Source organism: Streptomyces sp. NPDC001890, from assembly GCF_042891445.1.
Taxonomy (GTDB): Bacteria; Actinomycetota; Actinomycetes; order Streptomycetales; family Streptomycetaceae; genus Streptomyces.
The window spans coordinates 1-57,023 of the sequence record NZ_JBIATE010000036.1; the positions used below are offsets into that span (position 1 = coordinate 1).

The following is a 57,023-nucleotide window of genomic DNA, read 5'->3' on the forward strand; positions in this document are numbered from 1 at the left end:
CGCTACCGCGACCGCCGCGCGGTCGCCCGCCGCAAATCTGACCACCTGGACGCCATGGTCCTGGCCAACGTGTTGCGGACCGACGCCTCGGCCCACCGGCAGTTGCCGCGTGATTCCGAACTGGCCCAAGCCATTGGGGTCCTGGCCCGCGCCCAGCAGGACGCCGTCTGGGACCGGACCCAGGCCGGCAACAAACTCCGCTCCCATCTGCACGAATACTTCCCCGCCGCCCTGGAGGCCTTCAGCACTCGCGAGGGGCTGTGCGTCCCCGCGGCCCTGGTCATTCTGGCTGCCGCCCCCACTCCGGGGCAGGCCGCCAAGCTGACCCGCACCCAGTTACGGGCACTGCTGAAGAAGGCTGGCCGCCAGCGCGGCATCGACGCGGAGGCCGAGCGGTTGCGCGAGTTCTTCCGACGCCCCCACATGCGTCAACTGCCGCTGGTGGAGGAGGCAATGGGCCGCCAGACCGTCACGCTGGTGCGCAAACTGGAGATTGCCTGCACCAGCGCAGACGACCTCGCCGCAGCAGCGGTGGAGTCTTTCGACAAGCACCCGGACGCACAGATCATCACCAGCTTTCCAGGGCTCGGGTCACTCACCGGAGCCCGGGTGCTCGCCGAGATCGGCGACGACCGATCCCGTTTCACCGACGCCAAGGGCCTCAAAGCCTACGCCGGGGCCGCGCCGGTCACCCGGGCGTCCGGCAAGAGCGTGGCGGTCATGGCCCGCCGGGTCAAGAACCAGCGCCTGGCCGCCGTCGGCTACGTCTGGGCCTTCGCCGCCCTGACCGCCTCACCCGGCGCCAGAGCCCACTACGACCGCCGAAAAGAAACCGGCGACCGGCACACCGCCGCACAGAGAAATCTCTTCAACCGCTTCCTGGGATGTCTCCATCACTGCCTCACCAGCCGAACCGACTACGACGAATCAGCGGCCTTCCCTACTCCCACCGAACCCGTTCTCACCGGGGCCGCTTGACAGATCAACCGCATCGGATGTCTGTCGACCGGGGCAAGTACGGGTCGAAGATCCATCTGATCACCGAGCGGACCGGTCTGCCCCTGTCCGTCGGCATCTCCGGCGCCAACGTCCACGACAGCCAGGCCCTGATCCCGCTCGTGAAGGGCATACCGCCCATCAGATCCCGGCGGGGCCCACGTCGGCGCAGGCCCGCAAAGCTCCACGCCGACAAGGGCTACGACTACACCCAACTGCGGCGATGGTTACGCGAGCGCGGCATTACCCACCGCATCGCCCGCAAAGGAGTCGAGTCCTCGCAACGGCTGGGCCGCCACCGCTGGACCATCGAACGCACCATGGCCTGGCTCGCCGGATGCCGCCGCCTCCACCGCCGCTACGAACGCAAAGCCGACCACTTCCTCGCCTTCACCAGCATCGCCTGCACCCTCATCTGCTACCGCAGACTCACCAAATGAGATGACTTCTAAGACCGTGTCCTATGTGGTGATCGCTCGTTGGGCTGTTCATGGGGCGGGATACGTGGAGTTGGATTGTTCCGGACGGGCTGTGGGAGATCGCGAAGCCGTTGATCCCGCCGTCGAGGGTGCGTCCGCAGGGCGGCGGGACGCAGGACACGCCTGATGAGACGCTGTTCGCGGCGATCGTCTATGTGCTGGTGAGCGGGTGTGCCTGGCGGGCTCTGCCGCCGTGTTTCGGGGTCTCGAAGTCGACTGCTCACCGGCGTTTCGTCATCTGGTCCAGGGCTGGTGTCTGGGGCCGGTTGCACGAGGCGGTGCTCGACCGCATCGACGAGTGCGGCTTGCTCGACGTGACCCGCGTGGTCCTGGACTCCGCCCACGTACGGGCCAAAAAGGGGGCGAACTCACAGGCCCGAGCCCCGTGGACCGGGGTAAACCGGGTTCCAAGATGCACGTCCTGTCGGACGCGACCGGACTGCCCCTGGTCGTCGGCATCTCCGCCGCCAACACCCACGACAGCCACGGCCTGAAGCCCATGGTGGCCGGTCTCCAAACGAGACACGACCCCCACCGCGGCTGGCACTACAAACCCGGCAAGCTTCACGCCGACAAGGCATACGATATCCCCGACCTGCGGAAATGGCTCCGCGGAAAACGTATCGGCGTCCGCATAGCCCGCAAAGGAATCGAATCCAGCGAACGGCTCGGACGCCGAAGGTGGGTCATCGAACGCACCATGTCGTGGCTGACCGGCTACCGCCGACTCAACCACCGCTACGAACGCCACCCCCGCAACTACCTGGCCTTCCTAGGCCTCGCCGCCACCCTCTGCTGCTACAAACGACTGGTCCGACTCACCACATAGGACACGGTCTAAACCGGACTACGGGCAGCAGGCGGCGGCCTGGCCGAGCACGTAACACCGCAGGTCGATGTCGGCAGGCAGGGCGGCCGCGGTATCGCCCAGGGCTAGCGCGCCGACCGCGACGATGAAGGTCCGGTTCACCGCGTCGGAGCCCTTCTTCGTCTGCGGGGCCTGGAAGAGGGCGTAACGGCCGGTGAGGTACGTCTCGAGGGTGAGACCAGGGTCGGCCAGGGTTTCGAGGGCTGCGGCAAAGAGGGCCTGGCTGTCCTGCGGGGCGGGGGTGGCGGTGTAGATTGGGTTGCCGCCCGTCTCCATCCGGGAGACATCGATTCCTCGGGCCGCGACCCGGGCGGTCAGTTCCTCGGCGATGGCACGGGCGGCTTGGCCCCTCACGATCCGGTTGCCGGGGATCCGGCGGCTGTCCGGCAGAACCACCCAGTCCTGGAGCACGTCGCCGCCGGCGTCGTATGGACGGGTGGCGCGGGACAAAAAAAGAAAGACCAGCCATACCTACCCATGAAGGCGCAGGATTACGAATGCTCAGCTCGTCGGCTGAGCTTGTGAGATGGCTGGTCTCACAACTAGTTAAGCACACCTTCCGCGCCGGCTGTCAAACCGCAGGCCCGCAACCCCCTCGTTGTAGGTTCTCGAATCCCGTGTCATTTTCTTCGCCGCAGTCTCAACCCGGTGTCATGTCGCAGGTCAGCGGCTCGCATCGAACAGGTGAGCTGAGGAAATGGCACGGATTCTGAGAACGCGGCGGCCGACATCGCGTGAGACGCCGCGAGAACGCCCAGGTCACAGGCCCGGCAGATGACACGGGCCGCGAGAACCTACACTCGCTCGTGCCCCAGCCCTGAGCGACGCCATACCGCACACGCCTGGCGAATGACCAGTTCCCGCCGGATGGGATGCGGAACGAAGAATCCGCGCCCCTCGCACTCACCCCTTGGACCGCAGCCCGGTTTCGGCTTGTTGACCGGTGGATCACGACGCAGCCTGCCAGGAGTCCACTGTCCTCATCCGAAACGGAGCCGACCATGGCCGAGCCCGGAAATACCACGGTCACCTGGGCCGAACGCATGGAGCTCCTCAAGGACTCGGCGCAGCAGCGGGTTCTGAATGCGCCGATGCCCATCGCGGCCATGGAGCAACTCCTCGCGGATGGCAAAGCTGACGTCCTCGGGCAGTTCGAAGGCAGCCCGGTACGCTACATGGACCGTTGGTGGCGGGCAAACGAACTGGCATGGGTGGCCCTCGACGAATCCGCATCTGCCCAACTCGACCTCCATGCCGAGCGCTACCGGGCCGCGACCGCGGCAACCCTGCCCACAGCCGCACCTCCCGACGCGGACACCGGGCTCGCCGAAGTACCGCCCGCCAAGCCCGAAGCGGGGGCCGCGTGAACAATGACCAGTACGGGGCCCCGCAGCACGAGCTCAACGTCCTCAGCAGCCTCCTGCGCGACAGCTCCGCGGTAAACCAACTCGTCGACTGGAACCGTCCGGACCCCCAGTACTGGCTCCTCCCCGACCACTTCAAGAGCGAATGGGCCGGCGCCGCCTACACGGCACTCCTGTCCGGCGGACTCAGTGACATCGAGCAACGCTTGCAAGCCTTCCCCAACGCCGATCGCGCGACGGTCATCGCGGATGCCGTCATGGCCAGAATGGCGGTCCCCTACCAACAGCGGGCTGCAGTGGGCGATCTCAGCGCGCAGTCGGCACTGAACGACTCGGCGTACTGGGCTGCCGTCCACAGCGCCGTCCGCGAAATGGCACAGCCCAGCTGGCCGGCCAACACAGAGCACGCACGACACGACGCCTACGTCACGACCCGCGCAGCTCAGCACCCCTCCACGACTGAAAATGTCCCCTTCGAGTTGTCCCGCGGACGCGGCAACGAAAGCGACGCGCTGATGAAGGAACTGGCGGTAATCGGCGCCATCCTCAACAACCCGGACCGCGCTCAACAGTTCTGGTACATCCCCTCGTCCCCCGACGCATCGCCCTACTGGCTCCAACCCCAGGACTTCGGTGACCCCTCGACCGCCGAGATCTGGGATGCACTGGTCACCGGGCCCGACCCAGCGATCGCGCTGCCGGCAGCCAGAGACCCCCAGCTCACGCCGGAGCAGCGAGCCGCGGCGATGATCCAGCACATCACCACGCGGCTGGTCTACAACGACCACCACCGCTCCACCGGCGACCCGGAGGCCAAGGCACGCCTGGACGCCAATGCGAACCAGCGCATCGGCATGTACCTCGCCAGGGCGAGCGCTCCGGACTACAGCCCCAACCCCGACAACGCCGCCGAGTACGCGGTCACCTTCATCCTTGAGCCGAGCATTCCCGCCGCCGTCGAGGACCTGGCAGGACGCGTCCGCGACTACGGACTGTCCGATGCATCCCTGGGCCGGATAGCACTCGAACTCAGCACCAACGAGTACGCCCTTGACCAACTCGCCGAACGCCTCGACGCGGCGCCCCGCACCCTCGCCGGCTACAGCACACCCGACCGGACCGTCGAGCCCGCACCCGAACAGAGCGAGGGACCGAGCTACACCTCCCAGCCAACCGAGCGCCGCGTACTGATCTCCCTCATGCAGAATCCAAGCCAGCTGCACCGGGACGGCCCCATCCGGTCCTTGGCCGAACAGGACTTCACCAAACCCGAGTACCGGTACCTCTTCAAGGCCATCCAGTCACTGCCACCGAATGCCGCCCAGGACCCCTGGCTCCTGACCAACCAGGCCCACCAACTGGCCCGATACGACGGCGCCCCGCCACTGAAGTTCGAGGAGCTCAGCAACATCGGCTACGCCGCGCGCACGGAGCGAGTACCCGAGGCCAGCCAAGGGGCCGGCCACCTTGTCACCATGACGGTGCGCCGCACCGCACGCGACGCCAGCACAGCCGTCCAAGCGGCCGCACAGAAGACGCTCGACCCGCGCGCGCTCATCGACCAGAGCCGCCAGCAGTTCCATCAAGCCACCCGCGAGGCACACCGCTATCACGATCAGTCCGTGCCAGGCCCCACCCCGTACGGCGCGCAACAGGCGAACGTCGCGTGACCGGGGCGGGCACACCCAAGGGAGCCATCCGTGACTGCTGATGAGGTCCATGGGCGGCCGCCGGGCGGTGACGCCGCCCGGCGCCCCGAAGACAACGTCCAGAAGGCCATCGAGTGGTTCACCACGGACCGCTCTCGCACCCGCCAGGTCATCGAGTATCCCGACGGCCCGGTAGCGCCAGGGCAACTCCTCGACTCAGCCCGCTTCGACGTACAGGTCAACGGCCTCCTGAACGGCACACCAGCCGAACAGGCCCAGGCCCTCGCGCACGCCCAGGCCGAGTGGCTCATCCGGTGGATGCCGCGCGACCACACCCCGCTGTCCCTCGACAGCGCACAACAGGCCGGCCGGGCCTGGGGAATCCTGATCACCTCCGACACCGAGGCCCTGCCCGACCAGGACGTGCTGACCGAAGTGGCCACGCGAACCGGGATCTCCCGGCGCGCCGCGGACGAGATCAGCACCCAGGCCCAAAGCACCAGTGCCGCCTACAACCGGGCCGACCTCCTCTTCCCGTACGACAACGCAACGGAGGAAGTCCTCACCGACGACTGGAACCGGCTCGCCGCCTGCGGCCCCGAACTCCCAGACGCAGCCGAGCGGGCCCAGGACGTCCTGGACCTGCTCACCGCCCGCGTCCGTGCCGAGGGATACAGCTGGATGGGCGCCGCAGCGCAACACGCCGCAGAGGTCTACGCCAGCGTCATCCGCGCGCAGCCGCTCCTGGCCTCCGCCGCCGCGGTCATCCCCAGCCGGGACCAACCCGACACCGAAGACGACCAAGCCCGCCTCGTCAAGCTCAACCAGCAAGGCCACCTCACCGCCGCAGCCACCGCAGCCGCCCGGGCCCGGGCCGTACAGGATTGGGCCACCCCAGACAACGCGGCCGAACCGGACCGCACCCGAACAGTAGAAGCAGCTGCTCCCGGGACGCGCACTCTGCTCCACCTGAACGAGACGCTCGCCGCACTCGATCCGGTCGACAGCCCCACCGCCTTCACCGCACTGGACCCGCAACGCGTCGCCCAAGTCGTCAAGGCGATAGGCCAACTCTCGACCAACATGAGCACGATCCTGCGCATGGCCAGCACGCTGCCCGCGACGACAGGAGAGCAGCCCACCCCTCAACGCCCTCGACACCAGCACCCGCCCAACCCTGGCCAGCGCCCCGGCGGCAACACACCCAGGGCCGGGCCCTGAGCGACTGAACGACCTCACCCGCGGAACCCTCCACCAGGTCCACAGAGCCGCGGCGGGTGACCACGCGCTCCCATCCGCCCTGCCTGGCCGCGAGCAGATTCGCAACCACCACCGCCAAACGCTTGACGGCGGCTGCGGCCGAGCCGGCGGGGCGTGACAGCTGGTGCAGGTCGTTCCGAAGGTCCGTGGGCAAGCCCGCGAAGACGGTGAGGGCGGCGATGCCCTCGGCGCGAAGGACGTCGCGAACAGCGGCAAGCTGGTGCTGCTCGTAGCCGAGGCTCTCTTCCATGTGCGCGGTCGCCAGCGCGATGGGGATGGTGCCGAGACCGCGGAGGTGGGCCCGCAGAAACCGCGCCGCCACGGCCAGGTTGCCGGGCTGGATGCTCTCTTCGACCAGGTGCCGCCGGTGCGTGAGAGAGGCGCTATGGGGCGGGCGTCAGCGGCTGCCCACCGGGCGTGGTGTCCGTGTTCCTGCCACACCTGGTCGCCCTACCGGTTGATGGCGAGCGCGGCGGACTCGCGCGGGTCCTGAGTGGAGATCCACCCGCCGACGACGCTGCGGTGAGCACCGCCGCGCCGCCACGGGAGTCCCCGTGCCGGTGAAAGGGCGGAGCTGTGGCGCTAGGTCACCGCTTCCGCACTGTTGGTCCGCCGGCCTGTGCCCGGCCAGCGGCCAGACACCCCGCGCAACAGGACGGCCCCGCATTCCTTGCCCTCCACACCACTCGAACTGGAGCCTCCACCTCCGCCCCGTCTCGAAGGACCAGGGCGTCGGACTGCTGCAGGGCCCTTGGCAGCGCAACCTCCGCCTGGCCACGGTCCGGATCGATCTGGCCGACGGCCCCCGCCTCAACGCCCGGCACCGTGACACCGATGAGGCCGCCGTCATCGCCGCAGCCGGGCGGGCGAGCGGCATCGACGCCCACTGACCCGGCAGACCGCACGGCCCCGGGCGCCTTCTTCATCCCCGCTGCCCGCTCGCTGATGCAACCATTTGACTGACCTGCGAGGGGCGACGATTCTCCCTGGAATAGCCGGTACCTAGGGGAGGGAACCCGATGACCGACCAGACTGACGCGCAGCACCCCGACGAGCCCGAGGGCGGCGCCGAGCAGGCCCCGGCGCCGACGCCGGTGCCCGCCCAGAGCGAGAAGAAGGCACAACGCCCGTCCCAGCGGCCGGACGTGTCCTACACTCCCGTGTCCAACGGCATGGACTACCTGGTAAGCGTCTTCCAGCACCTGACCGAAGGCGAGAAGCCGCCCGGCGCCCGCGACCTCAAGTACACGGTGCTCCACCTCCAGGCGGCCACCGAGGTACTGCTCAAGGCCCGGCTCGCGCAGGAACACTTCAGCCTCATCTTCCAGAACCCGGCCGAGGCATCCCACGAGACCTGGGAGAGCGGCAAGTTCAAGAGCTGCGGCACCCTGGACGCCTTCGACCGCCTGCGCAACATCGCCCGCCTGGACCTCGATGCAAATGACCGGAAGCGCATCAAGGAGCTCGGGGAGAGCCGCAACGCCCTCCAGCACTACGGCCTGACGCACAACGCGTACGCCATCGAGTCCCGCGCGGCAAGGGTGCTCGAATTCCTGATCACGTTCATCCACCAGCACCTCATCCCAGGACTCGACCCCGCCGAAGCCCGGGGCGTCGAGAGAGACATGGACTCGTTCCGCTTGCAGCTCAAGGGCATTGAGACGCTGGTCAAGCAGCGCATGAACAACCTCCGGAGCGACCTGGCCAAGGTCGCCGACGTGACGGTGAAGTGCCCGGACTGCGAGCAGTGGGCCATGGTCGCCTACGACAGCAAGGACGAGGGTCCTAGCTGCCTGTTCTGCCATCAGGTGTGGCCGGACAATCCGGAGTCCGCCGCCGTCAACTACGCATGGATCATCCTGGGCCAGGACGAGCATTCTGATTTCCAGGACGGCGGCGATCCGCCGGTAGTCGACTGTCCGGAGTGCGGGGTATGCGCCCTCGTGCCGGACGCGGTGACCGCGGCAGGCCAGCCCGGGGCGACGCCCCTGTGCTTCTCGTGCGGCACCGTCTTCAAGCACTTGATCGACTGTGAAGGCGGCTGCGGGTCTGTCCTCGACATAGCCCCCGATGACGACTCGATCCCCATGTGCTCGGACTGCATCGACATCCGGTACGCCCGCTTCTGAGCCCGCACTCCGTAACCTGATCCACTTGAGAGGCAGTGCCATGAGTACTGGATACAGCCCGCAAGGCCATAGGCCGGAGCCGACGACGGCCTCCGCCACCGGCTCTCCCATCTCGCCGACCGAGGGCCCTGGCGGACATGAGCACCCGAACCACGGCACTGCGGTCACCCGTCTGTACCCAGTCCTCCCGAAGCTGCCGCGAAGTGACCAGTAGCTCACAGGACGGAGACGGCCCCCGGCCGGGAAACGCACGATCGGGGGCCGTATACGCAACGGCCACTCTCGCCCGGAGCGTCCGGGCTACGCGAGCGGGGCGTTCGCGTCGGTGAGGTCTTCGACCACGCCGGAGTCGAGCTCCGCGGCGCGATCCCGCAGGCGCATCTGCTGCACGGGGGTCAGGCCGAGCTCGTCGTCGAAGACGAGGCGCTCGAGGGCTGCAGCGACGTAGCCGGGCGCAGCTGCTGCCAGGACCTGGCGCATGGCCTCGCCGACAACGTCTACCGCGGGCAGTCCAGCGGAGTAGTGCGCGGCGATGCCGTATGTCTCGGACGCCCGCGTGTTGATCCGCTCCAGAGCGGCCTGCACGTTGGTGTCACCCTGGTCGGCACGCAGGACGAGGTCCACTTGGTCGCGGCCGTTGAGGGCAGCGGTCACCGGCCGGAGACCAGACTCAGTCGGCAGCTCGGGGGCAGCCTCCTGCACCATCTCGGCGGCCGGGGTGTCCTTGGGCCTGCGTCGCAGCTTCTCCTTGAAGCGGCGCGCCCCGTCCTTGAGGTACGGGGTGGCGACCTCCACGGCGGCGACCGTCACGGTTCGAGCGACTTTCATCGCAATGTCGGTGGCGCAGTTGACGAGGACCGGCCTCGGGCGGCGACAGCAGCGGCCGCCCGCAAGGTGGCAGCCCTCGAAGTCGAGAACCGCATGCTCCTGGAACAGAACGCCGCCCTACAACGAACGATTCACGAAGTCCAGACCGAGCTACGCACTCTACGCGCCAACAACCTGGGTGCCCGCCTCCGCGACGGCCTGAACGCCCGCGCGCTGCGCGACACGGAGCTGGAGGAATTGCGCGAGCAATGAGACGCCGCACTCGCAGCAGCCCGCAGAGCGGAAAGCGCCATGCAGGCACTGCGCAACGTCAACCAGCGGCTGGTGGTGGAGAACAGTCGACTGATCGCAGCAGATGCTCCAGGACCAGCCTAGGGGGCAAGGGAGACCTCAGCCAGGCCAACGCGTCTGACGCCTGGCCCCGGAGCGCTGCGGTGCGGGTGGATTCTCAAGGCTCTGTGCCCTGGCGCGAGGGCGCACCGTCACCGGCCACGAATCACTTCTGAGTAATGCGCCGGTGACCGCAACTCGTTGAGGGGTCTGGAGAGGTGCTGAATGTGATCCTCACCGGACCCGAGTGCATACCGAGCGCCTGAGCGTGGTCAGCCGACGGCGGTTCACTCCGGCTCGTCGCTCTGCGGCAGCCGACGGGTCTGCTCCAGCAACAGTTTCACCTGCTTAGCCAGTTCCTGCGGCACAGTGGGCAGGAGGAACGAGTTCAGAGCCTGGTCCCGCTGCGCCCGCATGACGTCGACGACTCGCTCCTTCTGCCGCAAGTTCCGGTGCGCCTCCATCGCCTGGTGCGTCTCGACCATCAGTTCGGTGAGCGACTCCGGCAGGTCGACCGGAACCACCTGATGTCCCTGCTGGGCCAGGGCGCCGACGTCGAACGCCGCCACGGTCTTGTCCACGCCTCCGCGGACGAGCCCGCGCGCCACTACAGGGGGCTGCGTGTGCGAGGACGGGCCGCTCGCCACAGCGACCGGGATCGGAACGGGCTGGATGTGGTTCTCGGTGAGCATCCGCACGGCTTCTTCGCGGCCGGCCTGGTCAAGCTTCGCGGGCAGCTTGCCCGCGTCGGCCGCGGCCTTTACTCGCTGCAGCGCCTTCTGGTAGCCACAGCCGGTCGAGCGATTCAGCGCGCGGGCGATCCGCTCTTGGTTGGTGGTGTTGCGGGAGGACGGGGCCATCGCTTCTCCTTCATCGCGTCCTGGCGTTGCAGTTCGTCCCACCACGAGCATGGCCAGGGTGCACGGTTTGGAAGAGGGCACCGGTCGTCGCTCGCACCCGCGCGGCAGCACGGTTCACCGGTATTCCGGGGGTGGGCCCAGGTCGGCGCGCACAAGCGAGGTGCGCTACGTCGAGCATAGCGGTCGAGGGAGACCCTCATACCTACGCGCCTGTGACTCAGCTCGTCGACCCACAGGTGAAGTGTGCCGTGAACTGCTGCGACAGACTCTCCCGGTTCGTAGAACCAGCCTTCTGTGAATCGCCTCTGAGCATCGACCGACTCGTACCGTTCGCGGGGAGGCGATCCAGTGAGGCGAGTCATGCATCCGCTCGTTGATGTACTCGTGCACAGGGCGCCGCTCATTCCGAGCGCATGTCTCTCAAAGCCACCCCGGTATCCGGCAAGCAGCGCGTTGCGCTGGACAGCCTGCGGGGGGCTGTTCTCTGTTGCGGCAGGGTGGCAGCATCGCTCACTGGACGAGACAAGATCGCGGCTTGGGGGGCACGGTGCAGGACAGGAGCGGCGGCGGTCTGTCCGTCGTTCGAAGAACACCCACCCTGGGGGATCGGTGACCGGTTCGACAGGTACGGACTCGGCGCTCAAGCGCGCCCGGCTGGCCCAGAACCTGACGCAAGAGGAGGCGGCCGACCAGCTGAACGCCATCACGGGTGGCGCGACGGACGCTAGTCTCCGGGCCGGGCACCGCACGCAGGCGCTGCATCGCACCGCGGCGTTCGCCCGCACACGCCGCGCCGCCCTGTGGCCGGTGCTCGGGCAGGCCGCCCGCACGCAGCGCACCACCTACCCCCAGGCCTCGCCGCACTGGCCGACACGCTCAACGCCGGGGACGATCACACCGCCCAGTCCGGTCCCGGGACGTCGGCGGCGCAGATGCTCGCCTGGTGCGGGAGCGGCACCGCCACGGCCTGGCTCACCCGCGCCGGCCGCGCGGCGGTCGCCGACCTGGTCACCGCCCGCGCCCAGACCGCCCCGCCGGGCACCACCCCCGGCGCCCTCCACGAGCGGCTCGCCCTGGAGCTGATGGGCGACGGCCACGCCACCTTCGACCAGATCAGCCGCCGGCAGTGGGGCCTGCCCGTCCACGCCCCGCTCCTGGACAACCTCGTCGTGGACGCCTGCCACGCGATCCCCGGCTACGCACGCACCCAGCCCGGCGACTTCAAGCCCCTGGCCCGCGCAGCCTTCACCGGCCACGTCCCCGACTACCTGCTGCACCGGCGCACCAAGACCGCCTTCACCAGCAGCCTGTTTGCCGGACTGCGCGCCAACGCCCCGGCCCTGCGCCGCATCCTCGCCCACTCCCTCCTCGCCCGGGCCGGCCTCCTCGATGCTACGAGGGCGCTGGCCTCCCTGGACAGCGCCGCCCGCGGTGAAGGCGCCCCTCTGGCCGCGCTGCATGCCCTGATCGTGACCGAGCTGTGGCTCGCCACGCTGCCCATCGACCGCAGCACGTGGTGGGAGCAGACCACCGCCCCCGCACAGGAGGTCACCCCGTGAGTACGCGTCCCGGCGTCTACACTGCACCCAGCCCCGATGGCATTGCCCTGATGGACATCCGCGCCGGACGCGGGCGGTGGCGCTTTCTCGATCCGGTCGGCGCCCGCCTGTGGCAGAAGATCACCGACGGCGCGACCGCGGCCACGGCCATCGACGACCTCACCGCCTACTGGCGCAGCAAGGGCGCCGACCCCGCCCAAGTCCGCACCGACCTCACCGCCCTCGCCGCCGACCTGGAACGCACCGACCTCCTCCACTCCACGGCTCCCGCAGCACCGCCCGGCCGCACCGAGATCCGGTTCGCCACCCCGGTCTCCGTCAGTGGCCCCCAGCAACTGGCCGGGTACGTCGTCCTGTTCGCCACGCTCCTCCTGCTCCGCCATCGCGGGAGCCCGCGCGGCGACCCGCCTGCCGGGACGCGCCGCCCTGCCCCAGGAAGCGGAAGCCGCCTTCACCGCCGTACGCCGCGCCGCCCGTCTCTGGCCCGGCCGCACCGCCTGCCTGGAGGAATCCCTGGCCACACACTTCGCGGCCGCACTCACCGGGCACCGCGTGCGCTGGGTGATCGGAGCCCGCTTCATCCCCCAAGGGGCCCACGCCTGGATCGAAGCCGGCACCGCGATCATCGGTCAGGACGAGACCGACCGCGTCTGGCCCTACGTACCCGCCCTCCAGGTGGAACGCTCGAACTGAAACTCGCCACCCTTCGCCACCACAACCACCCGTATGGGTGAGGCGTTGCCCAGGATGTGACAGACACCGCGCACCGCAGCGCCACCCGCGAGACCCTCACGACCTCCGCCCCGGGGCGGCGACGGCTTCACCTGCCGTGGCCGCGCCGCCGCCCCCACGGCGGGGAGCCCATCCCGCAGTACACGGTCAGTGCCGAGCGCCACGACAACGCGCTCGCCGACGACTTCACCACCATCGCCCGGCGCCTGCCCGACCTGGCCGCGACCGCGCTCCGCCTGGCCTGGGACGCCGACCGCCGTGCCGTCCTGCTCACCGCCGTTCTGCAGCTGGCCACCGGCGTCATCACCGCGATCGGCCTCTACGCCACCCGCGGCGCCCTCCAACCCCTGCTCGCCGGTGGGCCGACCGCCGAGCGCATTCAGACGGCGCTGCCCTCTCTCGTCCTGGTCACCGGCGCCGCCGTGGGCCGCTCCCTGGTCGCCGCCACCACCCTGGCCGTCACCGCCCGCATCGGCCCGCGCGTCGATGCGATCGCCGAACTGCGGTACCTCAACGCGGCCACCCGCGTCCCGCTCGCCTCCTACGACGACCCGGCCTGGTGCAACCACAGCGAAGCCGCCAACCGGGCCTCCAAGGACGCCCACCTGATGATCGACGCCCTCGCCGCCCTGACCGCGGCCCTCCTCGGCCTGCTCGCCGCCGCCGGCATCCTCACCGCCCTCCACCCCTTCCTGCTCCCGCTCCTGCTGCTCGCCGTGATCCCGCGGGGCGCGGCTGCCGTCCGCGGCGCGCGCGCAGCCCACCTCGCCGAGCGGCACACCCTGGCCGACCGCCGCCTGCGCCACAACTTCATCTACTGCACCGCCAGCCGCGCAACCGCCCTCGACGTGCGGGCCAACACCATGCGCAGCTGGCTCCTTGGGCAGTTCACCGTCGTCACCGACCGGCTCACCGCGCACGCCGCCCGCATCGGCCGCACTACCGCCCGCTACCAGCTCCTCGGCGACACGATGGCCGGAGGCGCCGCCCTGGTCGTCTACGGCGCCCTGCTCGTCCTCGTGCTCGGCGGCCACATCCCGGCGGCTGCGGCGGGTACCGCGTTCATCGCCGTCCAGACTTGCCGCCTGCTCCTGGGCCAGCTGGTCACTGGCATCAACTCCACCTACAAGACCGGTCTCTACCTCGGCGACTGGTCCATCTTCCTCACCGACGCCGAGCATCGCTCCCAGCTCCCCACCACACCCGTGCCGGTGCCCAATCGCCCGGCCGTCATCGCCGCGCATAGCGTCACCTTCTGCTATCCCGGCAGCGAGCTGCCCGTGCTGGAGGACATCAGTGTCACCGTGCGCCGCGGCGAGGTCCTGGCGATCGTGGGCGCCAACGGCGCGGGCAAGTCCACCCTCGCCAAACTCCTCGCCGGCCTCTACACCCCCACCGCCGGCACCGTCACCTGGGACGACGTGGACCTGGCCGCAGCCGACCCCGAACAGGTCTGGTCGCGTCTCGCGCTGCTGCCCCAGGACATCGCCCGCTGGCAGGTATCCGCCCGCGACAACATCAACCTCGGCCAGGGCGAGGGTGACGACGAGACCGTGATGGCCGCAGCCCGCGCCTCCGGCGCCGACGACGTCATCGCCTGCCTGTCCGACGGCCTCGATACCAACCTCGCCCCCTCCCAGTGGGGCGGACGCGACCTGTCCGGCGGGCAATGGCAGCGCCTGGCCGGCGCCCGGGCCTTCCACCGTAAGGACGCCCCCGTCCTGATCTGCGACGAGCCGACCTCCGCCCTCGACCCCCGCGCGGAGGAAGCCGTCTACGACCGCATCCGGACCCTGAGCGAGGACCGCACCGTCATCCTGATCACCCACCGCCTCGGCTCCACCCGCGCCGCTGACCGCATCATCGTCCTGGACGGCGGACGCCTCCTGGAGGAGGGCACCCACGACTCCCTCCTCGCTGCCGACGGCGAGTACGCCACCCTGTGGCGAAAACAGGCGCAGACCTACGCCGGCCAGCCCCAGGGGTGAACCCGCGGCGGGCCGGGCCGCACTGTTCACCCGGCGAGAGCCCGCCCGCGAGGGCTCTACGCTGGTCACCGTGGCAGATATCAGGAACACCAAGGCGTTCAAGGCTCTCGCGACCCAGACCGAGGCCGAGCTCCTAACCCGAGGGCTGGACGTTGTCTCCGTGGCGGTGACCAACGTCCTCGCTCACAACGTGGCGATGGTGGCGGACCGGCTCGGGATCCAGCCGCGCTCAGCCCTGCGCTACATCGAGCCCTCCGCCGTGGCGGAGCAGATCGCCCAGGCCAGCGCGGTAGACACCGACGGCGCCCACACCGTCCACGGCGTACGGCCGGTCCGTGTCGATGACCGGACGGTCTTCATGCCGCGCTGGGTCTGCTCCCGCCCGCTCATGGCCCTGGCCCAGGCCGTCAAGTACGCCTCGAGCAACGGCGATTCCCGCACCGTGCAGCACGCAACCGACCTGATCTTCGAGATCGGCCTCGCGATCGGCGCGGACTCGGCGAGCGACAGCGCGGGACTTCCGCTCGGGCTGCTGGACGAAGCCGCCGACATCATCGAGCAGGTCGCGGGTCACATCGAGACCGACGGATGGAGCGTGTGTCCGTGCGGCGAGGAGCACGGACAGACCGAAGCTGACGCCAGGGTCCCCGGGGTGATGCGCGGCGATGCCGAACTCGTCAGGAAGATCCGTGCCAAGGGCGACGCGTAGCGGCTTGCGTCAGACAGACTGTCCGGGGCGGTCAGCGGCCGCCGTCGCGGGTGGCGATCATGTCGTTGAGGTTGCGGATCTGCCGCTCCTCCGCGTCCTCCACGAGCTCGCACCGCCAGTCATAGTGGACCCGGTAAAGGGACTCGGTGGCCACCGGAACGGCCGAGCCGTCGAGCGGGACGGTGGCCAGGTGGACGCTCCCGCCGTACAGGGCCACGCATGTCAGCACCGCACGCAGATACGCGTGCCCGTGCTCCTCCAGGCCGACGGTCCCGTCCTTGTGGGCGTGCGCGACCTCATGCAGACCCACCGTGCGTGTCTCGTCTACGTCGGTGTAGGCCGGCGCCGGGGCGAAGACGTGGTGCGGGCACTGACTCACGGAGGTGTCGCGGACGGCGACCGTGATGTTGATGTCGGTCCTGGAGCCTGCGGCGCCTGCGCTGTTGACGATGTCGAGGAGCCGGTCGCGGGTCGCAGCTGCCTGCGCGTCGATCGTGGTCCACAGCGGACCGACACGGTGGCTCTCCAGGTGGAGGTAGAGGCTGACCATCAGCTCTGCCTCGGCCTGGGTCATCGTGACCTCGGGCAGCAGGTCCTCCGGGTCTGCGGCCGGACGTAGCGGAGAGGGCCGGAAATTCGAGCTCGCGGTCCCCGTGCAGCTCAGCGGCAAACCCTCGATGGAAGGCCGCACCGCGACCACGTCAGCAAGCTCCACCAGGCCGGTCCCTGGGTTCGCCCAGGTGCCGCGCATCGCCGGCCGAGTCCGGTCGGTGTACGCCTCCATGATGTGCATGCGGAACCAGGCCGGCGCGGCATCGTCCCAGTGCTTCCAAAGGATCTCGACGGTAGCGGGGTCCTCGGGACTGCAGTCGCCGAAGATCCACTGCATCTCCTCGAACGCAGCCGACGGATCCTCGGGCGGAACCCACAGACCGAACTCGTTCCAGGCCCACAGAACGTCGCACTCCTCGCCACAGGACTGCGCCACCATCTGGAGATAGTTCCGACTCGTCTCCCGCAGGGCGACGGCGTCGTCGCCGGATTCAGCGAGACGGGGCTGATCACTCACGGCAGCACTTCCTGGAGTCGGAAAGATGTAGCCCGTCAACGGGCAGCAGCCAGCCTACTGGCGTGCGGCGGCCGAGCTGGCCAGTCCTGTCGATGACGGATTCGCAGAAGGGCTGTTGCACCACCGCGGCACCGGGCCGCCATCGCATGAACCCGCAGCTGGAGGTCGCGAAAGCGGGCATCCCCCTGCGGATTCCCCGCCATCGGCGTCCAGGGTGCCCACGGTGAGCAGTCCTACACGTCTGCCCGAGAGCTGAGGCCACGGAACAACTCGCCCACGTCCACTTCCAGGGCGTCAGAGAGGGAAAAGATCTTGTCCAGCGAGATGTTGTTCTTCCCGCTCTCCACATTCACGTAGAAGGCTCTATCCATCCCCGCTTCCGCGGCAATGCTGGCCTGAGTCCGGCCGACCTCAGCGCGAAGCTCACGCAGCCGCTGCCCGAACGCCTGCCGGCGGGCCACGACAGCAGGGTCGGCATCGGAGCCGGGGGACGCGTTAGGCATGGCCACACCGTAGCCGAGCTTTGGTCATGTTGCATATATTCCACTTCCTGTGTGTAGAATATATGCAACATTGCTTCGTGGAACCCAGGAGAATTAGGCATGGACGTCAGCAGGCTCGCAGTCGCCGCAGAAGAGACACTCCAGGAGCGTGAAGCCACCGGGAAGGTAGCCGTCTCCGTCACCGTCGAGCCGACCAGGGATGACGCCGGCTGGATCAGCTATGGGGAAACCGCCCTGGTCACACACCATGACGGCGAGACTCAGAGCCTCAGCATTCGCAACACCGCACTCGCCGCCGCCCTTGAGCTGCACGCAGACGACGAAGCCGAACTTGGGTCCGTGCGGACCGTGGTCATCCCGATTCCGCTTCCCAAGATCCCTCCGGAGAACCGGGTCCGCTGCGAAGAGCACCCCGGCGAGCACATGGAAACCGTCGCCTGCCGCTGGCCGCACAACGTCACCGCTGACGGCGACTATCCGCAGGTCGGCCATCCCTATCGCGTTACCGACTAAACACCGAGGCCCAACTCACGGAACCTCTATGACCAGGAGGAACAGCGTGAGTATGCAGATCGACCTTGAGGAGTTGGGCACGGACGAGCTCCACACCTTGATGATCGAGGCCATTCAGGAACTGCTCACCAGCCACCAGGTGCGCGCGCTCTGGGAACGGATGGACGAGATCCTCACCGACGGCGGACCTGAGTGCCTTCCGGCACCGTGGGACGGAAAGGAATCAGAGCATGAGCAGTGCGACGCCCGGATTGCTCGACTCACCGGCGAAGTCGGGCGTCTCCGCGACACGGCAACCAACCTCGTAGCCGCGGCCATCTGCAGTGTCCACCAGCGCGGGCACGACGTTGCTCTGCCACTGGAGCTGATGGAGTTCCTTACCGGCGGTGCTGAGGCCGCGAGCCTGGCCGAACCCGAAGCACTCCCGAGGGACAACTTCGAGGTCGTCAACACCGCTCTCAGCAGCAACAATGCCGTGGCCGAAGGTCTCCACTGCAAGAAGTGCGAATCCACCACCACCCAGGCGGGGCACGACGGGAAGGGCTGGACGCTGGCCCGTCTCGACCTCCTGGCCGACCGCCACCGGTGCCTTCCCCGTGTCGAGGACGCGGCCGAGTCTTCCGGCTCTACCCTCGACGAGATTCAGGACTGCACGTGCGTGGAGTTCTGCAACGAGGACCGGAAGACCGCCTGCAGTCTCTCGGGCCGCCGCCACGTCCACCCCGCCAGCCAGGGGTCCAGGTTCGGGCCATGCCCCATCCATCCGGACGCACCCGGCGACCTCTGATCTTCGGGTGCTCAACCCGTAAGTGCCTCCCCGGAAAACTAGGGAGGCGCGTGCGGGTTGCGGCAGAAAGCCACTCAGGATTGTGCGAACCAGCGCGCTTCCGACCATGCAGCACAAAAGGTGAGAAAACAGGAACAAGGTCACGAGTACGTCGAAGCCAAGCTCATGTCCCTCGGAGCTCCGGCACCCCGGGCCGAGTGCAACCCGGCCCTCTGGCTACGAGATGCCCTGCGCGCGGTCGGCGCCCGAAACCTTCGCCACCGCGGCGCCCACCGGTACGTATTCCGGCTGGGCCAGAATCAGCGTGAGCGCGACCGGATCACTCTCAGATACCCGGAACTGAAGCCCTACCCCAAGCGCCCCGACTCCAGCGCCTAACTAGCACAAGCACGTCAGACGCCTCTCCCATCCAGCTTCGCAGTCGCTCGCACCCGACTCAGTCCCGGGGCGGGCTGCCCGCCGTTGCGGCAGTCCGCCGCCGGTTGCGGCCCTAACCAGGTGCTCGGTCACTGTGCCGCTCACCGGGGCCTACAGCCGCCCCGGACCACCGAGCCGGATGTGAGAGGCACACCACCATGACCAAGCGCCAGAACCAGAACTACACCCGCGGGCTGATCACCGCCCGAGACAAGGCATACCAGGCCCACCGCCAGCACCCCGGCGACGCGCAGGACCGCCCGCCCATGCTGCGTGTGATGGCCGGATTCGGCCCCGGCATCCCCGTCGCCTACGAGCCGCGCAGCAAGTCGGACCCACTCCCGTGGGTCGAGTACAACGGTGACACCGGCACCGCAGAGTTCCGCTACACCGGGCGTGAGTGCTGGACCGCGCCCGTGGACAAGAGGAACGAGGTCGTCGTCCGGCAGATCGTCGCCCGCTCCGTGTACCGGCGGCTGGCTACCGAAGGCATCGCCTGCGCAGGCTGGGGCGACAGGGCAGGAACCTACGCGTGCTACACCTTCGCCGACGACTCCGAGGTCACATGGTCGGGCACCGACCGCTACGGAGCGGAGGTCTCCAACCATCACCCGATCGGAGAGCACGGATCTCTCGGCGCACACTGGCGGCAGCGGGAGCAGCCTCCGTACGCCGAAGAAGTCTTCGACTTCGCCACGGGCAACTACGCCGCCGACTCGGCCGCACTCGTCGCCTGGATGGTTTCCCTCGCCGACCGACACGGCCGCCGCCACCAGGAGCATGCCACTGCGGAGGACACAGAGGCCGCTCTCTCCTGGCAGAAGTCCACCGGCGGCCTCATCTTCAAGGAGACCACGGGCCCGGCCCACTGACCTCGCACCACGAGCCGTCCCCTGCCCCGCCTCCGGAACAGGGGACGGCGTCGCGTTCGAGGCAGAACACACCTCCCAAAACCACGCCGCCGAGCCGCAACCGCAGACCGCAGCCGCCTGAAACCTCTCGCCCGACGCGCACGGCCCGCCCTCAAGGGCGGGCCGTGCGCGATTCCGTAGAGCATCTTGCGCAGCTAACAGCCGCACCCGCCATGGTCACGGCGACATCCAACAACCAGTCAACCCACCAAAGGGAAGATGAGCGACCGTGAACCGTGACCTGGTCCAGAAAGTCCTGCGCACCATCAAGCAGCGCACGAACCTGCTCGTAATCGACGAGGTGCTCCTTGGCACCAACCGTCTCGAAGCGCGCGCACCCCTTCACGGGGTCACGCTGAACGTACCCGGCATCGTGGTCTACCTCTCGGGCTACGCCATCGAGCGCGTCAGCGGCAACGACGAAGACCGAGAGCCGGAATTCGAAGCGTCCACGGACAACGAGTCCGGCACCGTCTGGGAGATCGCGGACCGTCTGCTGGGCCTGACTCCCACCGACACCGACAAACTGTTCGGCTTCCCCAGCAACAGGGCAGTGTTCGCCGCGTTCGAGCAACTCGCCGCTGGCGCTGACCAGGTCAACTGGTCGGCCATCCGCTAGGCCCGCGCCGCCCCGGCAGCTCCCCCAAGACCCGCCCCCACTCGGCACATTCCAGGGGGCGGGCCTCGCCGTGCGCCCGCTCCACGCCACCGCATCGACCCACCCGTCCCCGCGCCATGCGTGCCCGCCTCGCCTCCGGTGCCCGGCCGCGACGGGTTGCGCGGCTAACCCACGCCTCGCCCAAAGTCCATCCCGCAGCCCCGCCTCACCGCAGAGCCGCACCCGCCGTCCGACTCACCGTCCGGCAGGTTCTCAACTCCGGAAGGACCCCGCATGTTCACCCCCAACGACCTCCACCACACACTTACCGCCAGCGGCACCTTCAACGGCCTCTACACCGCGCTCATGGCCGCCAAGCCACCCCTTTCCATGCGCACACACGCCGACCAGGCCACCGGCCTGCTGTTCTTCGAGCAGGACCGCCGCGTCCGCAACAGCCCGATCAGCGGCACCATCACCTTCAACCCCGACAACGGCGCGATCCTCCTGCACGCCGTCGGCTACACAGGACCTCGCTGGCACACCGCGCTGGAACGCCTCGCCACCACGACGGCCACATGGTCCTGGCAGCCCGCCCCCGATCACGAGCCGGGCACTCTCGATGGCGTACTGCACCTCGGGGGGAGTATCACCGCCGAGACCCGCATCGGCCGCTCCCACCACCACAGCGACATCGCCGATGCCGCCCTTGCCCTAATCCCCGCAGACCGTGCCGCGAGCGGACCCGCCTGGGCCCTGGCCGTCGGCGTCCTGGGCGCCTTGGTCACCGACGATCCCGCGTACCGCTCCCCGGTCCTGCCTGCCCCAGACCCGGACGCCCTCATCGGCCCCGTGACCGACTATCCGGCCGCCATCACCACCGTCGCGGCGGCCCTTGAGCTCCTGGACGAGAACGGGGACTTCGACACGGCCCGCGACCACGATCCGATCTGGCCGGACGACGCAGAAGGCGCGGCCGTCCGAGCCCTGCGTGACTTCAGGGACGCCCTCATCAACACCACCCCCGACCCGCAGCCCTAACCCGTTCCTGGTTCCGACGACCGCGGCGGATGCCGCGACTGCCCGCACGAGATGGAGGCTTAGCCCCGCCGTCCCACCCTGAAATGTGTGAGCCCTCGCTCCGCCCACCGGCGCGAGGGCTCACATCGTTGTGGTCCGTACTGCGGCCGAGACGTCGGGCCGATCCCAGCGCAACACCGATTGCGGCGTACAGAAGTTGCGGCAGTAGCGCATCCCGCGGTGGTGGTCGTCCCCGCCGCACCACAGCGGCCTCGAAGATCCACCGAGCCAACCCAAGCGAAAGGGACCCCTGTGGGCTACATCCTCTACCGAGACGGCACGAAGCGCTCTGAGACCGGCCAGGAGATGCAAGACAGTCCACTCAACGCCTATCTGCGCGAGCACAACATGGGGCCCGCCGGGTCCTACTCCGCGCTGCCCGACGTGATCCACCACCGCCCTGCTCATCTGGCAGCCGGCCACCGCGCCCTGCGCCCCGCCCGTTCCAGCCCCGCCAGGCTGCCCGTCGCGCCCAAGGGTGTTGTTCATGGCTTCGGGGCTTGGCACTGGACAAGCCACCGCACGGCCCACCGGCCCCGGGGGCCCCACGCCTGAACCCAGTTCCCGCCCGCCCAGCGCGGCGACAGGGACCGACCCGCATCACCAGCCTGAGCACCTGTTGCCACGCTTGCCCGCCGCACCCCGATGGTTACCCCACCGCGTCAGGCGCCCTGCCACGCCACGACCTCCCGGAAGGACACCCCACCCGTGAACACCCCGCTGACCTCTCCGCCGGACATGTACCCCGGCTGCACCTGGACCGACCACCCCGTCTCCGCACCCACCGACCCCCCTGGCCACATCGGCATGGCAGCGACCGTCGAGGAACGCACCGGACTCACCACCCGCTACACCGTCCACGCCTACGACCCGTACACCGGCACCGTCACCGTCCGCCCCGAGATGAAGGAAGACCGCGCCGGCGTGGCCCGCCCCTTCCCTGCCGACGAGCGCAGCCGGAATCGCGACGTCGACCTGGACGACCTGGACGAGCTCCGGCTCATCCATTACCGCGAACGCGACGACCACACTGGCCTGCACATCCCCACCTGCCGCCACGAAATCAAGGCCGCATTCACGGCCGGAGGAGACCGAGGCGTACCTGGCCCCCGCCGGGTCTACCGCTTCTGGATGCAGACCAACAGCGGCGCCACATACCGGTTCCTCGTCAGAGCTCCCTCCCAGCCCAAGGCCCACGCCCTGGCCCTCACCTGGTGGCAGGGCACACCGGCCCCCCAAGGCTGGACAGGCGGCCACCTGGACGATGGCGAAGTCGTCGAGCTCCTCACCTGCGACGGCGCCCGAGACATGCGGAACTGGCCCCACCTCGACTCGATCGCCGACCCCCTCTAACCCCTCTGGTCCCCTGCAGGCTCTCGGCCCTCGGTCCCCGGCACCCTCGTGGTGCCGGGGACCTTCTGCTGCAGCCGGGCCCGTTGGCCCGCCCCAAGGCATCCACCTCCAACGCCCCGGTTCTTCCGACTTCCGCCCCTTCCCGATGCCGTGGTCTGCCACGACGAACCGCCCTTCCCATGGTCTCAGCCGCTCCCTTGACGCCGCCTGCGAACACCAAGTGGCGACACGAGGGGCGGGCACAGCTCAGAGCCACACGGACTCCACACGGTTGCGCCCCTTGCCCGGCGCTGGGCCACGGTTGATCCGGGGGCGGCGGCCACTCGCCCCGCCCACAGGCCCGCCCCGCTGCGCTCAGACGACCACTTGCCTGAACACCATTCGCCAGTCTCCGCGCGACCTATGCAGCCACATATCAGCGAGCAAGTAGCTACCCCAAGGAGCAACACCCGCCATGGATATCGACTCCGCCTACTCGGAGTGGAAGGACCACGCCGCCCGCTGCGCGCAGTGCACCGCAGCCGCCACACCGCCGGACCGCTGCTGCGAAGGCAAGCGACTCACGTTCTACGCCGACACCAGCAACATCCGTACCAGCATCGGCCCATACCCGCCATCACGCCCCAAAGACCCGGACACCTACATCTGGTCAACCTGCACCCTGTGCCTCTGGTACGTCTGCCACAACGAATACCGAAACTCGATGCAGCACACCATCGAGGTCAACGACCACGCTCGATCCGCTTGCGCGGAGCGGGGCCAGCTGTCGCTGTTCTCCGGTGTGTGAGGCCGGACTCGGAGAACCGTCGCATCCCTCCTCCCCCGCACCTCCCGGCCTGCGCTTGCCGCGCCCACGAACGATCAGTCCCCCGCCCACGCGCCTCGCTGTTGCACCCCTAGCCTCCCATCGCCCGACCGTGCAACTACGCCCTCGGCACTCGCCGCGCCGCACCGAAAGGAACCCTGATGCCCGAGCAACTCGCGGACACGACCACCGCGCACCACACCCCCGCTCAGCGCGCCTCCAACCCGACCCATGAGCTGAACGCCCCCACCACCAACACTCGCGAACAGAGCGAAATCCCTGACCAGGCCGCCCGGATCACCGACGACGAACCGGATGACGGCATGGCCTGCCCGCACGACAACCGCCCGCCGGAGTGCTCAGAGATCGACCCGTGCGAGCCCTGCGCCCAGGACGAGGACGCGGAGGCGGAGGAGATCGAGAGGTCTATGGGCCTGCGAAGCCGGACGACGAACACTGAGAGCGATCACGCCGACAACCCCGGACTCATCACCTACCGCGTCACTGCGTACGGCATCGCCCACACTGCATTCACCTACCTCGTGACCGCGCCCCGCGGCGCCCGTGACGTTGATATCGCCAGCGAAGCGTACGGCCGCCACGGGCTGGCCCTGCAGACCGGGAGACACACCGAACCCCTCGGGCCGGTGTACACCGTTGACACCCCCGCGGACCAACAGAACTCGAACTGACCTGCCTCCCTCCGCTCCCCAAGGTGCCCTCGCCGACCCGCCCCCGCCGCGGCGCTTGCACTGCTTACCGACTCCCGCCCCACAGTGCGCCACATCACTCGCCGCGCTGTTGGTTGAAGGAGTCACACATCATGAACTGGGTCCAGCTACTGGAAGCTTTCCTGTTCGCGGCACTCGTCCTGCCCGTGCTACTGGCAATGTTCGGTCAGCTGACCGGTACACAGTCACAGACAGTCATGACCTGGGTCCTTATCGCAACGACCGTGTCCGCCTTCATGCGAGACGAGTACGGACACACCACTTGGTGCGCCGCCCTGACAGTGTGCAGCTTGCTGATGCTGCGCCGTCAGCAAGCCCGCAAGAACCTCACCAAGTCACCGGTCTCCGAGTCGCGAGACTGACCCGCACCACGCACCGCCGCCCGGCCCGCCCCGCACCACCGGGGCGGGCCGATCCGCGTTGCCACCCTGCGCGTCCGGGGGTGGAGAGGAAGCGGCCGTCCTGCGTTCTTTCGCGCCGCACAAGGCCCGTTCCCCGGCACTCTGTCCGTTGTGCCAGGTCCCTTGCCAGCCTTACCGGCAGACGCTCCACGGTATGGATCGCCGCCCTCACGGGGTGGGGGAGGGGCGATCGCCCCTCCCGTCCCTGACCCAACAGGAAGCACCTGACGATGAGACCTCTCGCCGAGTCCCGCGCCGCCGCCCAACGCCTGATCAAGGCCCTGCCCTGGCCCCTGCCCAACAACGAGGCACGCCGCGCCGACGCCGTGCTCGCCGGACTGCGAGCCAGCGGACTGCTCGACAACAACGCGCGGGGCAGCTCCCCGGCCGTTGCCGCCGCCGCCCGTGACGGCCTCACCAGCCTGGCCCACCTCCTGGACGAGGCCGCCCCGGGACACGGCGCCGGGCGACTGCTGCTGCTCCTGCTCGCCGAACGCGAGGCATTCACCCCCCACCCTGTCCCTGACGAGCACCAGATCCGCGCCCGTGACGCCGCGGCCGCCCTGCTGCACCTCGCCCTGTGGCACACGGACGATCCGTTCCGCCTCCTCGCCGCCTCGATGCGGGTTCACGCCGAGGAAGCGCACAACCACAACAGCAGCGGAAGGGCATGAGTTTGGACGGCATCTGCGAGGACACCAGCTTTCTCATCTACCCCATGGACAAGGCGCCGTACGCCTCCGTCTCGGCACTCGCCCCGGCCGATCCCGATGAGACCGGGTCCGCGACGTAGACGAGGCCCTGGCCGCCCGGCAGTCGCCGGGCGGCCGCACTTGCCGGGCCGGATGCACTGCCGCCGTACACCGGACACGGCATAGGGCAAAGGCAAGGCGGCCTGCCCTCCTGGCACCGTCCGGCGCTTCGAGGCCCCGGTTCCGTGTTCGCGGCGCGAGAGCCGTCTTGTGCCCGTGCTTCAAAAGACGCTGTCACGCGCCCGCCGGCCTTCGCGGGCGGGCGCGTCCCGGCCGCCAGGCCTACCAGGGCAGGGGCTTGCGGAGTGCGGGGCTGACCGGCCACCTACCACAGTCGCAACGGCCGGGAACGCCCCCGCACGAAACCCCTTGCGCGTGTTGGGCGACGGGCCCGGCCGGGCCGCGCGATGGACGCCGATGTCCTTCTTCCACCCCGCGCCGCCCGCCGCCCGCACGAGACCACCCCGTCGCAGCCACATCCACACCCCGGCCCGTGGCGCGCCGCCCCATACCGGCGCCAGTCACCCCCGTAACGAGGGACAGAGCCGGCCTTGCACGGCTCGACCCCACCCAGGGCAGCGTCAGCACTGCAGGCAGGACGCTCGCGCACCCCCAACGTGCAGTCGAGCCCCCGGCCCCCACGGCCCCTTGCGCACGCGCCTTCACCGGCTGCCCGAGTTCCTGTTCCGGGTTGCGGGTCTTGCCCCGCCCCGGGCCACGGTACGCACCACCGGTTTCCAGGGGAGGCGGTGACCACCACCCCGCCCCCGTTCACGCCGTACCGCGGAGCGCTGAACAGCCCCGAATGCCAGCCCACCCGCCAGCCGCTCCCACCAGATCCACCTTTCTCCTATCTCTCTTCTCCTTTGGAGCGATCGATGATCCCCTCGTGGCGAGAAATTCCCATGCCACCCTCTGTTGCCCTCCTGCCCCGCAACAGCGCCGGACGCCCGGTCCCTGGCAACGTCGCCTGGTATGAGCCCGACGACGACGGCTCGATCCTCGTGACCCGAGACACCGAACTGGGCGGGCACATCACCTGCCCATGCACACCAGGGAACGGCACAGCAAGGTTCGGGGAACAGTGCCCCGTACGGCAGCGGCAGTTCATGGCCCAGCGGCGGTGCGGTCTCTGCACGCAGGGAATCGAACCTACGGCCCAACTGGTGTTCATCGGTGAGGCCAACGCCCCGTACTACCTGGAACCCCCGCTCCACCCGCTCTGCGCCGCCTACGCCCTGCAAGTCTGCCCAGCGCTGCACGCTGCAGGCGAGAGCATCGAAGTCGCCCTCACACACTCGTACGCACTGGCCGAGGACCGGATCACCGGAGTCTCGGCCGACGGCACACTGCGTCGCTCTGTGTTCCCCTTCCACGACCTGGCGGCCCGTCTCCTGGCGGTCCTGGAGTTCTATCTCGCTTTCCCGGACACGCCCGAGCGACTCACCGGATCGAAGTGGCTGGCCCAGGGTGCACCCAAGCTGCTCCCATGAGCAGTCCCTGACCACCCCGACGGGCCCCGCCGCCCGCTTCGGCCCCGGCTCCGCGCTCGCGGGGCCGGGGCTGTCCTATGCGCCTGCCCGGAAGGCGGTCGCCGACCGCGCAGGCGTACCTCGGCCCCCCGGCCGGGTGGGGTTGTGAGGGTAACCCGCCCGCGGGTGAGAGTCGGCGCAGCCGGTCATGCCCCGCGCGCCAAGCGCCGGGACGCCGACCCCTACCACCAGCCCTGCCTGCCCCTGCCGCACAGCCGGCACACTGGAGATGACCACGTGACCACCCGCCCGCAGAACTTCCACATGGCGTCCTGCTTCACATACGGACCTGGCCAGCAGGTGTTCGAGCCGCGAGATGCCGAGCGCACCCCTGCCAGCGTCGTGCGCACCACCTAAGGCCCCGACGGGCGTCGCCCGGCCGTTGTTCTCCAGCGCCACGGACAGAAGACGACGCGGAACGCCGACCCGCACCATTTGGTCCGGCTTGACGAGGAACTGCGCCCCACCCGCGTCCAGCTCGCAGAGTCGTTCGCCCAACTCGCCGCGTCCGTTGATGCGCACACGGCCGAATGCCGCTCCTGCCAGCGTCAGTCCGTCTGGTGGGGTACCTGCTACCGGTGCCTGATCGGCACGCGGGTGATCGACGCCGCAGGCGGACTGACCTACTACCGGGACAACGTGCTGCCGTGGCTCACCGGCAGGCCGATCGACCCCGCACGCGTTCGCGAAGGCCAGCGCGTCACCGTCCGCCCGGTCGACGGTCCCGAGTACGAGGCCAAGGTCTCCCAGATCGCCGATGGCGCCCGGTGGCATGAGCCGGGCGAGGACGGCCAGATCTGCGTAAGCACCGCACCCGACTGGAAGCCCGCCCTACACCTGGTCGCTCAGGTCTTCCACCGACCATGACCACCTCCTCTGGCCCCCGAACTACTTGGCCGAGGGTCCGGGGCCGCCCCCCTCTTTGCCCGAGCCGAGCAGCCCGCTCGCCGCACCCCTCTCGCCGGAACGTCCATCCGCCCCAACACCACGGTGCGTAGACGCGAGTGCGGCCCCGGCCGCCCCCACAGCAGTGGAGGGGCGGCCCGCCTTGCGTGTCTTGGGCCCGCCCGCCGCAGTGTCGTTACTGCCGGAGGGACGCGCCCGTCCCGTACGGCCGCGTTGCCGGCACATGCATCCCGCCCCCATCCCTTGCTTGCCTTGTCCCGCCTGATGTCACGTTGGGGCCCCTTGCCCGGCTGGCGGCCGCGCATCCGCCGCCGTCACACCCCGGCCCCGCCCACCAGCCCCTGGGACACCCCCGGCCCGAACCCCGACAACCGCAACGAGGAACCGCCCTTCTGACCCGAACAACCACTACCGCCCGGCCAACGGCCAGCACGTCCCCGGACACGGCAACGCCAGCCCTCACATAGCCGACCGGACCGACGACAACTACACCCCCACACTCGCGGACCCTTACAACGACCTGCCCTACCCCGCCCCGGCCCCGCACCCAGGACTCCATGTCCCTGGGTTCGGGGCCTCACCCGCGCCCTCTGCGAGGGCAACCAACCGTCGCGGCCCCGCCCCATCCACCGGTTGCCTGACTAGCTCTGCCCCGGACCACCGTCCTGTCACCGCTTCCCGTGCCCCGCAGCAGCGGGCAGCCCGGCCCCGTTGACACGCCAAGACAGGACGAACACCATGACCCGCCCCACCAACACCCCCTCCGCTCTTGCCCGCCAGCAGATCGAACGGGACATCAGCCACGCCCTGACCTTGCCCCCGCACCAGCAGCAGAGCTTCCTGACCGGCTACCTCGACACGATCAGTTCTCTTGCCGACAAGTGCCCCGACCCCGACACCGCCTACAACGTGCTCAGCAACCACGCCGACGACACCTATGAGCGTCTCATCGAAGAAGCCGAGCCCAGCTGATCCATCCCGGGGAGCAGCCCCCTCCGAGGGGGATGCTCCGTGTTCCCGAGCCCCTCTCTTTGGCCCCGGTTCCCCGTTCGAGTGCCGGGGCCTTCCTGCGCCCGGGGGAGCGGCCCGCCCCGGACCCACGCAGGGCCACCGGCTCCGGCCCCGGATCCGCGGACCGGGTTCGGGGCTGGTCCACGCCGTACGCGGATCCGACCGAGCCACGTCACGCCGCCACCCGCCTTCCTGCCATGCTCCAGGCCGCTTTCTGCTCACCCCACAGCACCTCAATAGCGTTCCCCAAGCCGGACACCCAACTGGCAGGCCCTCCCACCTACTGGCCACGGGCCCCGAGCCCTTGGCCACCAGGCCCAGGTTCCAGATCGCAGCCCGCCGCCCGCCGGGTGTTGCGGGGCTTGACCTTGTCTGGGGCAGTATCAGTGGTGCCGGTAGGAATGCTCCCGCACCATCCCCGTCACCACGGTGTGGTCGAGCCCTCCCCAGCCGCCGGGCCGTCCCCACCCCCCTCTGGGGCGGCCCGGCACCCCTTTCTCTCGGCCAACAACCATTCGACCCGTGCTGAACCCACGGACGGCAGGGGCGGAGGACGGAACACCGACGTCGCGCGGCGAAGCCCCCACCACACACACCGGTAGCCCGAGCCCACCACCACCCGGGCAACCCCACCAAGGAGACCTGACCATGCCCGACACTCGAACCGAAGAGATCCACAAGCACTTCGGTCTGTCGTACGCCAACTACCTAGTGATCCCCCGCACCTTGCTCCAGTCGATGCCCGACGAGTGGCAGACTCCCTTCGTCGCCCTCCTGAACGAACTGGACGAGGCGTTCCAGCACGTCCCGCAGGCCGAGGCGTACGAAGTGACCCCGGGAAAGTGGCGTGCCGTCGATGACATGACCACGGACGAGATGCACAGCCTGAACACCCGAACCGACACACTGGCCGACGGCACCCCGTACCCCAAACGCGACGACTGGTACGACCAAGACCCCGACGAGCAGCACTTCCTTGAAGACGAGGATCCCGTACCGCACTACAACCGCGGCCGCACCCACGTCGAACCGCGTACCAGCAGCGACCCGCACCCCGTACAGATGGGCAGGATCGCACCCAACGCCCCGCAACCTGCTGAAGGGCTGCGCCAGCACCTTGCCGAGGCCATGGCCATGGCAGCCGGGTCGAAAGCGTTCATCGTGCCCGGTCCCGCGAGGGAACACCCCCGATCCCAGTGGCTGGCCCACGCCGACGCCACAGTGAACGCCCTGCACCGATGGGAGCAGGAAGGGACTCTGGCCCGCTTGTGCACCATCCCAGGCTGCTTCCACCAGTTGAACATCGCGTCCCCGCACCCCGGATGGCTGCACTCCAGAGCAGTCGGCTATGCCTGTCCCAATCACGCCGCCGCCCTGTGGAGCGAGCTGAACGACCCGCACATCCCGGACTGGCAATACACCGACGAGCGCGCCGTGCTGCGCTGCTCCTGCGGCTGGGACGCCGGCCGAACCCGTTTCCGCGGCCACGGAACCACCCTTTGGCAGGTCCACGTTCTCAGCGTCCTGGAATCCACAGACGCCGACAGCGTCAACTAGCCGCCAACCCGCCCCGGCCTCGCACCCCGTGTGCGGGGCCGGGGCGGGTCGCGGTCGTTGGCGCCCGCCCGGTGATCGGTGACCATCGCCTTGCTCCGCACGGCTGCGTCCCGAGCGTGAACGGCGGGCTTTCCTGCGACGGCGCCCACTGGTCGCCCGCGCCGTGCCCCGCCCAGCTCCCGGCTTCCACTCCCGGCCAGGCCCGCGCGTCCCTGCTCATGACACCGACTGTCCACGGGCCACCCCGTCGCGCCCGCTGCAAGGAGGGTTGCGGTCCTAGCTGCCCGCTGCTCGATGGTGGCTTCGGCCAGAACGCCGCCACGAACTCCCTTCGTGTGCCGGGCTCGACTGGCAAGCCGGGCCGCGTCCAGCTAGCCCAGGCACCCGCATTCTCGGCCTGGCCAACCCATACGCTGTTTGGAACGGAACCGTGAAATGACAGAGCAAGGCCCCATCGTTGGCGACAGCCACGCCCATCACACACCCCCTGCTACAACCAGCAGCGGTGACACCACCCTGGGAAACCCACCGCCAGACCTGACCTTGCTACATCGCAAGATCCTCGATGCCGAGGGCCGCTCCTGGACCAACCGGCGGCACAAGGAGCGCTACATCCGTGAAATCCTTGGCCTCCGCCTTTCTCGCTACTACCAACTGCTCAACGCCCTACTCAACGATGCCCGTGCTTTGGCCAACGCCCCGGTTACGGTCAACCGGTTACGACGTGTGCGGGAATCACGCCGATCTCGGCGGTAGCCGCCCACAGCGCTACAGCCCGGCAAGGGCTGTCCGCGACGCCTCCATCAATCCAGCCAAGGCCAACTCTCTCATCCGACGGGCCAAGCACTGGGCATTGCTCCCTGTGACGGAACGCGGCATCTACCGTCAGGAGGACGCCCCGATCGGCACTTCTGCCATCAGCTGCCGTACCGGCGGAAGCCTCACTGGCCGCGTTCATTACTACGGCCCGGCGCCAACTGATTGGCCGGACAACGATTACGGCGATCACATCTACGTAATCCTTGACACCGGACAGCGAGCCGCAGTCTCTGGGCGCTGGTTCTCCTGGGGCACCCTGCGCCCTATCACCGCTACGGCATAAGACCTTGGGTCCGCCCCCTGGGCTCAAGGGCCGACCGCCCCTGGAGCATGCCAGCACCGACTTCTCTGTCCCGAGTCAGCACCCCCGTGTGGGGCCGAGGCGGTCTTCTGCCGGCACCGCGTTACAGACAACTGGACCCCGCAGGCGACGGCTCGTCCTGCATCCCGCCGCGGCGGGCCGTCGCCGAGTTCGTGACCGCCTGCGGCGTGCGACGAGCCACCGCAAGGTGCGCATCGTTCCCGAGCGACCCTGGCAAGCCTCCGTCGGCGGCGTCCCGCCGCGCCGCCCCGCACTCTCCCGGCCCCCGGCCCCGCCATCAGTGCGGTGCCGGGGGCCGCCCATGCCCGGCACGTTCCGTAACGGAGGCGTGCCGTGTTGCGGCCGTTGGCGCCCACTCGGCCATGGTCAGCGCATCAACCCCACGCGGCGGGGGCGTGCCGCGCTCCCCCCACTGACCCGCGCAGACCCCTGCCGCAATTGCCCCCTTCCCAGCACTGTGAACGGAGGCCACACCCGATGGCCATCTACCTGTACGCGATGAACCAGGCAGGGCAGTCCCTGCACCTGCACCCCGGCTGCAACGGGAGCACGGACCACCCCGACGCGCCCGATCACCTTGCGTTCAACCACGTCGGCGAGGTCTACGCGGCCATGCGCGCCTCAAGGACCGCCTCCCGGTACGACGAGGGCAAGGGCCGCTACGTACGCAACCGGATCCACTACTTCACGATCTCCGGCGACGTCCCCTCTCAGGACTTCATCCGTGAGGAGGTCGATGCCCTGCCAGTTTGCCGGTCGCACCCGGACCACCCGGACTACGGACTGTGGCGGGCGGACATCATCGAGGCAACCCCTTGGGGACGCAAGACAGTGACCGAAGCAGGCATGATTTCTCCGGCGATGGCCCGCTCCCTGCGCCTCAATGGCGTGCACCTGTGGGACACCGACCGGCCGACCATCCAACCGAACCCGGATCGCGTCAACGACACCACGACCGCGCACCTGACCACCGGATCAGACAACGACACCGGTGAGCCAGTGTACGTGCGCACACTGCCCGACCGGCATCCGGTACACCCGGGCACGACGACGCGTGACGTGTTTGCGCATGAGGGCTACTGGTTCACGATTCCCGAGGACTTCCCCGCAAGCGTGCCTGCTGAACACCACAAGGAAGGACGCACCACGTACGCTGTGCTTCGCGAGGACATCGGCGCCGGCCTGGTGCGCTGGTCGGTGATGGAGACGGACCGACACACAGCACCGGTGGCCGTTTCGACCGAATCCCGCCGGACCGCGGTGCGCCATGCGGTGGCCAAGGTGGCCAACGCACGTGGCCGACGGGCCGTCCCTGACCAAACCGACCAAGCCTAGCTGGGCCTTGCCGCACACTGAACCGTCAAGCACGCCGGCCCTGAACCTTGCGGCACCCGCCCTGGGTTCGGGGTCGACGCACGTCCGCCCCAGCAACCAGCCATGCGGAGCCTTGGCCCAGCCGGCCGAGGTCCGGTCCAGGTGAGAATGGCGCTCGGAGATCCTGCTGTGGCCCGGCGGCCGGGGACTCCCCGGCCGCCGCCGACGTGGGCACCTGTGCCGGCGTCGCATCGCCCGCTGTCGTGACGGGGGTTGCGTGTGTTGACCCCGCGCCCTGCACCGTCGGTCTTGGCCCGATGCTCCCGCACCAGCCCCCGATGTGCGGCCGAGCCTCTCTGCCCACCGGCCAGCGCAGGAGCTCCGAGCCCTGCTCCGCGGGAGCAACATCACCCCGTCCACAGAGAGGGACTGACCATGACCCAGATCATCGAAACCAGCGACCACGGACGCTTGCGGCTGAGGTTGGAGCCGCAGACCGATGCCGACAACCCGCGTACTGTCTACGACCACCTCACCCATGTGATCACCCTGCCAGGCAGCTGCTACGCCGATGTCGACAAGAGTGGCGGTCCTCTTGCGGACGGGTGGCGTCGGATCCAGCACCGGGACAACGCGGTCGAGATCTTCACCCGTTGGGCGCGCACCATCCATCGACACCGCCGACAGCCCCGCCCAGGTCCCGCAACGCGCCCCGCGTGCGGGGCCGCCCGCGTACGCCCGCCCGCGACTGCTACCGACGCAGGCGCCCACCCTGGGTTGCGGCGGAGAGCCGGCCCGTCCCGTCCCGTCCTGCTTTATGTCCCGCCCACGTCCAGCCCCAGCTCAGCCCCGCTTGCCCGTCCTACCGGCCGCCGCGCAACGCTCACCACCCCGGCAACGCGGAAGTCCGGGGGCGCAGTCGGCCCGGCAAACGCAGGGTTGCGGACCTTGACCCACACCCGGCCACTCTGCGAAGCACCTTCCGGGGAAGCAGTGCCCCCACCATTCACCGTCCGTTTGCCGTCACCGCCCACGTCGGCAAGACCTCTACCCGTACCAGGAGCCACCATGCCGCATCCGACCGTAAAGCCCTTCGTCAGCGAGAGCCAGGCCGCTCTCAACACCGTCAAGGAGCTCGCCCCCGGCGCTGACGTGATCAAGGTCCGCGCGAACCCGAACAACTGGAGTCAGGCCGAGATACTGACTACCTATCAATGGCCTCGTCACGAAGACGAGTCCCTGGTGCCCCTGGACGACGGCCGCTGTCCGAACGATGCTCCCCACACCGCACTAACCCTCGGCGAGTTCCTCACCCACTGGAGGCAACTCCCAGCCGTCCAGTTCGCCGCCGGAAACGACGCCGCCTTCACCTACCTGATCGAACTCACCCGCCCCCACTGGGAACACGCATAACCGCCCACCACGACGCCCCGGCCCCCGAACCTCACGCCCTGTTGGGAGATTCAGGGGCCGCGCCGTGACTGTTTCCGAAACACCGTCCAGTTGCGGTGACTGTCCTCTCCGGTCTCACCGTGCCCCAGGCGGCGAGGACCCGTCCGGCGCGGCGGCCACCACGGCCGTACCTCCCATGCAGAAGGAATCAGGAGCAACCGCATGAACGCACTTGATGCACCGCTGCGCGACTTCCTCGTTACCAGGATGACGCCAGGCCAGCGCCGCGCGCTGCTGCTCGGTTTCGACAACGCGACTGCTTGATGCTGCCCCGCGACAGCGCAACACACCGCGCCCCGGCGCCTCTCCCACGCCATCTCTCCACAGGACAACCCCATGGATACCGCGCCTACCCCGGACACCTACACCCTCACCCGCAAGGCTGACGACGATGCCAACGAAGCCTGGCTACTGCTCCACGACGGCGACTTGTTGATCGCGTTCGTGGACATCGTCGACTGCGGTCATGTGCTATGGATCATGGATATTGCCGTGCACCCCGACTACCGTGGCCGCGGCCTGGCCTCCCGGCTGCTGAACGGCGTGATCCACGGTAGCCCTGACTCGGACATCGCGCTCTCCTGTGGCGCCACCACGATGAACCTAGAGGAGTGGCCCAAGGATACCGGCGGCTTGCCGACCGAGGCCCTGGCCGCCTGGTACGCCCGGCACGGCTTCCGCTCCACCCCGCACGAGGACGACGAAGGCCGCATGGTCCGCAACGCGCACCCCACGCCCACCCCGTCACCCGGACCCGCGCCCGTGCATCCGACGGTCGGTCCGCTCACGCCCATCCACAGTGGCCAACTGACCGACTACGCCGCCCACTGCACCGACCACGGCCAGATCCTCTTCATCCCGGACGAGATCCTGGCCCGTGTGCTGCGCAACGAGCACATCGCCCGCCACCACACCTGACCCGCCCCGGCCCTCGCCCCGGCTTCCGGCCCCGTTCTGCACCCCCGCAGGCGGGGCCGCCTGCCGTCCGCGTGGAATTGCCCACTGGCATCGTCGCCCTCCATTCCCGTCTGGTCGCCGGGCAGAGCATGAGCGCCGCGTCCGCAATGCCAGCGGCCTGGACCGGCTGCGCTACCTCCTGACCATCGCGGACAACTGACCAGCGCCACCCCCACCGGCCCTGAACCCCTGGCTCCCGCCCCGCGTTCGGGCCTGCCGCGCGTCCGTCCGGCTGCCAGGTCATGTCCCTTGCCGCCGTCAACCCGTTTCTTCCCCTGCCCGACCGTGCCGCGGCCTTCTACGTCCCTGCTTCGACCAATACTGCCCCGGTTGAACCCGCAGTCGCGCAGCAGGGAGACGGCTGCCTGGACGTGCTCGTGGTCCGCGTCGCTCGGGTAGAAGCCCAGAGTGGTGCCTTCCGCCGCGGCACGACCGTCTCTGTGGGCGGGAACAGCCTCGTGGATGCTGGGCGGTGCGCTTGCTCGGCCGCCGGGACGAGGCCGGCGGAACACTCGCCGTGCGGGCCCCGGAGCACTGAGCCGGCCGCCTGCCTTCGCCGGCTTGCGCGGCTTGGCCCCACCCCGGGCAGTATCGGCACTGCCGGAAGACGCTCCCGCACAACCCCCTCGCGCGGTCGAGCTCCCGGCCGCCGGGCCGCCCCCCTGGGGCGGCCCGGCGCTGCCCACCACACCGCACCGGTAAAGGAGCCACCATGCCCTGGTTCAGCGACGCCACCCCCGCCGATATCACCCACCCCCACTACATCGCCGCCACCGCCACCGGCCACCGCACCGTCACCGCCCACGACGTCCTGCAGACCCTAAACAACCCCAACTACGCCCGCATACTCGCCAGCCCCTACCGACTCACCGCCGTCCCCACCAACCAATCCGGCGCCCCCAACACGGTGTTCACCCCCACCCCCGTCGCTGCCGCCTACCCCTACGTGATCCGCGACATCCACGGCGGGGAATCGGGCGACCGCTACCGCACCCTCCCCGAAGCACTCCTCGCCGTGATCAGCAAGTTCCTCCCTTGCCCCACTGCAACCCGCATCCACCCCGCCGACCCCCACAACCACCTCTACGTCGACCTCGACGCCTTCCCCGACGACCCCCTGCCCTGGCACCGCTCCGTCCACCACATCGAACGGGAAAACACCCCTACCCACACACCTCCCTTCACCCCCCACCCCCACTACACACCCGGCCCTGACTTGCGCCTCACCGACGCCGACCGCGCCGACGCCCCCGCCTACCGCGTCCAGCCCGCCGACATCCTGGACGCCACCCTCCCCACCCACCACCGCATCATCTCCGGCGACAACCTGCGCTCCCACCTCCGCAACACCATCGAACACACCGGACAAGCCGCCATGGAAAGCCCGAAATGGACCGATGGCACCATCGTCTACCGCCACGGCGGCCACAACCACACCGGCACCAGCGGTCTCGTCATCGCCTACCCGCCCTGCGCAACCTGCGGATTCGGCCCCGGCCACCCTCCCTTCCGCAACCCCACCTGGACCCGGCAATGTCTGAACTGCCAGCACACCGACGACTGACCAAGATCCCGGCACGCCACGCCCCACTGGGCTCGCCACTACCCGGGCCAGCCCCGGCACGCACCTCCGCGGCCCGGCCCCAGCCCATCCCGTCCGCCCGCCGCAGCCGGCCGGGGTGGGTTGCGGCCATTGGCGCCCACACGGTCATGGTCAGCGCACCGGCCCCGGGGCGCGGTAGTCACAGACCGGCCCCGGTGCCCCACCCCACCTCGACTGGAGTCTTGCCATGCCCCTGACCCGCAAGTTCGACCCCACCACCCCTGACGGGCAGCGCATTGCCGTCCTGGCACGCCGACTGCTCGCGCTCGGACTCGACTGGCCCGGCGCTGAGACGGTCACCATCCTCGACGACTGGTTCGTCGAGACCCTCGGTATCGATCCCGACGGCCCCGTCTACCAGGTCGACGCCACCCCACCCCGTCTGGTCTCACCCGATGCCACCATCGAGAACGTCACCGAACTCCTCCTCGACGCAGGCCACACGCTCCACGACCCCCACCGCCCCGACCACGCCGATGACTTCACCGTCACGACCGACCCCGAATGCTGCGGCGGCGACTGCGTCACCGTCACCCTTCCCCACGCACGCCCCTCCCGGGCCCGCTCCGCCCTCTCCTGGCTCCGGAACGCTGGGTACGACGCCGCAGAACACAACGCCCGCCCCTCCGGTGGACGTGGACGCCTCCTCCACGTCCACCACGGCGTCATCCGAGACATCCCCGCCGACGCCCCCGCAGAGATCCGCGCCGCCCAGTACCTGTGGTTCCAGGGCTTCACCTCCCCGACCACCCACGCCCACCTTCACGCGGAGGTGCCCGGCCCGACCCCGCCCGTCCCCGTGATATGGCGGCCGGGCTGGCTCAGCATCGACATTGCCGCGCCCCTGGACGCCACCGCCAGGCAGCGGAAGAAGACCGCCAATGCGATCGCGGACGCCTTCCGGACAGCCAACTGGCAGGTCGACCGCCGCGGCCTCGAAGCCCTCCACATCCACCCGCCCACCACATCCTGACCACTGTGCTTCCTCGGCCCGTCCCGCACCCGCGGGGCGGGCCGCCCGCACACCCGCACCCCAACCGGGCCGCGCACCGACCGGGCCGCGGGCGGAGCGGCGACCAACCTCCCGCCCCAAACCGCTGGGCCCTCGCCCGCCTCCTGCAGGATGCGGAGCATCATCGTGGCCATCACCACCCCGCCCACCACTGCCAGCGCTGACGTCCTGTGGCAGAGCCTGGCCAAAACGCGGTTGCGCCTCTTGCCCCGCCCCGGGCCGGCGCACCGACCCGGGCGAGCGGTGGCCGCCCCATCCCGCCCCTTCCAGGCCACCCCGCCCCGCCGAAGCCCGATATGCATTTCCGCCCTGCGCGAGCCTGCGGCCGGCGGGTGCTTGCGGGTCTAACCCCAGCCGGTGTGACGGTCTGTCCTGACCGGGGCCGACATCCACCGGGGCCTGGTCCTAGCGGGCCCGACGATGCGCAGGAGAGTGATTATGAACGATTCGCAGGTGTTCGAGATCCAGGTGACGCAGGGCGAGTACGAGGCCTTGATGCGTCTGACCACGCCTCACGATTGCCAGGCAGAGCATCTTGTCCAGCTGCGTCATGCTCTGGAGAACTCAGTTCGGCGCAAGCGTCCTCTCATCCGTTACGTGCTGTCGGGGATGAGTGTCCCGATGATCCAGGGCGCGGAATTCGTTCTCCAGGTGAACACGCTCAGCGGCACCAAGGCAGCGACCTTGCACCTTAACCGTTTTCGCCGCGAGTACCGGGAGCACCTGGAGAGGACTGCGACACCCGGCCGCAACACCGTGGCGTAATTTTCTGCGCCTCGCCCTGTGCAACGCTGCCATGGCTCATATGCCATTGCATCAGCTGCTGACGGCCCGCCCACCCGGGGCGGGCCGCTTCGCGTGGTGTCCCAGTCCCGCCGCCGCCCTGCGTCAGGCAGCGGCGGGGGCCGGGTCGGGCCGTTGGCGCGTTCGACACCGATCTGGACTGCGAAAGGGAAACCAGTCATCCATGCGACAGATCGTGCTCCAGCCCGACGGCCGACTCGCCATTTACTCCACCGTCGTCGACGACTTTGTGATGAACGACGCCACACCGGACGAAGTCGCCGACGAAGCGGCCGACTTCGTCCGAGAGACGGCATCCCTCCATGCCACACCCGAACAGGTCACCGAACGCGTCAGGCGCGCTCGCGAAACCGCCTACCGCAACGCCGCACACGTTCTGGCCGGTGAACCGCACCGCGCGTACAAGCACCCGCTGGCATGGCAGGAATTCGAGACCATGGCCGACAGCGAGACCCACCCTCACCCCTACTGACCCCCCGTCCCGAACTCCACACCCACTCCGGCTCCTGAGCCCCTTGACGCACCGCCCGCGAGCCAAGGGCCCCGGCTGCTCACCGAGCTCGGCCGAGAACCGGCTGCGGTTGCGGTTCTTGCCTCGCGCCCGGCCACAGTACGAAGCACCAGCTGCGGGGAAGCGGGTGACCACCACCCCACCCCGGGGCGGCCCCACTCACCATCAACCCGCTGATCGGAGCCCGACTCATGCGCACCTACACCACCGCCCAGCACACCGGAACCGACCCCGGCCAGTGCGACGCCACCGCCGTCCGCACCATCAACGGCACCCGCGCGTACGTCCTCCTGGACGGCCTCGGCCGCCGAGCGGAGACCCACCAGTGGGCCCTCGGCGCCGCCCGGCAGATCGCCGACGCCGCCGCCCGCCGGGGCGACGCCGAGGCCGGCCTGCGGTACGTCTACAACCTCCACCGGGAGGACGCCGCTCACTACGGCAGCGAGCACAAGGCCGCGGCCGTGGTCGCCGTCAAGGCCCCCGACCAGCCCCTCACGGTCGCCTGGTGCGGCGACTCCCGGGCCTACCTGATGGAGCGCGGGATCGCGGTGCGCCTCACCGAAGACCACAACAAGCGCCGCGTCTACTATCCGTACGGCGGCAACCGGAACCACATCACCTCGTTCCTCGGCTCCGACGCCACCGACGAGGACAGGCAGCGCCGGTACGGCCACCCCGCGATCGAGACCGTCACCCGAAAGATCACCGGCCCCTGCCGCCTTCTGCTCGCCTCGGACGGCGCGTACGAACCCCACGAGGACGCCCGGCACTGCCTGTTCACCGAGTGCGACGGCGACGACCTGATTCCCACCGTTCAGGACCTGGTGAACCTGGCCGTCGACACCGCCGTCAAGACCAGCCGCTCCCTCGACCCGAACCACGTCTACGCGGACAACGCGACCGCCCTCCTGGCCGACCTGGCCCCCTGACACCCCGCCGATCACACCACCCCGAATGTCCCGGCCCCGAACCTCCGGCATCTCGCCCGGGTTCGAGGCCGCCGCACGTCCGCCCGCGGGGTTGTGGGGCTTGGACCTGTTCTGGGCAATGTTGGTCCTGCCGGTAGGCGCTCCCGCACCACCCCCTCACCGTGTGGTCGAGCCCCCGGTCGCCGGGCCGCCCCCTACCCCCCGGGGGCGGCCCGGCATCCCCCTCACGACACGCCCCGGCCCACCGGCCCCGGCGCCCGCCCGCCTACGACCGCTTGGAAGAGGCCCTACCGTGTCTGAGCGCATCGTGACCCTGCCCGGCAGCACCGACCAGTTCGTGCTCACCGAACGCCCCGCACCCACCCTCACCGACCGCTACCGGCCACTGCCCGACGGCATGGACCACACCCACCTCACCGTCGTCCCCGCCCACCAGGTCGGCACCGGCGACGTCGTTGTCGCCTTCTTCACCGACGGCCCTGGTATCCGCTACGCCGAGCACACCCCCGAGGCTTTCACCGCGCACCCCCGCCCCCTCGGCACCTGCCCGGAGCCGTGCGAGGAGTGCGAGGACACCAGCGCCTACGGTGCCGCCACGGACCGGTACCTGTGTCTGGAACCCGCCGACGACTATGCGGACTGTGTCATCGCCTTCCGTAGCACCCCGGTCGCGATCGTCCCCGCCGACACCGCAGCAAAGTACCCGCCCCTGGACTCGGTTCCGCCGCTCCCGGACCTGTTCACCCTCGACGACGGCGAGCACGGCCCTTATGAGGCGCTCCCCGTCCCCCGCGCCTGGGGCCCGTGGCAGACCATCAGCGTCACCCGGGACACGGCAGAGCAGATCGCTTCCGACCTCCCCACCACCCACGCCGGCCGCCATCTCACCGTCCGCTGGCTGGGCGATGCTCTGGTCATCGACTCCGACCCCCACCTGCCCACGCCCACAGGACCGGGCCGCCCAGCACGCCTCATCGAGCCCGACGCCGACGGCCGCTACCGCATCGGCGGCCTTTGGCGGTGGGAGGAATGGTCCGTGCCCTCCTGCCCGGTCTGCTCGACCGCCACGGAGCCGGTCGACGTCGAGGGGGAGAGGGTCTGGCGCTGCACGGCGCCCGACTGCACCCGGCGCACCTACGGAACCGCCGACCCGGACGACGACGATGCGCTGCCGTCCTACTCCGAGACCGACGCCGACGGCGCCACGATCGTCTACCACGGCACCGGCGAAGTCGACATCGAGACGACCGCCGAACTGGCCGCCCAGGATGGCCCCGATGAGGACGAGCAGGACGCCGAGTGAGGACGACTCCCCGACGCAGGACGAGCACGGCGACCCCCACACCGTGACCGGCCCCGCGCTCCGGAACACCACCGTTCCGGAGCACGCGGCCGGTGGCATGCCCCCGGCCCCGCCCCGGGCCGCCCGGCGCGCCCGTTGCGGCCGGGTTGCCGCACTTGCCCGCCGCGCCCCGCAGGCCCGGCAAACTGCCAGGCCCGCGCCCGTCGCCCTGCCAGCGACCGCGGTGCGGGGTGCTGGTTTCGGGTTGCGGGTCTTGGCCCGCCCCCGCCCACAGTCGGGATCACCGGCCCCCCGAGGAGTGCCCCCACCCCGCCTTCCCGGGCCCGGCCATCCCTCTGCCACGAAAGGCACTGACCGTGTCCCACACCGAACACCCCTCGCCCGTCATGTCTCTCGCGGAGTACCAGGCGCTGACTGAAGAAGAAGTCGGCGAGGATCTTGTCGTCGGCGGAGTCGTCTACAACCGCAGCGAGTGGGAGCCCGACCCCGAGGACGGCGTACGCCGCCGCACCGACAACCCCAATCACCACGCCAACGACCGAATCACCAGGGCCCGAGACGCGACCATCTCCGCGAAGCGGAACAGCGACGGCGTTCCGTTCTGACAGGCGCCCGCCCTGGCCCCCCGCCCCCGGCACCGACCGACCTTGTACGGCCTGTACCTCTGCGGACCACCCACCCCACGGAGCCCCCATTGAACCTCGTCATCTGCAATCCAGTCATTGACGACCTCACTCAGCCCCAGGACGACTGCCACCCCCACGGCCCGACCGGTCCGTCCGGGTGCCGCTGGTGCGGCGCCGAGGAGCGCGAGCACACGCAGCGGCGGAACCCGTCGGCAGGCTGCCATACGTGGGAGCGCCCGGCGGGCATGCAGATCCTCGCCCGTATGCGCGCCCGTCAAGCCGCCCGCATCATTGCCCGGCCGGCCCAGTACCACGCTGTTACTGCGGAGAGGATGTCCTGGAGCTACCTCAGCGACACCGTCAGCACAGACGAGTTCTGCGCCGACTGCGGGGACTGCGAGTGCGTCCGCTGGATCCGGACTCAGGAACGCCTTCAAGACCGACAGGACCTTCTCCGGCAGTAATAGGCCCGTGACACCGTCGCCCAGTTGTCCTGCTGCCTGTGGGCACCCGAGGCCTGCGCCCCATTCCGACCTGCCCTCACGCCAGATGCGCCGCATGGCGAACGTTCCGTGACGACAAACGCTGCAATGCTCGCACGACTGAACTGCGATACCTCTGGCTGACCCACAGACTCACTGTGTGGTCGAGCGCCCCAACTGCGGCCGACTCTTCGACCGCGGGGCCGCCCCACCTCTTTTGCAGGGCGGCCCGGCACCTGTTCTCACCCCCTGCCGCTCTGCGGCCCGCCGGAGAACACCGCCGCATCCTCGTGGCTGGTGTGACCGGCGACGATCAGCCTGTACGTCGTCGGGCCGCCCATCCCGACTACGACAGCCGCGAGTTCTGACCCACCTGCCAACCCTGACCCCGCACCCCAGGTTCATACTGGACAGCCTGCGAGAGCAGAGAGGAACCGATATGGCGACCGTTCGTGACACAGGCGTTTACATTCTCCGGCAGACCGGCCCGATGTCCATCACGCGCTTGCAGAGGCTCTGCTACCTCGCTTACGGATACCACCTCGCATGGGAATCCCGTCCGCTCTTCCCAGAGCACTTCGTCGCATGGGCGAGCGGACCCGTCGCAACTGAGCTGCACACTCGGCGATCCCGGCAGTACGAGGTGAAGCCCACCGACATCGAAGCCGATCCGACCGCACTCGACGAGGGCGAAAAACAATCAGTCGACATCGTCCTGGAGGCCCTACTGCGCCACACCACGCGTGAGCTGACGCAGATGGTGTGCGGGCCGCCGTGGCAACTCGCCCGATCCCGCTCATACGTCCACGCGCTCGCGCAAAGCAACGAACCACTCACCAACCACGAGATTGCCGCGCTCTTCGGTCCACTCACCTGACCTCTCTCCCAACCGGCTAGGACCGGACTGACCCGCGCCCCGCACCACCCAACCCCTGGCCCCGGTTCCGCATTCGCGGTGCCGGGGCCGCCCCATGCCCGCCGCCCAGCGGTGCCGGACCTGCGCGACGTACATCCCGCTCGCCTCCGGAGTCGACGCCGCCATCACTTACTTGATCTCACTCACTCGTCCCCACTGGGAACACGCATAACCGCACCCCCTACCCGCCCCGGTGGGGGCTTTTGGCTTCCCGGCGCGCGGCATGGTTGCGGCCGTTGCCGGGCTTCCGGTCATGGTGCGGCACACCGGTCCGGGGGGTGCCCACCCATCCCCGCTCTCTCGGACCGCACCAGTCCGGCACTGAAATGGAGCCCCGCATGTCCCTTCCCGAGTCCGACAGCACCTACACCGCCGACGCGATCGCCGCCGGAAGGAGTACCTACCCGCACCCGCAGCCGGTCCTGGACACCGGAGCGCTGGCCGAAGCGATCCGGGTGCAGCTTCGCACCTGGGTGACGGCCGAGGTGGGGATCAAGGTCCCCGGCCCGGAGACGATCGCCGCCGAGCCAGCCGAGAGCATCGCCCAGTTCCTCGGCGAGATCACCGAGTACGTCCGCTTCTACGGCGTGGAGAGGGGCGGCTACGCCGAACCGTGGGGCATCGCGCACCTGATCAACGCCCACACCGAGACCATGTATGCCGCTCTCGGGCGCGGTGACGCCTACCTGCTGGGTGCCCTGTACTCGCTCATCGCCGCCCGCGCCCACCTCAGGGACGGCTACGAGGGCCGGTTCGAGCTGGGCCCGTACGGCGGCTCCGGCGGCGACCGGCGCACCGTCAACGAGAGCGCGTTGATCGAGACCGTCCGCGTGCAGCTGGCCACGTGGGTGCCCGACACGTTCGGGACGGTCGTGCAGCTCCCCGGACGGTGGGAGACGCGCACCGCCGCAGACCTGTCCGATGTCATCGGCGCCGTGATCGAGGCTGCGGAAGCGAAGTACGGCGACATGGACGACGACAACAGCATCCAGGGGATGGGGCACCTGGCCAACGCCCGCGCCCACGGCCTGAAGGCCGGCTACGGGTACGGCCCCGCCCACCTGTTCGCCTCCCTCGGCGCGCTGGTCCTGGCCGCAGCCGCCCTCACCTGACAGACGCCCGGACATTCAGCATCGCTTCACCGCTGCCCGTGTCCTGCCGGCAGCCCGCCCCGGCCTTCCGGGGCGGGCTGTCCTGCGTGCTGGCTGTCCGTCCGGCCGCCGGTCGGCCTGGGCCGGGGGTTCTCCTGGACCCGGACCACGCCTTCCTGCGGTTGCGTCTGTTGCCCCGTCCCGGGCGATGCTCGGCCCACCGGCCCGGGGGAGCGGTGACCACACCTCCCGCTCCCTCAGGCCGCCTCTTCCCGGTGGCCCCGTCACGCCAGCGCCCGTTCTGCTCTGACCCAGTGGAGGACTTCATGAAGGTGACACCCAGCGGCTACGTCTGTACCCGCCCCGACATCCTGGAAAGCCTGCGCGAGGAAGCCGCCCCAGCCTCACGCACCGACCCTTTGTCGAGACCGCGATCACCGCGTTCGAGGAACAGGGCCCGGACGCCGACCCCCTCCTGAACGGCTGCCCGCAGCACATAGCCCGTCTGATCTTCGACGAAGTCGTCGAAGCGTACGCCCCGGCCGACCGCGCCGAACGCGACACCGCCAGCGCCAGCGCCACGACAACGGTCCGCGACTTCACCCTGCCCTACACCACCCACCGCCGCGCCCAGGCCCGCCGAGCAGAGCACAACCGCCGCACCCGCAACGCCACCGGCGTAAACCGGATCCGCGCCCGCCTCACGATCGGCTGACCACCCACCCGGCACCCCGGCCCCCGAACTCCCGCCCGCACGGCAAGAGTCGGGGGCCGTGCCACGCCCGGACCACACGACACAACCCCGCACCGGCCCCGCCCTGCACCCGGCCCCGGCCGCCCTCACCCCGGGGGTGGCTGGGTCTTGCGCGGCTTGGCCCTACCCAGGGCAGTCTCAATGCCGTCGGAAGGGATGCTCCCGCACCACCCCCTCTCATGTGTGGTCGAGCCGCCGGCTGCTGGGCCGCCCCTCACCCCCTGGGGCGGCCCGGCAGCACGTCCTCCCTTTCACGGCGTACCCGCCCGGCCCCTCGCCCCCGAGCCCTCCGGCCTTCGGCGCGCGCCGTTCCCGTTACCGCCCGCACCCCTTAGAAATGAGGCCCCGCCCATGCCCGAGCACATCCTGACCCTGCCCAACGACGGCAGCGAGCCGGACCCCACCAGCAAAGCAGACGACCGCCCCACCGCCGAGACCAGCGCGAAGCGCGCCCTGGCCGAACAGGGCATCACCACCCACCACGACGACGACGCCGGGAACACCTGGCTGGTCATCGCACACGACCAGACCCGCCCAGACAGCCCGAACAAGCCGGGCGACCCCTACGCCGTGCTCTACCTCTACAACGAGGCCAGCGACGACGGCGAGGAGGAGATCACCGTCACCCGGGCACCCATGACCGGCGACCACTGGCACGTGCTCACCTGCGACGGCACCGGCACCGAGCGGGAACTGATCACGCTCCCGGCCGACCAGCTTCCCGCATGCGTCGAGGCCATCACCGCATGGGTGACCGACCCCCGGCCCGCCGAGGACAACGCCCAACTCCGCAAGCCGCTCATGTACTCCACCACCGTGCCTAGCGCGCCTGGCACTGATGTCCTGTGGCAGAACCTGGCCGACGCCCTGAACGGCCTCGTCGACGCCGGGCAGTTCCCGCACTTCCACGACCTGTACGGGACACGGAACGACTGGCAGTACCAGCCCTACACCACCGCCTCCCACACCCACGCCCCGTGGGTGGTCTACGACCTGCCCACCCGGAAGTTCACCGTCACCACCCGCGAGCGAGTCCACGCCGGTGAACACTCCTGCGACGGCAAGCAGTTCAGGAACAAGCACCGCTGACCGCCACACCCCCTCCGCCCCGGCGCCCGCACACAGCTCCCTGCAGGGCCGGCCGGGGCCCGGCGGGTTGCGCGCCTTGGCCTTCACCCGGCCAATGTCGGCGTACCGGCCCGGGGGGCGCGGTGACCACCACCCCGCCCCCCGGGGGCCGGCGTGGAAGTTCCCTCTCCTTCGACCCGAGGAAAGCTATGGCCATCACTCTCTCAAAGACCACTCCCGGACGCACCCACCTGCATACCGCCATCGCCTATGACGTCCCCGGCATGAAGTTCATCCGCGTCGTGCACTGCTAGAACGGCACCACGACCGTCCGCAGCACCGAGGTCCTCTACGGCGGGGACGGCCTGCTGATCGCCGGTGACGCCGAAGCCCAGCTCGCGCCGATCATCCACACCCTGGACACCGCACTCCTGCGCGGGGCTGCCCTGCTGGAAATCGTCACCGAGCACGTCATGTCGGACCGTCTGACCCTCCAGCGGTACTACCTCTACGGCGGCCGTCACCTCACCGACACAGCGTCCAACGAGGAACGGTTCGGGCACGACCCGAAACGGTTCGCCGACGCCGAGCGCTCCCGGCGAGCGAGCCACGCCGCCGCCCTGCGACGCATACAGCACGAGGTCGACGAGCGCAAGGCCGAAACCGAGCGCGCCGCCGCCCGCACCGCCCAGGAGATGAAGACCCGCGCATTCTGGATTCGCAGTCACGGCGAGTATCTCGCCAGGGCCCGCGGTGCCCGCCGCGCGGGCGAACACAAGTGGCACGCCTACGACCTCAACGCCGCCGCGTTCGCCCGCACGCAGGCCGCAGCCCTCCCCGCCTGAGCCCCGGGCCCGGCCCGAACTCCGTCACCGGCCCCTGCCGCAACGCCCCTGCCAAGCCCCAATGAATTTTGATGGAAAGGAAGTCTGTTGATGCCTGGATTCACTGCCCTGGTCGTCAAGCCGGTCATCGATCACCCCGTCGACACCACGGACCGCCCCCAGCACAAGCGTCTGATCCTGCCCACCGACTCGGATGTTCAGGCCGACTGGCTGTATGACGAGCTCGGCGGGATCACCGAGGCTGCCCGCTGGCACCGTTCCCTCACCGTGCACATCCACGGCAACGGCCAGAACTTTCCCCTGGAGCCGAACGCGGTGCTGTGGACGCTGGCCAGCGTCTGGCGCGGGGAGCCGCTCGACTACCTGCTGTACGGCGCGGGCGTGATCACCGGCCCGGAAAGGGCGGACCGGGAAGCCTATGAAGAGCTGCCACCGCAGCTCGCCGAGCAGACCCTCAGGGCGGTGGACGCGGCCACCGACTGGTGGATCAAGCATGACTACGACCTGCCGATCTGGGCCCACGACCCGACCCGGTCCGCCTTTCGCGAAGCGATCGTGCACACCCGCAGGGCCCTTTAACCCACCACGACCGGACCGGCCCGCCCCGCTCCGCCCCGGTAGCCCCGGCCCGCTTCCGATCGCTGGGGGCGGGCCGTCGGCATACCCGCCCCGGCCGTGGTTTCGCCGCTCGGGTCCGGGCCCGGGGCAAGCGCACCAAGCAGTCCGGGCGCAAGCGCCGTATCCGCGTCATCCACGAACCCGCCCACACCCCGCACTCACCCCGCACTCACCCCAGCACCCGGCCGGCCGACCCCGCCGCCCCCGCCCTGACCGCCGAGCCCCGCGAGCCCAGAGGACCGCCTGCCACCGCTCCCGCCGTGGCAGGCGGCGGGCGGCGCGCCCACCGCCGCGGGGGCCGGGCGTGCGCGGCTAGACCCCTCACAGGGCACTGTCGGCGCACCCACCCGACGAAAAGAGAAACCGAACATGCCGAACCCCGAGCTCGCAGCCCGCATCCGGACCGAGATCCTCACCCGCCCCCACCACTACAACCCCACCGCCTGGCTCGGCGGAATCACCCTGCTCGACCCCGATACCGCGCCCCACGACGCCGACCCCCTGTGCCGGACGACCCTGTGTGTCGCCGGATACGCCGCCCACTTCACCGGCCACACCCTCGAAGTCATCAACGACCCGTCCGACTCCCACGGCAGCCGTGCAACCCAGACCTTCGCCTACAAGCCCGGCAGCGAGCCACTGCCCGTCTGGGTGGTCGCCCAGCGGGTACTGGACCTGACCGACATCGACGCCGGATGGCTCTTCGCCGCCTGCACCAAGGCATCCACTGCGCTCGCCGCGCTCGGCCAACTCGCCGATGGCGTCCCCCGTATCGACTGGGACGCGATCCCGCAGTAGCCGCCCGCCACCAGGCCCCTGGCCCCCGCCTGTCGGGTTGTGGGGCTTGGTCTTCGCCCGGTCATGGTCAGCACGCACACCGGTCGGCTGGGGGAGCGGTGACGACCCACCTGCCCCCCGGCCGCCCACGCCGTGTCACCCCACGTTCTGTCACCACCCAGCCCAGCAGCTCTCGTGGCGAACCGCCCCGCCCCGGGCTGGCCCTCCTGCAAATCCCTTCTGAAAGGACCCCTGATGTTCGACGACGCGCTCAGCACCTTCGCCCTCGCCCTCGCCTTTGCCTCCGGCTTCACTCTGCTCATGCTCCTTCTCTTCGTAGCCGTGTGCTGTGTCGTCATTGCAGCAGGTGTGCACTCTTCCCCCCGGACACCGCAGTCCGACAGGACGCCCGAGCCCACCACGAACGCAGCGTCCGACCCGTTCACGAAGTAACACCCCCCTGCACAGCACTCCGTCAGGTCCGTGTTCGTGAGATCGCGGGCACGGGCCTGACACGCGTCTGAGGAGCCCGCCCCATCGCCTTGCCCGTCTTGCCGGCCGCCGCGCCACAGTACGGACCGCGGCCCGTCCGACTCCCACCGCAGACCGGCGACATTCTCCAGTCCTGAGGACCAGCCTCCGACCGCCGATGACCTGCCCGCACAACCGCCACCCTGGAGTCTCAATGACCACTTCGCCCATGCCACTGCCGCACCAGTGGACGATCCACCTCCACACGGTTGCCAACCTGACCATCCTCGTCCTCCTCGACGATGACGGAGCCGAGCGCGAGATCGGCTTTCATCCCCTCGCCCGGCCCGGCACGGCGGACCGCACCGTCGGAACGGTCGAGGAGATCGCCGAGCGTGAACTGCGCGCCAGCGCACAGAGACTGATCGATTCCTTCTACGAGCGCACCAAGCGGGCCCAGACGAACGTTGATGCCTTCGGCGTGACCGTGCCCGACTGTCGGAACCTATTCGACCGGCTGCGTGTCGCCGTCCCCTGTGACGTGGTCGGCCTCGACCTGGACAACAATGCGCTCACTGTCGTCCTCAAACTGACCGCTACAGGTCCGGCAGCGGGAACCCTGCTCTCCTTGATCGCCCGATGGCCAGGCTCCACCACCGAAGCCGAACAGGCCGACGGCGTCACGACGGACCTCGACAACCACGGCAAGGTGACGGTGCACCTTGACCAACCCCATGCCGAAGGCTTTCTCACCTGGTACCGAGACCAGACATGACCGCCCTGCTCCACCTCGCCCTGGGGCACACATACGCCCCGCTACGCCTCCTCGGCGGTGCGCATCGTCCCTGACCGCCCCTGACCCGCACCCCCCAGGTGTCCCGCTCTCATTCTTTCGGCCCCGGCACTGCGCTCGCGGTGCCGGGGCCCAGTCCGGTCTGGCCTGCCGGCCCGAACCGGTCACCGTCACGGCGCAGTCGGCTCTTGCGGTGCTAACTCGCTACTTCGGCAGAGTCGTTCTCACCAGCCCCGCCCAGCAGTCCCGGCACTCCGCTGCCACTGACCTGGGTCTTTGGGCCGCCGCGCGCAACTACCCCCGCATCCTGCGGCCGCGTGCGGCCGACATCACGTTCCCTGAGGAGACCTGCATGGGTTACGACATGTACATCAACAACCCGATGACGGATGAAGAGGAAGCCACGTACCAAAAGGCGCGCGCCGCATTCGATACGGCAGTACGCGAACGTGACGAACTCCCTCACGTCTTGGCCGAGTACCAGGCGGCCAAACGGCGCCGGGACACCGCGAGGGCACGGATAAAGCAGGAGGGCCGCTCCACCGCGCTCACCACGACGGTCATCGAGGCGGGCGCGGAGATGCACAGCCTGGCGGTTTCGCACCCCGGATACCGGGCCGCCCAGCAGAAGGTTCACGAGGCGCACGAGGACCTGCAAACGGCCCACACCTCATACTTCCGTCTCAACATCCGCGGCATGGGCGCCTACCGAACTGTCATGCACGAGCTGGGCATGCTCGCCACCGAATACCAGAAGCCCAGCTTCCCCGAACTGCCGGACGGCGTGACGTGGGAAGACGTCGAGGCCGCCGAGAAGAAGGTGAACCCCGAGGCGGCTGACGGACTCCCCATCAAGGCGGCGGCTGCCATCTACGCCAAGGAACTCGACGCCCACCTCGCCTGGCATCCGGAACACGCTCCCGGAATCGCTGTGCACAAGCTCGGATCGAACGACGGGTGGCTCGTCACCCCGCAGGAGATCGAAGCGGCGCTGGCGGTCTACCGGACACACAGCGCAGACGAGGTCAAGTCCCAGCTCGCCTCCGAACTCGGGGACGAGAGCGACTGCATCGGCTACTGGATCGGGTGGATCGCCTACCTGGAGCGCGCCAAGACGCGTGGCGGCTTCAAGGTGCACTGACGCCGCCGAGCAGCCCCCGGACGCCGAGAGCCCGGCCCCACCCTCCGCCGTCGAGCCTCCCCGTCCGGCAAGGCACCCCGTCGGCGCCGCTACCACCGGCCTGGACTGGCTGCGCCCACCTGCTGACCATCCCGGACAACTGACCAGCATCACACCCACCGGCCCCGAACCTTCGGCGTTCCGCCTCGGGGGTTCGGGGCCGGCCCACGCACGCACGCCCGGGGTGGGGGTTGTGGGGCTTGGCCCCACCCGGGGCAGTATCGGTACTGCCGGAAGGACGCTCCCGCACCCTGCAAGTGCGGTCGAGCCCCCGGCAGCCGGGTGCCCTCCTTCCCCCGGAGGGCGCCCGGCACCCCACCCATCCTTTGTTGTGCCGTAGGAGGCATCCATGACCCCCGTCGACGTCCCGTTCTTCCCCGTCATCGTCACAGAGCACCCCTACCTGCTCGCCACTGGAATCGACCCCACCACCGTGCGAATCGCTCCCGCCGAGCACCTGGCCGACAACGACCTCATCGTCGGGAAGATCATCTACGGCACGGTGGCCAGCATCCTCGCTCTCGCCCACGACAGCGAGGCAACAGCCATCACCTACGGCGAGTTCACGCCCCGCCCACTCCGGGTAACCGCCCCGCACAGCACCCCGTCCGGCCTGATCACCCTCACCCCCGGCCTGCCCCCCGTACCCCGCAAGCAGACGTTCCTCTACACCCCCGCCCCCGTCACGGACTCCACCCACGCGACCAGCCCTTCCTGACCTACACCTCACCGCCCGGCCCCGGCACCCATCCCCACGGTGCTGGGGCCGTTTTGTGCCCACGGTCCAGCGGCCACCGCCCGCCGCTGCTCCCGCTCCGTCGATGGCTGCGCTCCGGCCGCCGCCCCCTCTCTGCTTTGCCTGCCGGTTCTGTCTGCCGGGGCGGGGGGTTGTGGGGGTTACCCGCCCGCGGGTGAGAGTCGGCACAGCCGGTTACGCCCCGCACAGAACCCCCCTTTCCGTGCGCTGTGAGCGACCGGCCCGGCCGGGCCGCGCGACGAAGGCGGACCCCCATCCCCTCCCGCACCGCGCGGCCCGGCCCCATCTGTCACCCACCGGATCAGGAGCTCTGACCGTGACCACACCCCGCCCGCGCCCCCACACCGTCACCGCCCGCATCGAGGACAGGCCCGGCGCCGATGTGGCGTCTGCCGACGACGGGGAGTTGGCCCTTTTCCCGGCACCCCCACCCGTCCAGTACCAGGACCCCGACCAGCACGTCATCCAGTTCAGCGGCGGAGCCGGTTCGGCGCTCTCAGCTATCGCCATCGCCGAACGAGTCGGCCCCACGCGCATGACCCTCCTCATTGCCAATACACAGGTTGAGGACCCGGACCTGTGGAGGTTCGCGAGCGATGTGTCTGCCCTGATCAACGTGCCGCTGGTGATCGTCGAAGACGGACGTGACCCCTGGCAACTCTTCAGGGACGTCGGATTCCTGGGCAACAACCTCTTCGCACCCTGCACCAAGTACCTCAAGCAAATCCCCTGCAGGAACTGGATGACGGAACACGCACCCCCCGAAACCTCCATCGCCTACGTCGGGATCGAACCCACCAAGAAGGACCGCCCCCGAGCCCCGTCGATCACCCGGAACTGGTCACCATGGCGGGTCGAGTTCCCTCTGCTCGACGGCCCGGATCGCCCCAAAGAGGACCTCCTGGCGGAACTCCGCGCCCACGGCCTCACACCACCACGCCTCTACGAACTGGGCTTCCCCCACAACAACTGTGGCGGATCCTGCATCCGGGCAGGGCAACGCCAATGGAGGCACCTCCTCGACGTCTTCCCGGAGCGCTTCGCCAGAGCCGAACGCGAAGAACAGGCGTTTCGAGCCGACAACCACAAGGACGTCGCCATCCTCAAGCGCCAACGCGACAACGTAATCCGGCCCTTGACGCTCGCCGAGCTGCGCCGCGAGTACGAAGCCGAGAAGGCGCAGGCGAACACGGCCGCGGCATCAACGAAGGCATAGGCGAGACACCCACGGCCGTCACGCCCGCGCGCCCAACGGCCCCGCACCCTCGTGCGGGGCCGTCCGCGCACGCCCACTGCCGGGCCACTTCATCCGGCCGCGCCCCAGGGCAGCCCCAGCGGGTCGCCGCCTTGCGCACCGCTCCACGCCCGGCTTCCTGCCGGGTCGGACCGGCAGGTTGCCGCGCTTGCCCCATGCCGGGTCAACGTACTGCCACCCCGAGCCACCGAGCCATGGCGTGCAGCGGGGCAACCACGCATTGAGAGGACCGACCCCATGGTTTCCGACCCCACCCCGCTTCATCAGGCGAACGAAGCGATCGACCGTCTGACCGAGCGCCTCGCCGATCTCGGAATCCCGACCACCGCGATCCAGGCCCTGGTCGACAACACCGACCCGGGCCCGTGCCACCAGCGCAAGGACACCAGCTTCTGCCAACTCGACCTCGGCCACCCGCAGGAGGACCACGTCGCCGTCCTGCCCCCCTCACCGGGAAAGAAGACCCAGACCGAGTGGGCGACCGGCTGGAATGCACGGAGCAAGTGGGCACTGGACCGCCACTTCACCCTGCCGGATGCGGCGACACCCGCCATGCGCGTACATGCCGAACTCATCGATGAACCACGGGTGTTCATCTGCCAGCCGGTCACCGACACGCTGCTGTACGTACACATCAGGCTCGGCAGGAACGACACAGGCCTGCACACCTGGCTGCGCCGGATCGGATCGAAGCGCGAGCAGGCGACGCGCACCGAACATGGCGATTACCTCGCGCGCGGCCAGCTGAACGGTGCCCGCATCGCGCTGACCGCACACGCCCACTCCTACCGATGAGCCGATGCCGTGGCCACCGTTCCCCGAACCAGCCCAGCCCACCCCGCGCCCCGCCCGCACCACCACCATCCGCCCCGGTGACCGGTCATTGAGGCCGAACCTGGCTACTTCTGTAAGGAGTTCCTCCCTTGTCCGACATCCTCCTCACGCTCTTCACCGTCACAGAAGTGGCCGCACTCGTGGCCCTGTTCATGGCCCTCAAGCCCGGCTTCTCCGAGCGGACCAGGCAGACGGCGTTCCACGTCTTCACCGCCACGACGCTGCTCTCCGGCGTCGCCCGCCTGGCGACCGGTCACACGTTCTTCGGAGCAGTGCTCGCCGCCGGTGCGATCCTGCTCCTGATGATCAGGCCGCTGGCGCGCCTGGTCCGGTGGGCCCGTGCACGCAACGACGAGAAGTCCAAGGAGTAGCGGCGCGCGGGCATCCACCCGACCCTCTCCCGCCCGGCCCCGGCCCCGCACTCGCGGTGCCGGGGCCGTCCGCGTGCCAGCCGCGCCACACGTTGCGGAACGAACCACCGGACCGGACGCCCCTCACGGCCCGTCCCGAGCTCCGGCCGCATCCAGCCCCGCAGCACACCCCACCTCAACCACACCCCCCGCACCGTCACCGGCCCCGCGCCCCGGCACCCCACGCTCCCGGGCACGGGACCGGTGCCATGCCCCGATCCGGGCCGCCAGGCCCCCCCGGGCCCCCTGGCCCCCGCCTTGTACCTCCGAACGGCCCCCGCCGGCCAGCCCGGCGGGTTGCGGGGCTTGGTCCGCACCCGGTCATGGTCAGCACACCGGCCGGGGGAGCGGTGACCAACCACCCGCCCCCCGGCCGCCCACACCGCGTCACCCCACGTTCCGTCACCACCCAGCTCCTGTGGCGCACCGTCCCGGGCTGGCTCTCCTGCAAATTCCCCCTTTTGAAAGGACCCTGATGTTCGACCACACGCTCAGCACCGTCACCCTCACCCTCGCCTCTGCTTCCGGCTTCGCTCTGCTCCTTCTCCCGGCCCTCTACATCGCGCTCGTGATGTGGCCCAACCGCAACAACCGGACTGCCGCACGGCAACCACTCATCCTCGCCGCCCATTACCTGCCCAGCACCATCGTGTTCGGCCTCGCCCACGTCTACGTGCTCAGCGGGCTCTTCCTCTTCGCAGCCATGTGCTGTGTCGCCGTCGCAGCAGGTGTGCACTACTCCACCCGGACACCGCAGCCCGGCGAGCCCGACAAGACGCCCGAGCCCACCACGAACGCGCCGTCCGACCCGCTCACGAAGTAGCGGAGCGAGTATCCCGCTGCACCCCTGGTCCCGGCCCGCACTCGCAGCGCCGGGGCCTCCCATTCCCGCCGACCGCCCCGGTCCCCGGCCCCGGTCCGCGCCGTCGGCAGGCTGTCCGCTTTGCCCGCCCGCCCCGCACTACCCTCACGACGTGCGGCCGATGCGACTCCCCTGGAGAACCGAACAGCGATGAATATGATGCTCATACTCCTGGCCCTCACCGTCCTCTACCTTGCTCTCGGGCGTGCTCTGCTGGGCCTGTATCACCGGAGGACCGGTGAACCCGTAGGACACCGCGCGATGCGAGCAGCCGTAGGCGGGTGGGGCGCGCAAAGCACAGTGTCCACCACCCGCCAGGCCATTGATGTCATGGTCACCCTGTTGTGGGTACTCATCCTTGCGATGTGGCCTGTCTTCTTCGCCGCGCAGCTCGCAGGCCGGGAAGCACGCCGCAGAGGGAAACCCCGAACCCTGCGTGGCAAGGGCTGGAGCATCAAGTTCGGTTTGAAGAAGGACGATCGCCGAGACTGAGACTTCGCGTGTCTCCAGCCGCCAGCCCCGAACTCCACCGCAGTCACTGAGGGTTCGGGGCCGTCCTACGCCTCCGCCACTTGCCGTGGAGTGGAGCACTCAGCGTTCGCGAGAATCAAGCGCAGCCGCAGGAACCTCACGTAGTACGCCGCATCCAGCCCCGATCCCGGTCCATCCGCCCGACTTGCAAGGTTTGCCCCAGGCCGGGGCAGTATCGGTGCTGCCGGTAGGCGCTCCCGTACCACCCCCGTCATCACGGTGCGGTCGAGTCCCCGGCCGCCGGGCCGCCCCCCACCCCCCTGGAGAGGCGGCCCGGCGCCCCCTCTCGCAAACACGCCCCGGCCACCGGCCCCGGTCCCACCGGCCCTGGCGCCCCGGGGCGTTCCCGGCCCCGTCGGTCTTGGCGCCCCGTCACCGCCCGCGACCCCCTGGAAGCGGCCCTACTGTGTCTGAGCGCATCGTTACCATGCCCGGCAGCACCGACCAGTTCGTGCTCACCGAACGCCCCGCACCCACCCTCACCGACCGCTACCGTCCCCTGCCCGACGGCATGGACCACACCCACCTCACCGTCGTCCCCGCCCACCAGGTACGCACCGGCGACGTCGTTGCCGCCTTCTTCACCGACGGCCCCGGTACACCTGCCCCCGGCCTCCTATCCGGCAGTGCCGCAAGGTTGCGGGTCTTGCACCGCCACCGCGCAGAGTGCCCCCACCAGGCCCGGTGCGCGTGGACGGCTGTGCCGCACTCATTGCCCCGGACCTCAAATCTCAAATCCACCCAACCCAAAACCCGTTGACCGGAGGCCGCTGTGCCGAACCCCAAACTCGCCGCCCGCATCCTCAACCAGATCCAGGCGCGCCCTCACCAGCACGACCAGAGTGCGTGGATGGGCGGGGCCCTTTCCCTCAGCCCGGATGCAGACCTCACGGCCCCCGCCCACTGCGGCACCACACTGTGCGTCGCGGGGTACGCCGCCCATTTCACCGGCCACACCCTCCAGGCAGACGTCCGCAGCGCCTCCGGGACGACGGTCGCCTACAAGGTAGAAGGCGAAGCCCTGAAGGTCTCGGAGGTTGCGCAGGCGGA

The 57,023-nt window shown here is 69.5% G+C and carries 62 protein-coding genes and 1 pseudogene (1 of these 63 running past the window's edge); 57 read left to right on the top strand and 6 right to left on the bottom strand.

Features of this window, described 5'->3' with window-relative positions:
• From ACFYY1_RS38915 to ACFYY1_RS38925, 3 genes and pseudogenes are all read left to right on the top strand, one after another.
• Positions 1-978, top strand: a 978-nt coding sequence (locus tag ACFYY1_RS38915) for a transposase (RefSeq protein ID WP_388594324.1), incomplete at its 5' end; no start/stop codon positions are given.
• Positions 957-1,436: pseudogene (locus tag ACFYY1_RS38920) on the top strand (IS5 family transposase); the annotation flags it as partial. The gene ACFYY1_RS38915 and the pseudogene ACFYY1_RS38920, both read left to right, overlap by 22 nt.
• Before the next feature lie 50 nt (positions 1,437-1,486).
• A protein-coding gene (locus ACFYY1_RS38925) for an IS5 family transposase (RefSeq protein ID WP_388594326.1) occupies positions 1,487-2,304 on the top strand; the annotation gives its coding sequence in 2 pieces (ribosomal slippage) (positions 1,487-1,829 and positions 1,829-2,304; 819 coding nt in all).
• Between the two features lie 18 nt (positions 2,305-2,322).
• Here the strand turns inward: ACFYY1_RS38925 and ACFYY1_RS38930 are convergent.
• The gene (locus ACFYY1_RS38930) at positions 2,323-2,793 is read right to left on the bottom strand and encodes a hypothetical protein (RefSeq protein ID WP_388594328.1); all 471 of its coding nucleotides are present in this window, start codon (positions 2,791-2,793) and stop codon (positions 2,323-2,325) included.
• Between the two features lie 551 nt (positions 2,794-3,344).
• On the opposite strand from ACFYY1_RS38930, the gene ACFYY1_RS38935 reads away from it, so the two are divergent.
• The 5 genes from ACFYY1_RS38935 (at position 3,345) to ACFYY1_RS38955 (ending at position 8,745) form a co-directional block, all read left to right on the top strand.
• Positions 3,345-3,710: a hypothetical protein gene (locus tag ACFYY1_RS38935; protein WP_388594331.1), complete on the top strand. Its 366-nt coding sequence runs from the start codon at positions 3,345-3,347 to the stop codon at positions 3,708-3,710.
• Positions 3,707-5,377, top strand: a complete 1,671-nt coding sequence (locus ACFYY1_RS38940; protein ID WP_388594333.1) for a hypothetical protein — start codon at positions 3,707-3,709, stop codon at positions 5,375-5,377. Before ACFYY1_RS38935 ends, ACFYY1_RS38940 begins: the two co-directional genes overlap by 4 nt.
• Positions 5,378-5,407: 30 nt before the next feature.
• Positions 5,408-6,577 (top strand): hypothetical protein, encoded by a 1,170-nt coding sequence (locus ACFYY1_RS38945; protein WP_388594336.1) that lies wholly within the window; start codon positions 5,408-5,410, stop codon positions 6,575-6,577.
• 599 nt (positions 6,578-7,176) lie between these two features.
• A complete protein-coding gene (locus ACFYY1_RS38950; protein ID WP_388594463.1) occupies positions 7,177-7,506 on the top strand; it encodes a PH domain-containing protein in 330 nt (109 codons plus the stop codon).
• Positions 7,507-7,635: 129 nt separating this feature from the next.
• Entirely contained in the window at positions 7,636-8,745 is a 1,110-nt protein-coding gene (locus ACFYY1_RS38955; protein ID WP_388594339.1) for a hypothetical protein, read from the top strand.
• A 300-nt stretch (positions 8,746-9,045) separates the two neighbouring features.
• Here the strand turns inward: ACFYY1_RS38955 and ACFYY1_RS38960 are convergent, their stop codons facing one another.
• On the bottom strand, positions 9,046-9,573 hold the full coding sequence (locus tag ACFYY1_RS38960) for a hypothetical protein (protein ID WP_388594342.1): 528 nt from the start codon (positions 9,571-9,573) through the stop codon (positions 9,046-9,048).
• 66 nt (positions 9,574-9,639) lie between these two features.
• Between ACFYY1_RS38960 and ACFYY1_RS38965 the strand changes: the two genes are divergently transcribed.
• A complete protein-coding gene (locus ACFYY1_RS38965) occupies positions 9,640-9,825 on the top strand; it encodes a hypothetical protein (protein WP_388594344.1) in 186 nt (61 codons plus the stop codon).
• Positions 9,826-10,190: 365 nt separating this feature from the next.
• On the opposite strand, the gene ACFYY1_RS38970 is transcribed toward ACFYY1_RS38965, so the two are convergent.
• On the bottom strand, positions 10,191-10,763 hold the full coding sequence (locus ACFYY1_RS38970) for a hypothetical protein (protein WP_388594346.1): 573 nt from the start codon (positions 10,761-10,763) through the stop codon (positions 10,191-10,193).
• 800 nt (positions 10,764-11,563) lie between these two features.
• Here ACFYY1_RS38970 and ACFYY1_RS38975 point away from each other — a divergent pair.
• From ACFYY1_RS38975 to ACFYY1_RS38990, 4 genes are all read left to right on the top strand, one after another.
• Positions 11,564-12,322, top strand: a complete 759-nt coding sequence (locus ACFYY1_RS38975; protein WP_388594349.1) for an asparagine synthase-related protein — start codon at positions 11,564-11,566, stop codon at positions 12,320-12,322.
• A gap of 321 nt (positions 12,323-12,643) precedes the next feature.
• A complete protein-coding gene (locus tag ACFYY1_RS38980) occupies positions 12,644-13,015 on the top strand; it encodes a lasso peptide biosynthesis B2 protein (protein ID WP_388594352.1) in 372 nt (123 codons plus the stop codon).
• Between the two features lie 56 nt (positions 13,016-13,071).
• Positions 13,072-15,042: an ABC transporter ATP-binding protein gene (locus tag ACFYY1_RS38985; protein ID WP_388594354.1), complete on the top strand. Its 1,971-nt coding sequence runs from the start codon at positions 13,072-13,074 to the stop codon at positions 15,040-15,042.
• A 70-nt stretch (positions 15,043-15,112) separates the two neighbouring features.
• The gene (locus tag ACFYY1_RS38990) at positions 15,113-15,751 is read left to right on the top strand and encodes a hypothetical protein (RefSeq protein ID WP_388594357.1); all 639 of its coding nucleotides are present in this window, start codon (positions 15,113-15,115) and stop codon (positions 15,749-15,751) included.
• Positions 15,752-15,782: 31 nt separating this feature from the next.
• Here ACFYY1_RS38990 and ACFYY1_RS38995 read toward each other — a convergent pair whose 3' ends face one another.
• Entirely contained in the window at positions 15,783-16,820 is a 1,038-nt protein-coding gene (locus tag ACFYY1_RS38995) for a hypothetical protein (protein WP_388594359.1), read from the bottom strand.
• A 233-nt stretch (positions 16,821-17,053) separates the two neighbouring features.
• A complete protein-coding gene (locus ACFYY1_RS39000; protein WP_388594360.1) occupies positions 17,054-17,323 on the bottom strand; it encodes a helix-turn-helix domain-containing protein in 270 nt (89 codons plus the stop codon).
• A gap of 99 nt (positions 17,324-17,422) precedes the next feature.
• Between ACFYY1_RS39000 and ACFYY1_RS39005 the strand changes: the two genes are divergently transcribed.
• From ACFYY1_RS39005 to ACFYY1_RS39155, 31 genes are all read left to right on the top strand, one after another.
• Positions 17,423-17,836 (top strand): hypothetical protein, encoded by a 414-nt coding sequence (locus ACFYY1_RS39005; RefSeq protein ID WP_388594362.1) that lies wholly within the window; start codon positions 17,423-17,425, stop codon positions 17,834-17,836.
• 46 nt (positions 17,837-17,882) lie between these two features.
• Entirely contained in the window at positions 17,883-18,623 is a 741-nt protein-coding gene (locus ACFYY1_RS39010; RefSeq protein WP_388594364.1) for a hypothetical protein, read from the top strand.
• A 575-nt stretch (positions 18,624-19,198) separates the two neighbouring features.
• The gene (locus tag ACFYY1_RS39015; protein WP_388594366.1) at positions 19,199-19,912 is read left to right on the top strand and encodes a hypothetical protein; all 714 of its coding nucleotides are present in this window, start codon (positions 19,199-19,201) and stop codon (positions 19,910-19,912) included.
• 268 nt (positions 19,913-20,180) lie between these two features.
• Positions 20,181-20,570 (top strand): hypothetical protein, encoded by a 390-nt coding sequence (locus tag ACFYY1_RS39020; protein ID WP_388594368.1) that lies wholly within the window; start codon positions 20,181-20,183, stop codon positions 20,568-20,570.
• Between the two features lie 273 nt (positions 20,571-20,843).
• On the top strand, positions 20,844-21,590 hold the full coding sequence (locus tag ACFYY1_RS39025; RefSeq protein ID WP_388594371.1) for a hypothetical protein: 747 nt from the start codon (positions 20,844-20,846) through the stop codon (positions 21,588-21,590).
• Positions 21,591-21,935: 345 nt separating this feature from the next.
• The gene (locus ACFYY1_RS39030; protein ID WP_388594373.1) at positions 21,936-22,184 is read left to right on the top strand and encodes a hypothetical protein; all 249 of its coding nucleotides are present in this window, start codon (positions 21,936-21,938) and stop codon (positions 22,182-22,184) included.
• Between the two features lie 153 nt (positions 22,185-22,337).
• Positions 22,338-22,982, top strand: a complete 645-nt coding sequence (locus ACFYY1_RS39035) for a hypothetical protein (protein ID WP_388594375.1) — start codon at positions 22,338-22,340, stop codon at positions 22,980-22,982.
• A 454-nt stretch (positions 22,983-23,436) separates the two neighbouring features.
• Positions 23,437-23,769, top strand: coding sequence for a hypothetical protein (locus ACFYY1_RS39040; RefSeq protein WP_388594378.1), 333 nt, complete (start codon positions 23,437-23,439; stop codon positions 23,767-23,769).
• 179 nt (positions 23,770-23,948) lie between these two features.
• Positions 23,949-24,479, top strand: coding sequence for a hypothetical protein (locus tag ACFYY1_RS39045; protein ID WP_388594379.1), 531 nt, complete (start codon positions 23,949-23,951; stop codon positions 24,477-24,479).
• Between the two features lie 131 nt (positions 24,480-24,610).
• Complete coding sequence (locus ACFYY1_RS39050) at positions 24,611-24,880, top strand: hypothetical protein (RefSeq protein WP_388594381.1); 270 nt, start codon at positions 24,611-24,613, stop codon at positions 24,878-24,880.
• A 269-nt stretch (positions 24,881-25,149) separates the two neighbouring features.
• Complete coding sequence (locus ACFYY1_RS39055) at positions 25,150-25,593, top strand: hypothetical protein (RefSeq protein ID WP_388594383.1); 444 nt, start codon at positions 25,150-25,152, stop codon at positions 25,591-25,593.
• Positions 25,590-25,712 (top strand): hypothetical protein, encoded by a 123-nt coding sequence (locus tag ACFYY1_RS39060; RefSeq protein ID WP_388594386.1) that lies wholly within the window; start codon positions 25,590-25,592, stop codon positions 25,710-25,712. Before ACFYY1_RS39055 ends, ACFYY1_RS39060 begins: the two co-directional genes overlap by 4 nt.
• An 864-nt stretch (positions 25,713-26,576) precedes the next feature.
• Entirely contained in the window at positions 26,577-27,164 is a 588-nt protein-coding gene (locus ACFYY1_RS39065; RefSeq protein ID WP_388594388.1) for a hypothetical protein, read from the top strand.
• Positions 27,165-27,329: 165 nt separating this feature from the next.
• Complete coding sequence (locus tag ACFYY1_RS39070; protein WP_388594391.1) at positions 27,330-27,560, top strand: hypothetical protein; 231 nt, start codon at positions 27,330-27,332, stop codon at positions 27,558-27,560.
• Positions 27,561-27,638: 78 nt separating this feature from the next.
• Complete coding sequence (locus ACFYY1_RS39075; RefSeq protein WP_388594393.1) at positions 27,639-28,070, top strand: hypothetical protein; 432 nt, start codon at positions 27,639-27,641, stop codon at positions 28,068-28,070.
• Positions 28,071-28,847: 777 nt separating this feature from the next.
• The gene (locus tag ACFYY1_RS39080; protein WP_388594396.1) at positions 28,848-29,081 is read left to right on the top strand and encodes a hypothetical protein; all 234 of its coding nucleotides are present in this window, start codon (positions 28,848-28,850) and stop codon (positions 29,079-29,081) included.
• Positions 29,082-29,768: 687 nt separating this feature from the next.
• The gene (locus ACFYY1_RS39085; RefSeq protein ID WP_388594398.1) at positions 29,769-30,677 is read left to right on the top strand and encodes a hypothetical protein; all 909 of its coding nucleotides are present in this window, start codon (positions 29,769-29,771) and stop codon (positions 30,675-30,677) included.
• Between the two features lie 435 nt (positions 30,678-31,112).
• Positions 31,113-31,433, top strand: coding sequence for a DUF3263 domain-containing protein (locus tag ACFYY1_RS39090; RefSeq protein ID WP_388594401.1), 321 nt, complete (start codon positions 31,113-31,115; stop codon positions 31,431-31,433).
• An 862-nt stretch (positions 31,434-32,295) separates the two neighbouring features.
• Positions 32,296-33,153: a hypothetical protein gene (locus tag ACFYY1_RS39095; protein WP_388594404.1), complete on the top strand. Its 858-nt coding sequence runs from the start codon at positions 32,296-32,298 to the stop codon at positions 33,151-33,153.
• A 1,047-nt stretch (positions 33,154-34,200) separates the two neighbouring features.
• Entirely contained in the window at positions 34,201-34,545 is a 345-nt protein-coding gene (locus ACFYY1_RS39100) for a hypothetical protein (protein WP_388594406.1), read from the top strand.
• Between the two features lie 375 nt (positions 34,546-34,920).
• Positions 34,921-35,502, top strand: coding sequence for a GNAT family N-acetyltransferase (locus ACFYY1_RS39105; protein WP_388594408.1), 582 nt, complete (start codon positions 34,921-34,923; stop codon positions 35,500-35,502).
• Between the two features lie 751 nt (positions 35,503-36,253).
• Positions 36,254-37,105, top strand: a complete 852-nt coding sequence (locus ACFYY1_RS39110; RefSeq protein ID WP_388594409.1) for a hypothetical protein — start codon at positions 36,254-36,256, stop codon at positions 37,103-37,105.
• A 226-nt stretch (positions 37,106-37,331) separates the two neighbouring features.
• Positions 37,332-38,117, top strand: a complete 786-nt coding sequence (locus ACFYY1_RS39115; RefSeq protein WP_388594412.1) for a hypothetical protein — start codon at positions 37,332-37,334, stop codon at positions 38,115-38,117.
• A gap of 477 nt (positions 38,118-38,594) precedes the next feature.
• Entirely contained in the window at positions 38,595-38,921 is a 327-nt protein-coding gene (locus ACFYY1_RS39120; RefSeq protein WP_388594414.1) for a hypothetical protein, read from the top strand.
• A 202-nt stretch (positions 38,922-39,123) separates the two neighbouring features.
• Complete coding sequence (locus ACFYY1_RS39125; protein ID WP_388594416.1) at positions 39,124-39,432, top strand: hypothetical protein; 309 nt, start codon at positions 39,124-39,126, stop codon at positions 39,430-39,432.
• Between the two features lie 230 nt (positions 39,433-39,662).
• Entirely contained in the window at positions 39,663-40,400 is a 738-nt protein-coding gene (locus ACFYY1_RS39130; protein WP_388594419.1) for a mucin-2, read from the top strand.
• A 292-nt stretch (positions 40,401-40,692) separates the two neighbouring features.
• Positions 40,693-41,703 (top strand): hypothetical protein, encoded by a 1,011-nt coding sequence (locus ACFYY1_RS39135; protein ID WP_388594421.1) that lies wholly within the window; start codon positions 40,693-40,695, stop codon positions 41,701-41,703.
• A 356-nt stretch (positions 41,704-42,059) separates the two neighbouring features.
• A complete protein-coding gene (locus tag ACFYY1_RS39140; protein WP_388594423.1) occupies positions 42,060-42,308 on the top strand; it encodes a hypothetical protein in 249 nt (82 codons plus the stop codon).
• Positions 42,309-43,250: 942 nt separating this feature from the next.
• Positions 43,251-43,688, top strand: a complete 438-nt coding sequence (locus tag ACFYY1_RS39145) for a Panacea domain-containing protein (RefSeq protein ID WP_388594425.1) — start codon at positions 43,251-43,253, stop codon at positions 43,686-43,688.
• Positions 43,689-44,065: 377 nt separating this feature from the next.
• Positions 44,066-44,839 carry a hypothetical protein gene (locus tag ACFYY1_RS39150; RefSeq protein WP_388594427.1) on the top strand — a complete coding sequence of 258 codons (774 nt, stop codon included), beginning with the start codon at positions 44,066-44,068 and terminating at the stop codon, positions 44,837-44,839.
• Between the two features lie 1,084 nt (positions 44,840-45,923).
• Positions 45,924-46,661, top strand: a complete 738-nt coding sequence (locus ACFYY1_RS39155) for a hypothetical protein (RefSeq protein ID WP_388594430.1) — start codon at positions 45,924-45,926, stop codon at positions 46,659-46,661.
• A 203-nt stretch (positions 46,662-46,864) separates the two neighbouring features.
• On the opposite strand, the gene ACFYY1_RS39160 is transcribed toward ACFYY1_RS39155, so the two are convergent.
• A complete protein-coding gene (locus ACFYY1_RS39160; RefSeq protein ID WP_388594432.1) occupies positions 46,865-47,110 on the bottom strand; it encodes a hypothetical protein in 246 nt (81 codons plus the stop codon).
• 3 nt (positions 47,111-47,113) lie between these two features.
• Between ACFYY1_RS39160 and ACFYY1_RS39165 the strand changes: the two genes are divergently transcribed.
• From ACFYY1_RS39165 to ACFYY1_RS39225, 13 genes are all read left to right on the top strand, one after another.
• Entirely contained in the window at positions 47,114-47,485 is a 372-nt protein-coding gene (locus tag ACFYY1_RS39165) for a hypothetical protein (RefSeq protein WP_388594434.1), read from the top strand.
• A gap of 90 nt (positions 47,486-47,575) precedes the next feature.
• The gene (locus tag ACFYY1_RS39170; protein ID WP_388594437.1) at positions 47,576-48,064 is read left to right on the top strand and encodes a hypothetical protein; all 489 of its coding nucleotides are present in this window, start codon (positions 47,576-47,578) and stop codon (positions 48,062-48,064) included.
• A gap of 408 nt (positions 48,065-48,472) precedes the next feature.
• Positions 48,473-48,901, top strand: coding sequence for a hypothetical protein (locus ACFYY1_RS39175; protein WP_388594439.1), 429 nt, complete (start codon positions 48,473-48,475; stop codon positions 48,899-48,901).
• A 234-nt stretch (positions 48,902-49,135) separates the two neighbouring features.
• Positions 49,136-49,333 carry a hypothetical protein gene (locus ACFYY1_RS39180; protein WP_388594441.1) on the top strand — a complete coding sequence of 66 codons (198 nt, stop codon included), beginning with the start codon at positions 49,136-49,138 and terminating at the stop codon, positions 49,331-49,333.
• Positions 49,334-49,565: 232 nt separating this feature from the next.
• Positions 49,566-50,126, top strand: a complete 561-nt coding sequence (locus ACFYY1_RS39185) for a hypothetical protein (RefSeq protein ID WP_388594444.1) — start codon at positions 49,566-49,568, stop codon at positions 50,124-50,126.
• Between the two features lie 370 nt (positions 50,127-50,496).
• Positions 50,497-51,285 (top strand): hypothetical protein, encoded by a 789-nt coding sequence (locus tag ACFYY1_RS39190; protein ID WP_388594446.1) that lies wholly within the window; start codon positions 50,497-50,499, stop codon positions 51,283-51,285.
• Between the two features lie 388 nt (positions 51,286-51,673).
• A complete protein-coding gene (locus ACFYY1_RS39195) occupies positions 51,674-52,042 on the top strand; it encodes a hypothetical protein (RefSeq protein ID WP_388594447.1) in 369 nt (122 codons plus the stop codon).
• Between the two features lie 355 nt (positions 52,043-52,397).
• Entirely contained in the window at positions 52,398-53,297 is a 900-nt protein-coding gene (locus ACFYY1_RS39200) for a hypothetical protein (protein WP_388594449.1), read from the top strand.
• 276 nt (positions 53,298-53,573) lie between these two features.
• A complete protein-coding gene (locus ACFYY1_RS39205; protein ID WP_388594452.1) occupies positions 53,574-54,131 on the top strand; it encodes a hypothetical protein in 558 nt (185 codons plus the stop codon).
• 128 nt (positions 54,132-54,259) lie between these two features.
• Positions 54,260-54,541, top strand: coding sequence for a hypothetical protein (locus ACFYY1_RS39210; protein ID WP_388594454.1), 282 nt, complete (start codon positions 54,260-54,262; stop codon positions 54,539-54,541).
• Positions 54,542-55,055: 514 nt separating this feature from the next.
• Positions 55,056-55,403 (top strand): hypothetical protein, encoded by a 348-nt coding sequence (locus tag ACFYY1_RS39215; RefSeq protein WP_388594455.1) that lies wholly within the window; start codon positions 55,056-55,058, stop codon positions 55,401-55,403.
• 339 nt (positions 55,404-55,742) lie between these two features.
• A complete protein-coding gene (locus tag ACFYY1_RS39220) occupies positions 55,743-55,934 on the top strand; it encodes a hypothetical protein (RefSeq protein ID WP_388594456.1) in 192 nt (63 codons plus the stop codon).
• 811 nt (positions 55,935-56,745) lie between these two features.
• Positions 56,746-57,023 carry the 5' portion of a hypothetical protein gene (locus ACFYY1_RS39225; RefSeq protein ID WP_388594458.1) on the top strand. Its footprint extends 148 nt past the window's final position, so the window shows 278 of its 426 coding nt (coding positions 1-278); its start codon is at positions 56,746-56,748; its stop codon lies beyond the right edge, outside the window.

What these genes read in the sequence shown, in the direction of transcription:
- ACFYY1_RS39215 (WP_388594455.1), top strand. Translation starts at nt 55,056, where the DNA reads ATGTTCGACCACACGCTCAGCACCGTCACCCTCACCCTCGCCTCTGCT.
- ACFYY1_RS39040 (WP_388594378.1), top strand. Translation starts at nt 23,437, where the DNA reads ATGGATATCGACTCCGCCTACTCGGAGTGGAAGGACCACGCCGCCCGC.
- ACFYY1_RS39090 (WP_388594401.1), top strand. Translation starts at nt 31,113, where the DNA reads ATGACAGAGCAAGGCCCCATCGTTGGCGACAGCCACGCCCATCACACA.
- ACFYY1_RS39150 (WP_388594427.1), top strand. Translation starts at nt 44,066, where the DNA reads ATGTCCCTTCCCGAGTCCGACAGCACCTACACCGCCGACGCGATCGCC.
- ACFYY1_RS39165 (WP_388594434.1), top strand. Translation starts at nt 47,114, where the DNA reads ATGTCGGACCGTCTGACCCTCCAGCGGTACTACCTCTACGGCGGCCGT.
- ACFYY1_RS39085 (WP_388594398.1), top strand. Translation starts at nt 29,769, where the DNA reads ATGCCCGACACTCGAACCGAAGAGATCCACAAGCACTTCGGTCTGTCG.
- ACFYY1_RS39175 (WP_388594439.1), top strand. Translation starts at nt 48,473, where the DNA reads ATGCCGAACCCCGAGCTCGCAGCCCGCATCCGGACCGAGATCCTCACC.
- ACFYY1_RS39190 (WP_388594446.1), top strand. Translation starts at nt 50,497, where the DNA reads ATGGGTTACGACATGTACATCAACAACCCGATGACGGATGAAGAGGAA.
- ACFYY1_RS38960 (WP_388594342.1), bottom strand. Translation starts at nt 9,573, where the DNA reads ATGAAAGTCGCTCGAACCGTGACGGTCGCCGCCGTGGAGGTCGCCACC.
- ACFYY1_RS39105 (WP_388594408.1), top strand. Translation starts at nt 34,921, where the DNA reads ATGGATACCGCGCCTACCCCGGACACCTACACCCTCACCCGCAAGGCT.
- ACFYY1_RS39095 (WP_388594404.1), top strand. Translation starts at nt 32,296, where the DNA reads ATGGCCATCTACCTGTACGCGATGAACCAGGCAGGGCAGTCCCTGCAC.
- ACFYY1_RS38970 (WP_388594346.1), bottom strand. Translation starts at nt 10,763, where the DNA reads ATGGCCCCGTCCTCCCGCAACACCACCAACCAAGAGCGGATCGCCCGC.
- ACFYY1_RS39180 (WP_388594441.1), top strand. Translation starts at nt 49,136, where the DNA reads ATGTTCGACGACGCGCTCAGCACCTTCGCCCTCGCCCTCGCCTTTGCC.
- ACFYY1_RS39120 (WP_388594414.1), top strand. Translation starts at nt 38,595, where the DNA reads ATGAACGATTCGCAGGTGTTCGAGATCCAGGTGACGCAGGGCGAGTAC.
- ACFYY1_RS39110 (WP_388594409.1), top strand. Translation starts at nt 36,254, where the DNA reads ATGCCCTGGTTCAGCGACGCCACCCCCGCCGATATCACCCACCCCCAC.
- ACFYY1_RS39115 (WP_388594412.1), top strand. Translation starts at nt 37,332, where the DNA reads ATGCCCCTGACCCGCAAGTTCGACCCCACCACCCCTGACGGGCAGCGC.
- ACFYY1_RS39080 (WP_388594396.1), top strand. Translation starts at nt 28,848, where the DNA reads ATGACCCGCCCCACCAACACCCCCTCCGCTCTTGCCCGCCAGCAGATC.
- ACFYY1_RS38955 (WP_388594339.1), top strand. Translation starts at nt 7,636, where the DNA reads ATGACCGACCAGACTGACGCGCAGCACCCCGACGAGCCCGAGGGCGGC.
- ACFYY1_RS39195 (WP_388594447.1), top strand. Translation starts at nt 51,674, where the DNA reads ATGACCCCCGTCGACGTCCCGTTCTTCCCCGTCATCGTCACAGAGCAC.
- ACFYY1_RS39065 (WP_388594388.1), top strand. Translation starts at nt 26,577, where the DNA reads ATGCCACCCTCTGTTGCCCTCCTGCCCCGCAACAGCGCCGGACGCCCG.
- ACFYY1_RS39005 (WP_388594362.1), top strand. Translation starts at nt 17,423, where the DNA reads ATGGACGTCAGCAGGCTCGCAGTCGCCGCAGAAGAGACACTCCAGGAG.
- ACFYY1_RS39015 (WP_388594366.1), top strand. Translation starts at nt 19,199, where the DNA reads ATGACCAAGCGCCAGAACCAGAACTACACCCGCGGGCTGATCACCGCC.
- ACFYY1_RS39155 (WP_388594430.1), top strand. Translation starts at nt 45,924, where the DNA reads ATGCCCGAGCACATCCTGACCCTGCCCAACGACGGCAGCGAGCCGGAC.
- ACFYY1_RS39130 (WP_388594419.1), top strand. Translation starts at nt 39,663, where the DNA reads ATGCGCACCTACACCACCGCCCAGCACACCGGAACCGACCCCGGCCAG.
- ACFYY1_RS39030 (WP_388594373.1), top strand. Translation starts at nt 21,936, where the DNA reads ATGCAAGACAGTCCACTCAACGCCTATCTGCGCGAGCACAACATGGGG.
- ACFYY1_RS39050 (WP_388594381.1), top strand. Translation starts at nt 24,611, where the DNA reads ATGAACTGGGTCCAGCTACTGGAAGCTTTCCTGTTCGCGGCACTCGTC.
- ACFYY1_RS39145 (WP_388594425.1), top strand. Translation starts at nt 43,251, where the DNA reads ATGGCGACCGTTCGTGACACAGGCGTTTACATTCTCCGGCAGACCGGC.
- ACFYY1_RS39000 (WP_388594360.1), bottom strand. Translation starts at nt 17,323, where the DNA reads ATGCCTAACGCGTCCCCCGGCTCCGATGCCGACCCTGCTGTCGTGGCC.
- ACFYY1_RS39170 (WP_388594437.1), top strand. Translation starts at nt 47,576, where the DNA reads ATGCCTGGATTCACTGCCCTGGTCGTCAAGCCGGTCATCGATCACCCC.
- ACFYY1_RS39100 (WP_388594406.1), top strand. Translation starts at nt 34,201, where the DNA reads ATGCCGCATCCGACCGTAAAGCCCTTCGTCAGCGAGAGCCAGGCCGCT.
- ACFYY1_RS39055 (WP_388594383.1), top strand. Translation starts at nt 25,150, where the DNA reads ATGAGACCTCTCGCCGAGTCCCGCGCCGCCGCCCAACGCCTGATCAAG.
- ACFYY1_RS39185 (WP_388594444.1), top strand. Translation starts at nt 49,566, where the DNA reads ATGACCACTTCGCCCATGCCACTGCCGCACCAGTGGACGATCCACCTC.
- ACFYY1_RS39045 (WP_388594379.1), top strand. Translation starts at nt 23,949, where the DNA reads ATGCCCGAGCAACTCGCGGACACGACCACCGCGCACCACACCCCCGCT.
- ACFYY1_RS38935 (WP_388594331.1), top strand. Translation starts at nt 3,345, where the DNA reads ATGGCCGAGCCCGGAAATACCACGGTCACCTGGGCCGAACGCATGGAG.
- ACFYY1_RS39025 (WP_388594371.1), top strand. Translation starts at nt 20,844, where the DNA reads ATGTTCACCCCCAACGACCTCCACCACACACTTACCGCCAGCGGCACC.
- ACFYY1_RS39125 (WP_388594416.1), top strand. Translation starts at nt 39,124, where the DNA reads ATGCGACAGATCGTGCTCCAGCCCGACGGCCGACTCGCCATTTACTCC.
- ACFYY1_RS39060 (WP_388594386.1), top strand. Translation starts at nt 25,590, where the DNA reads ATGAGTTTGGACGGCATCTGCGAGGACACCAGCTTTCTCATCTACCCC.
- ACFYY1_RS39205 (WP_388594452.1), top strand. Translation starts at nt 53,574, where the DNA reads ATGGTTTCCGACCCCACCCCGCTTCATCAGGCGAACGAAGCGATCGAC.